Source organism: Gynuella sp., assembly GCF_050297175.1.
Lineage (GTDB): Bacteria > Pseudomonadota > Gammaproteobacteria > Pseudomonadales > Natronospirillaceae > Gynuella.
The window spans coordinates 1-57,671 of the sequence record NZ_JBNKSF010000038.1 but is presented as its reverse complement, the minus strand read 5'-3'; the positions used below and the strand labels follow the sequence as shown (position 1 = coordinate 57,671).

Genomic DNA, 57,671 nt, shown 5'->3' with positions numbered 1-57,671 from the left:
TTATCAAGCCGGTGCACAATACCGGCCCTGGGTAGATTAATCACTTCAGGATATCGAAACAGCATCGCATTCAATACCGTTCCATCTGGATTTCCAGCTGCAGGATGTACCACCAGACCAGCAGGTTTGTTAATGACGATAATCTGGTCGTCTTCATACACAACTTCCAGTGGAATATCCTGAGCCAGCCATTCCCCTTCAGGGGTCAGCTCAGCCTCCAGGGTCAGTATTTCTCCACCAATCAGCTTTTCTTTGATTTTACGCGCCTCCCCGTCCACCTTCAGCTGTCCGTCTTTAATCCAGGACTGAAGCCGGCTGCGGGAATATTCCTGGAACAACTCAGCCGCGACCTGATCCAGCCGTTTCTGGCCTAATTCATTGGGAACGGTCACTTTTAAAGAAATATGATCTGCCATCTGAAAATCTGCTGTGGTTAAATGTGCGCCCATTGTAGACAACCGATGTTGAATCTTCGAATGAAGTTATTAGCTTTCTCAAAAATCCCAGCCATTCTTATTACTACCTTGATTGTCAGCTCCTGTGCTACCAGGGTCGTGGATGAGGAGTCCCTTTACCAGGCCGCCGCAAAGAGCATGGAGAGGAAAAACTACACCACGGCAATGAGTAAGTTGAAGCAAATGGAGGATCTGTATCCATTTAGCCGCTACGCAGTGCAGGTTCAACTGGATCAGATTTATGCGACCTACAAATCCAGAGACCTGGCCGAGGCAGTCGTATTGGCAGACCGCTTCGTGCGGTTAAATCCAGATGATCCGCAAGTAGAATATGCCTGGTATCTGCGCGGATTGGCCGCTTATGATCTATCTCTGAAAGGAACTTCCATCGTCAACGGTAATTATCCTGAAGCGCGGAACCCATCGGCTGCGGATATGGCGTTTACCTATCTGGATGATTTTGTCTTTCGCTTTCCTAAAAGCGAATATGCGCCTGACGCCCGTTATAAAATGAATATTATTCGTAACCGTCTGGCCCGGCATGAGCTGGTCGTGGCTGATTTTTACCTTCGCCGTGGAGCCTGGGTCGCCGCAGCCAATCGCGCAGTTACAGTACTGGAACAATATGAAGGCAGCACTGCGTCCGCCGATGCGTTGGCTATTCTGGCAACCGCTTATGGCGAGATGGACCAGCCGGATCTGCAACAAAAGACCATTGCCATACTGCAATCCAATTTTCCAGACCACCCCAGCCTGAACAAAGGCCGTTTCAAGCCAGTCAGGTAGTGTTTTACCTGACTCAGATACCCGGTTTCCAGGCATTGGTAATCGGGTAACGGCGGTCCCGCCCAAATCCTCTGGATGTTATCCTGACGCCCTCTGGGGCCTGCCTGCGCTTATACTCATTAATATCAATCAGGCGAATCACTTTGGTAACATCCGCCCTGTCAAATCCAGCGGCAACAATACTCTCTAACGACTCATCGTTCTCAACATAGCGCTCTATCAGCTGATCCAATATGGCATAAGGTGGCAGACTGTCTTCATCTTTCTGATCCGGTGCGAGTTCTGCAGATGGTGGACGATCAATGACTCGCTGCGGAATTACAGGACTCAGGGTATTTCGATAACGAGCCAGTTCGAACACCAGGGTTTTGGGAACATCCTTCAGGACATTAAATCCCCCGCACATGTCGCCATAAAGAGTGGCATAACCGACGGCCATTTCGGACTTATTTCCGGTTGTGAGTACCATGTATCCGGTCTTGTTGGATATCGCCATCAGCAGTTGTCCGCGAATACGAGCCTGTAGGTTTTGTTCGGTAGTATCCACCGGCAAACCATCAAATAAAGGTTTAAGAGTCTCCATCCCGGCATGGAACATACTGACTATCGGCAACACTGAATACCGAACCCCCAGAGCTTCTGCCTCAGTTTTGGCATCATCCTGGCTCATCTGGGAGGTATATTCAAACGGTAGCATCACCGCATGCACGCGTTCAGGTCCCAAAGCATCAACCGCTATTGCCAGTGATAACCCAGAATCAATGCCACCGGAAAGACCCATCACCACTCCAGTGAAACCGTTACGGTTGACGTAGGCGCGCAGGCCCTGAATCAACGCCATATAAACGCTTTCATATCTGGGTCGGGGTGGAATGACAGAACCCTCTATGACCTCAATATCCTGGTCATTTCGGCGCAGCTCCACGATATCCAGTCTTGATTCATAGGTCGGCAGGGTATGCTGGACTCCGTCAGGAGTCACAACCATTGAACCGCCATCAAACACCAGTTCATCCTGACCACAATTGTGATTGACATAGACGACGCAGAGTCGATATTTTTCGGCCACCTGACTGACCCTGTCCCGGCGCTGTCCGTCCCGGTCAATGTGGTAGGGTGAACCATTGATGTTAAACAGTATCTCCGCGCCAGATTCGGTTGCATCACTGACTGGTTGATCGAACCAGATATCCTCACAAATCGTCAATCCGCACCGAAACCCATCTATCTCAATAACGCTGGTGCCCTGACCTTCAGAAAAATAACGTTTTTCATCAAACACCTGGTAATTAGGCAGTCGTTGCTTGGCATATTCAACGAGGATTTGTCCTTCATAGATAACAGCCAGCTTGTTATACAGCAGACCGTCTTCAGATTTGGGAAATCCGACCACCATATAGATTGGCAACCCGGCTTCGAGCAGAATGTTCATGGCAGCTTCGACCCGCGTCGCCATACTCGGACGCAGTAATAAATCCTCTGGAGGATATCCAGTGATGGTCAATTCAGGAAATACGATCACCCGCGCATTCTGTTCCATTGCACGACGGGCCAATGTGATCATTTTTTCAGCATTCCCGGAAATATCTCCAACCGGAAACTCATCTTGCGCCAGCGCCACTTTCAGACTATTCAAACTCATACCACTCCAAATAAACCAAGTCCGTATTCTGCGCAAAGGCACTCAGATTGCAACGATATTCGAATGGAATACAACCTGATGTTGGCTTTATACTGACTTAAAAAATAAGGGACTGCATAACCTGCAGCAATAAATCATTCAATGGAAAATCAAACCGTCAGCATTACCAACCTTAGCAGGCGCCGTCAGAACGTGCTGATGAGCTTTTTCAATCTCTACCGCATTGCTCTCGCCAGCCTGCTTTTTCTGATGATACAACTCGGATGGCTGTCGTTTAGCTTTTCCATCGACAATGCCCGAGAAACGATAATTGTCAGCCTGGGCTTTTATCTGGTCCTCTGTGCGATTGCCATCACCATCACAGTCAAACAGCTACTCAGTCAAACGTCTGTCCTGGCAATTATGATAACCGATATCATGCTACTGACATTGGCCCTGAAAACCATTGGTGGTGTCACCAGTGGCCTGGGCAACCTCATTATTGTCAGCGTCGCGGTGGGAACATTGTTTCTGTCATTCAGAAACAGCCTGTTATTGGCAGCCTTCGCAACCTCTTCGGTGGTCTATACAGAACTGTTGTCGGGCATTACACCGAACAATCCACAACAGGCAGCCTTTCTCGGATTAGCGTTTTTCGCTACTACAATCGTCATTCAGTATCTAATGAGCCGCACCCGTTCCAGTGAGCAACTGGCGGAAATCCAGGCAGAAAACATACTGAGTCTTGAGGCTACTAACCAGCTTATCCTACAGCGGATGCACACAGGCATCATAGTGAGCTCAATTAAAGGAGTCATTCATACCAGCAATCAGGCCGCGGCACGCTTGATTACCGACTCAGAAACAAAATCCATCCAAAACCAAAAGTTACCGCCCGTAATATGTGAACTGTTGCAACAATGGCTGAAACAGGAGCATATCGCTTCGCATATCATAAAAATTCACCCCAAAATGCCCGAAGTCTTTGTGAACTTCACATCACTGCAGAATAATAAAGATTCCGACGTTATCATATTTATGGAAGACACCAGTAAAACCGCTCAGCAGGCCCAACAGCTAAAGCTTGCTTCTTTGGGGCGTTTTACCGCCAGTATTGCCCATGAAATTCGCAATCCACTGGGAGCAATCAGTCATGCAGCACAGCTACTGGAAGAGTCGCCGAATATTGATCAGACCGATGCCCGCATGATTCAAATCATCAAGAATCACTCTCAGCGGATGAACACGATTATCGAAAACATTCTTCAGTTGTCGCGTCGTGCTGAATCCAATGCTGAAATTATTAGCTTAAAGGATTGGCTAATGGATTTTCTGGTTATTTTTCAGGAAGCCCATAAAGATGCCAAAATCGAAACGCGCGTTGCTGACGATCTGATGATCAAGTTTGATCCTTCACATCTACAACAGGTATTGACCAATCTGATCAGTAATGGTCTTAGGTATAGTGAAATGGCTGGAGAGCGCTGTGAAGTTGAAATTGTGGCCGGCATACTGAATGCCAACAACCAGCCATATCTCGACGTTATCGATTTCGGCCCGGGCATTTCAGCAGAAAACCGCGATAAATTGTTTGAACCTTTCTTCACCACCGAAAAAACAGGTACCGGACTGGGCTTGTTTCTTACGAAGGAACTTTGTGAAACAAATCAGTCTCAAATCATGCTGGCAGAACCACCAGAACAAGGTTCATCAGCAACAATTGGATGCTGTTTTAGGATATTATTTTCTCACCCAAACCGTTTGACATATATGGAATGATACTATGGATACCTTGGCAACCGCACTAATCATAGACGACGAACCGGACATTGTTGAACTTCTGGAAATTACCCTTGGTCGTATGGGGCTGGGAACAATTGCTGCAACCACTCTGGCACAAGCACAAAAATTACTCGCGGAAAAAGAGATCCATATCTGTCTGACAGATATGAATCTGCCAGATGGAAATGGCCTGGATCTGGTGGAAACAATACAGCAAAAATACAGTAATATTCCAGTTGCAGTGATCTCTGCCCATGGCACGATGGATTCCGCAATTGACGCACTAAAACGAGGAGCATTTGACTTTGTCTCCAAACCTGTAGATCTGCAACAACTCAGAGATCTAGTACATTCTGCGCTTAAGCTGGCAAATCGGATCCGTATGCCTGAGCAGGAAACAAGCCGGCAAAGTAATCTCATCGGCAAATCTGAGCCTTTTTTAGAGCTTTTGGAAAATTCTGAAAAATTGGCTCGCAGTCAGGCTGCGGTGTTTATCAACGGAGAGTCTGGCACGGGAAAAGAACTCATTGCTCGCTATATTCACAACCAGGGACCACGAGCCGAGCAACCATTTATTGCTGTGAACTGCGGTGCCATTCCATCGGAATTGATGGAAAGTGAGTTTTTTGGTCACAAAAAAGGCAGCTTTACTGGGGCCATTGCTGACAAAGAGGGATTTTTCCAGGCAGCGAACGGAGGCACGTTATTTCTGGATGAAGTCGCCGATCTCCCTCTTAACATGCAGGTGAAGTTATTACGCGCAATTCAGGAAAAATCCATCCGCCCGGTAGGATCACAAAAGGAATTGCCGGTTAATGTTAGAATACTCAGCGCCAGTCATAAAAACCTGCTGGATGAAGTAGAAGATCAGAACTTCCGTCAGGATCTGTTTTATCGAATCAATGTTATCCAATTGGATATTCCACCGCTGCGGGAAAGATTTGAAGACATTCCTCTTTTGGCCCATCACTATCTCGAAAAACTGGCCACATCATATGGAGTCCGCCCTAGAGAACTGAGCAGAAGCGCTCAGGAAGCACTGCAGATATACGATTTTCCCGGTAATATTCGAGAGCTGGAGAATATCCTGGAGCGTGCTTTCGCCATGTCAGACGGCGTCAAAATTGAGCCTAAAGATCTGGCCCTGCGGCGGAGTGATTCTTCTAACTCAGCAAGTTCAGGCAGCCACCTGGGCACATTGGAGACGCCCGAATACGAAGCTGGCAGCAATCTTGAGGATTATCTCGAGTCAATCGAAAGAAAGGTTATAACTGATGCTCTGGAGGCAACACGTTGGAATAAAACTGCTGCAGCCAAAAATCTGGGAATCACCTTCAGAGCTATGAGGTATAAGCTTAAAAAACTGGGGCTCGAATGACGAAGTATCGTTTTAGTAAACCATGGGTATAGAATCACGCTACTTTAAAAACATTGATTGAGATCGATAAGAAGTAAAGACAGTATTCCGGGCAGATAAAAATTAAAAAGGGATATTGTCATGAAAGGAAAAGGATTTTCGGTAATTGAACTCATGCTGGTCATCGCGGTTGCAGGCATACTGGTAGCAGTTGCAATGCCTGCATTTTCGACACTTTTAGAAACCAACAAAGTCAAATCAGCTCTGTTTATTCTGCAAAATCAGATACAAACAGCCAGAGAAAGCGCCGTTTTTAATAATACAACCGTAACTATGTGCCCACTGTTTCAGGGCAAATGTACCGACTTATGGAGCAAAGGATATTCCATCTTCTATGATCAGAATGCGAATCGGGTGTTTGATCCGGAAGACACGATGGTTTCACAATATGATCCATTACCGGAAGTGACATTGTTATGGAACCCCGTCAAAAACAGCAATGCATTACAATACGATCCAACCGGAACCACACATAAAGCCAACCAAAATGGTACATTTTCAATCTGTTCCAGCAGAGCATTTGTACCAGCCTATGGTGTCATTATAAATCGTCAGGGAAGGATGTGGACCGGTATTGACAAAGATAGAGATCAACATTTGGATGGACAGTCATCATCAAGATCGATTCGTTGCTGAAGTTCTTCAACGTCAAAATACTGGATGGGTTTCAGTTTGATTAACCTGGCACATGATTATGCCAGGTTAACGGACTCCTTATTTCCAGTTTGAACAAACAGTGGATGTGGTCGCCGAATAAGCCGAATCACCCTTATACCAACAACGCACGCCCTGGGAATTCAATGTCGATACCCCATCCCCCACCAAGACGCTGACTTGTCCTGATGATGGATTATTAATTGGTACAGCTGACAACGTGTATGTTGAGGCATTTGCCTGCTCAATGCTTAAATTACATTGCTTGTTTGCACCATCGACGGGAGCCTGAGATGCAAAAATCGTTGGCGCACCAGTATCACCATTTTTTGCGGCCCCCGCATACGTTGAAGGTACTGACGTGGTGTAATGTCTCTCCATCGCATTTGCCAATCCTTCAAGCGCCATCTGACAATCTGAGCGATAGGTTTTCACAACATAGTGACGATACGAAGGAACTGCTATTGCCGCTAGAATCGCAATAATTGCAACGACAATCATAACTTCAATCAAAGTAAAGCCTCTGTTTACATATCTCATCGTTAGTAATCCTTGAATAAACTATCTGGCATTTCCCATATCTGGGTTACCTGTTGCTTGTCGTCTACCACGATTACAGCTGTGGCTCTGCGATTGATCTCGCTCAAATACTTCTTTTTACCGTCCTTTGAGCGGACATATACATTCCGGCTCACTTTGAAAATATAACCACTGGTTTCCAGCGTATAGTTAACCGTATCAATACTCATGATTCTGACTGCTTGACCACTCTCCGGGTATCCTTCTGGTATTACGCCTGCAGAAAAAGCATTGATACTCAGACACAAGACCCAGAACATAGTCACAGACTTCAGGAAAAAACCAAACATATTCATTTGCCTCTTAGTCATTAGTTATCAGACACCAGTTCTTTCCAGGACAATTCTCCGGTCAAACCGCTAAGACCGATATTCACACCAATGCTGGCTGGCTCGCCCTTATTCTGGGTTCCAATATTGGCGCCGTTTTCATTGAAATAAATCAATATGTCCGAAGATGAACCGCTGTTTCCATAACCCGCTGTTGTCATGGCAGCATTTTGCTGGTTGTTATTTTGGTCTTTGTCATCGTATTTTTGATCTTCGTTCATATCAAAAACCGTTCCTATCGGAGATTCGCCGCCTGTCAACGCTTTAAACGCAAACAGCCAACCACCATTTCCGGTAGAACACATAACATTTGCAGAAGGAATCGTTGTAACGCCAAATAAGGTTTCATCCACCAGTACCATTCTTCGAATAATTCGCTCCCCCTTATCTTCCTTAGCACAAGCTGTCGCCGATGGGCATAAGTCGAAGTCAATCTTCCACCCCATATATCCGTTCGTCGAATAATCAAGAGACTTGTCTGTGACTGTCCGGTACTGCCGGTTACTAATGCTATCGGCGTGATTGCTCAGTTGCTGCGCTTGAAGACTACGAGGTGTCAAAATAGTTTGATAATCTGAGTCATTAAGCGTATCCCAAACACCATACAAAGACTGAATATCGTTTGAAGTCGCATCTGAAGTACTCATCCAGCTGCCAGTAGAAAATATGACAACCATTCCCCCCTTATCATTGCGAATGGCGACGGGTTGATTCACAACCGGCTGCCATGTTCCCGCGGATGTGCTGGTCGGATCGCTGTTGTAACTGGCTTTGAACAGAGTTTTTGATGACCACTGATTAACATCTCCACGTAAGTCAAAACGCATCATATTTCCGGCATAGTCACCAGCATATATGTAATCAACAACACCATCGGCATTGGTATCCACTGCTCTGGGCTCTCCCAGACCGTTGGAATAAGTTACCCGTTCCTTGTTACCGTCATTGTCGGTATCGATATCAACGGTGAACTCATCATTGCCCGTTGGAATGATGACATAGTTATTACCTTCCACTCCCCATCCTCCGGTGGCGCTATAACCATCCAGAAACACTACGAATAAAGCAGACTCATGCTTTCCTGTACCACCACATTCAGCTGCGTTATAACCATTACCGAAGATTGCGGCCCAGCGCTTTTCTCCATTGCCTCCATCCTGGTTGGTCATGACGATTGTGGGCTTACTAAAGCTGTAACCAAGGCAGGATTGATTTCCACCAACGTCCAGATCAGACAACTTGTCCGGAAACTCCCACAACACGCTGTTTTCACTCAGATTATCGGGATCTGTGACATCCAGGCCAAAATAACCTTTTCCACCGGCACCTAAACCACTGACCAAAATAGTTTTCCAACTGTTTCCGACATAAGCTTCGCTAACAGCCGGAGTGCCATCAACATAGAATTGGTGGTTATAGGAGGGCAAGGTATATTCGTAGAGCTTTGGCATGGCAATATTTGGAACATAGGCAAATTGTTCATTGCCGGTACTCGCATCAAAACCATGGAACATACCGTCATTCGCTCCTACATAAAGCATAGGTTTCCGGTTACGGTACGAATTGTAATGGGTGTTGTATTTGCCAGTCGGAAACATCCCAAAATCACGTTTTTTTGAATAGGCTGGCGAACCGACGAACACTGGTGTCGAGTTCACAATATCGCCAAGATAACCATTACGGTCTCGTAACTGTCCTACCGATTCATTGCTACCGATGTAGTTCGGATCATCATTCCTGATATCACCGGTAATATAGCGAACCCTCTCATCACCAATTTTACCATTATAACTAGCCGGAAGCGTCATATTGGACACGCCCGTTTCAAAATAGTCTTTCTGAGTCTGGGTCAGATTAGCGTAATCAAACTCCACCCCTTTATGGGATTCAGGGTTGTAGGTATAGACATTACGCTTCTGTTGAGGATCTTCAATTAAAGCTTCAAGCTGATCAGATGCCCGCCACTTGGCACTCTCGTCCAGAACATCACCTTTATAGGGAATACCTTCCAATTCACCCGTATAATCATCGGTATAGACTGCATGAAACAAACGCACTTTTCCTTCGCTAACTGATTGCGAACTCAAAGAAATACCTGAAGCACCGTTCTGCTCACCTTGAATATTGAGAAAGGCATTTTTCAGACTACGTGTCAGCTCATCAGGGTTATTGGAAGAATAGAAAAACCCCCTGCCATTATAGGCAGCGTGAACCATATCGGTAACTTTGTTGGTTCCCCAGGAATAGGAAGTTACGTTATTTTTATACATGTCATAAATCGCATTTTCATCCACACCTGATGGCAACCCAAACGCCACGGTATAAGTTTTTAAATGCTGATGCATAACATAGTCCTGGTTATTCTTACTCAGATTACTACGATCATAGTCAACGTCTGATATGGAAACTTTATCACTCAAGGATGAGCGCAGATCATTGCGATAGTAGTACATGGCCAGATCAGCTAGTCTATTGCTCTGATCGTCAGCAAAACTGCCTCCTGCAAAACGTCCTGTTTGATCTACATTGCCAAAGTTCTTGGACAATTTTCCCGACCACTCTCCATCGGACAGCAGAACTACATAGTTTTTCTGACACATGCCACCATCATTGGCGGTGTATATAGGACAGGCACCACTCCCAAAACGGTTATCGGTCGATGAACAACTAAAGTACTGCCCTGTTTCATATAGAGCCTGTCTCAATGGTGTACTACCATCAGCCTTAGTTTGGCCAATGTGTGAAAACAGCTTGTACTTATTATTGCCCACCGAAAGAGGGCTACCATTAATATTAGCGACTGACATACTGTCACGGGAATAATTGTTAAGCACCGTATAACCAACGCGGACATTGGCCATATCTTCCAGGACCTTCATAATCGCGCCCTTGGCAGCTAGTTTTCTTGAGCGATAAAAGTTAAACCAGTTTTGAAAGTTTTCTTTTTCTGTCGCCGTCAGAGTGGAAATTTTGACTTCTGTAATTGCATCTGAATTATCAAAATAACCATCACCATCAGTATCTTGCCACTCGTAATAGCGCAACTCATTGCCATTCGGGCTTTCACGATTTCCGTTATTATCCAAAAAAATGCTATCCGAAGTCAGATCCATCCATTCCGTTGGATTATAGGGATCATCCAAACCAACCAAGACATTATCAGCAATGCCTTTGCTTTGTTTAAATTTTTCAATCAACTCAGAATAAGGAACTGGTTCTCCATTAAATGTAAATGCCGAACGTCCAGGCCACGGAACGTAAGTACGAGAAGGGTTATAATACATGGGATTGAAATCAGAGTTACGAAAACGCCATGAATTGGCAGCAGCAACCCGGCATTCATCTCTTCTTATCCCATTAAAAGCAGCAACCAAACTATATCCGCCACCCCAGCCTTTATTTGGCAGGCATGTACAAATGCCACCTGAACACCAGCGACTAGGATATGTCGCATTAACAATGTTACCAGCATCTGATATGTTAGTTTCGCCAGGCTGGTTATTTATAAATAACCCGCTGGCGCTATAAGTCTGGGTCATGGCATCCCAACTCATACTGCCGGAATCATCCATCACAAAAACGATATTCGGCTCAACACCGACAGGTACTTCCAAAGGATTTTCGGAGAGCAGAACTTCACCTGCATAAGCCGGAAAAGCCCATAACAACAATAATGCATGTATCCACAATCGTTTCATATTACTCCCCTCACACCATAGTTTTCCTGAAGAAATACGACACCACCACGTCCACTTTTACCACGAGCGGTAATTCTGAAAATATTGTATGTCGCTCCAACCACTTTATTGTCTGTATCATTGTCCATATTCAAATCATCGACCGGTTTCGTTATTGTCGTTAAAAATTCGATTATGTATTTTGGGGCTTCGGCAGTCGTCTGTTTGGCAAGCCCGGTCACACTGATGGCATTACTATTCCAGTCGACTGTCGTCCATACTTTCGAACTCAGTGAATGAAACGCATACAAGCCATTTGTAGGCGAAGCGGAAAAATTGTTCAGACTGGTTAGTCCTGCTAGTTGAGTCTCAGCAGCTCTCAAAGCCAGTTCTGCTGCTTCAAACGCCAGATAATAATCTTTTTGGTTGGAAGTCATTTTCTCTTCAAGCGAAGCTGTCCGCATCGATGTCAAACCAATTAGCGTCAGCACAACCAAAAAAATCAGTGCAATTAACAGGGCAACACCCCGTTGAGATCTTCGCATGTTTACATCCCCTAATTTCGTAAGCTCACTGTGGCAAAGAAAACCCGTCCAGTCGTCATTCCAATGTCTTCAATCGGAACTGCGGTTACCTGTACTTTGATAACCGTTACATTTATCCACTCTGAGGCACTCACCTCACCCGCATCTACGAATTTATTTGGCTTTCCATCATCATCAGTATCAATGCCAAAACTGAAATTAAGATCAGAGATACCTTGTGCAAGTTCGAAAGGATTATCGCTGTTGGTTTTCTGATAAAGGGCTGGAATAGGCTGTCCTTTGGAATTTTTTATATCAGACTTACCAACATAGAAGACATTAACCTGATACTGATACAGGATTGCATCATCATAGAAAATATCGGTATTTGATATTGCTTGGCGTAGAGAAATAGTTGATGTGCTTGCTGAGTTACTGACATTTCCTGCTTGAAATAACGCCGCTTTTTCACAATCTGCCAAAAACAACGTATCATCTTTTGCAACATAACCGGTGTTCGCTATTTGAATGTCACCATCAGTACCACCATTTTGAGCAGTCACTAATTGAGCACCCTGATCATCAACTCCACGAATCACCAGCATGTCAGACTGAATACCATTGATATCTTCAGTAATAGCACTGTCCGAACTGAGCGCTGTCGGCAGACCAGTGGAATCTTTATAAACGTTTATCATGCCATTGGTAACAATATCGTTATAAAAGGCTTTACTGGCACTGACATCAGCCGTATTCAGAAACTCTTTTGTATTGGAAAAATCAATATTGGAGTTACAGCCACTGAAATTCACCATTCGTAATTTCAACATTATTTCGTTGAGCGCGAATCTTGCATTTTCCTGTAAACGGGAATTTTCCTGCACTACTCTTTGTGTCGATGAATTAACCGTAAACATTACGATTACACCGGCCGTTAAAATCAATCCCAACGTCAATGCAATCATAATTTCAACCAGCGTAAAGCCGTGCATATTTGTCTTGCTACTGTTCATAAATACCCTTCAATTAGGATTAATGACGGAAGTCAACGTGACAAGGGCGCCGTCAGCGTCTCTGGAGCCGTCGGAATTGAATGCAATAGTGTCCCTGAAGGTGATCTCAACTTGGTAACTCTGGTCTGCCAGTAACGTTATTTTGCCTGTGGCATCAGGTAAAATTCCGTCTACCTTAAGATTATCCTTACAGACACTTCCACCAGCTCCCAATTGGCACAACCATTCTGACTTGTAAAACGTCACCAGTTGATCGGTAGTGCAGTTAACCGATGCACCATTGCAGCTCTGATTACTTGGACTGGATAGGTTGACATATATGCTGTTAGGGCCTGTGCTTCTGATTTTTTCAGCGATAGAGTTAGCCAGAAACATGGCATTGGAACGGTTCATTGAAGTAACACTGTTTTTAAGCCCCACCGCATTCATTCCTGTCGCACCTACCAAACCGATGGTAATAACCAGCAAAGCCACCAGAATTTCGATCATCCCAACACCATGCTGTCTTGAACATGTCTTCATGATTTATCACTCCTGCTTGGCAATCGGTGAGCCATAAACGGGAATCGACAGAGACTTGCTGTGCCCGGCCCCATCATTTAACTGAAGAGAGAAATTCCCATTTCCGGAACGCTTTCCACGACTGTCAATGCTGAATGCATATATAGCCGTTCCCGAACTATCGGTCAGGTTCATCACATATGATCCCCTGGGGAACCCATCTCCTTCCCTGATCACCGAAGCGTCAGAATTCAAGACAATCTGCCACCCATCCGACCAGTCATTATTGGTTTTAGATTGAAAGGAAACACGCTCGCCTCTGGTAACTGCTTCAGACCGTGTAGCTGCTATTGCTCCAACAACATCGAATACATATGAATTCATTTGATTACGCTGAAGGAAGTCACTCATGTTCGGAGCCGCCACAGTCGCCAATATTGCAACAACTGCGATGGTGATCATCAGTTCAATAATCGTAAATCCGCGGGTGTTTTTTTGTCTCATTGGCAAACTCCAGAAGTTTGTCAATAAGATACATCAAACCAGTCAGTACAACGCCAAGGTACCGACGAAAGGAATGTTAGGCAGGATCAGTGGAAGGATTTGATTTGAAGTGTGAAGTATTACTCGCTTTTATTCCTGATCAACCAGGCGCAGCTCTTTAGGTAAGCTAAACGTGATATTTTCCTCTATTCCGTTTTGATGAACGACATCAGTATCTACATACTGCTGAATACCATGAATAACCTGACGAACCAGCACCTCTGGAGCAGATGCACCGGCAGTAATACCAACACACACCTTATTGTTGAGCCATGTGGGGTTTATCTGGCTGGCATCATCAATCAGATAGGCCTCACAACCCATTCTTTCTGCCAGTTCACGCAGACGGTTTGAGTTAGAGCTGTTAGTGGAGCCCACGACCAACACCAGATCGCAATGCTGAGCAAGCGTCTTCACTGCGTCCTGGCGGTTTTGAGTGGCGTAGCAAATATCATCTTTACGCGGTCCATGGATCTTCGGAAACTGAGCTCTCAAGGCATCAATTACCTTAGCGGTGTCATCCATTGACAGCGTGGTCTGCGTAACATAAGCCAACCGAGAGGGATCTTTTACCGTCATCCTGGCGACATCCTGCTCAGACTCTACCAGATATATCGCTCCGCCATTGCCATCATCATATTGCCCCATTGTTCCTTCGACTTCTGGGTGTCCTTTATGGCCGATAAGAATGCACTCCATCCCCTCTTTACTATATTTCGCCACTTCCAAATGAACCTTAGTCACCAGTGGACACGTGGCATCAAATACTTTCAGACCGCGCTGTTCAGCCTGACGGCGAACAGCCTGAGACACACCATGAGCGCTGAAAATGACAATATGATCATCGGGCACTTCGTCCAACTCATCGACAAACACGGCACCACGTTCACGCAAGCCATCAACCACAAAGCGGTTATGAACCACTTCATGGCGGACATACAAAGGGCTTCCAAACAAATCCAGAGCGCGATTGACAATATCGATGGCCCGGTCGACTCCGGCACAAAATCCACGCGGGTTCGCTAACATCAATTTCATAGACTATTAACCTGACTCACAGACCCGCAGGATTTCCACATCAAACTCCAGCGTTTTACCGGATAAGGGATGATTAAAATCGACCACGATACTGTCTTCGTTGACTTCTTTTACCACTCCGGGCAACTCGGAATTGGCTGCATCAGAAAAGGAAACAACCAAACCAGGCCGAATCTCCATCTGTTCATCAAACTGGCTTCTTTGAAAGTGCTGCAGATTTTGAGGGTTGGGCATTCCAAAACCTTTTTCTGGCGGAATCGAAATACAACGACGTTCTCCAGCACTCATACCAAACAGGCTTTCCTCAAACCCAGGCAACAGATTTCCGTCCCCAACCTTAAACTCGGCAGGGTTACCTCCGAAATTGGAGTCCACTTCTGCACCGTCCGGTAGACGAATGGCAAAATGCAATGTCACTGTGGTATTTGGACCAACTTTCACATCCACCTCTCACTCATATACAGAGATCAGACGTAACGGCGGATTTCACCCGCCCCGTCAATATTATCAACACAACGTCCGCATACTTCCGGGTGGTCCGCATGCTGTCCAACATCTTCACGATGGTGATAACAGCGCACACACTTCGAATGTGATGACGCATGAATCGAGATCTTCAAACCTTCGATATCGGTACTGACTGCATCGGCCGTAGCTTCACTCAGAGGATGAACATGGGCCTCGGAAGTAATCGTCACAAAACGGAATTCTTCTCCAAGCTTACCGAGGTCAGCTGCAAGTTGGTCATCACAATATAGATGTACGACGGCTTGTAAATTCCCACCTACTTTTCCGTCATTACGAGCCGTTTCAATCACTTTGTTTACAGCTGTCTTGACTTCAATAATGTTTCGCCAGTACGCATCGTCCATATCTGGATCTTCAGAAAAGTCCTGGATGGGTTCGTAATAGGTTTCCAGAAATATCGACTCAGATCTTTCACCTGGGATATAGGTCCAGATTTCCTCTGCCGTAAAGCTCAGGATCGGGCAAATCCAACGTACCATAGCTTCGATGATATGGTACATGGCTGTCTGACAACTGCGTCGTCCCACACTCTCAGATGGCATGGTGTATTGACGATCCTTAATAATATCCAGATAAAAACCGCCCAGCTCCAGCACGCAAAAGTTATGAACCTTTTGGTACACATGTAAAAACTGATAGTTTTCATAAGACTTCTGGATCTCTCTCTGCAGTTTTGCAGTACGACGCAATATCCAACGATCCAAGCTCAACAAATCTTTATCGCTTACCAGATCTTTTGCTGGCTCAAAACCTTCAAGGTTGGACAACAGAAAGCGACTGGTATTACGAATACGGCGATAGGAGTCTGCAGTACGCTTCAGAATTTCCTGAGACGCTGTCATGTCACCACTATAGTCGGTCGCAGCAATCCACAACCGCAAAATGTCTGCCCCTAAGGTATCCATGACTTGTTGTGGCTCTATACCATTGCCCAAAGACTTGGACATTTTGTGGCCTTTCTCATCAATGGTGAAACCATGCGTCAACACTTGCTTGTAGGGTGCTACACCATTCATGGCAATAGAGGTTTTCAATGAAGACTGGAACCATCCACGGTGCTGGTCAGAACCTTCCAGATATATATCTGCCGGAAATTGCCCCAACTCCTCCCGCTTGCGAAGTACCGCATCGTGAGTCACCCCAGAGTCAAACCAGACATCCAATGTATCCGTGACTTTCTCATACTGATCAGCTTCAGCCCCGAGTAGCTCCTGCGACTCTATTTTCCACCAGGCATTAATCCCCTCTTTCTCCACTCGCTGTGCAACTTCCTCTATCAACCTGGACGTTTCAGGATGCAGGTCTCCGGTGTTTTTATGGACAAAGAAAGCAATAGGGACACCCCACGTTCTTTGTCTGGAAATACACCAGTCAGGGCTCTGGTCTACCATTGCTTCGATACGATTCTGTCCCCAGGCAGGTACCCAACGGATCTGCTTGATCGCATCCATGGCCTGTTGCTTAAGACCCGCTTTGTCCATGGAAATAAACCACTGAGGTGTGGCACGGTAAATAAGTGGGGTTTTGGTTCTCCAGCAATGAGCATAACTGTGGGTCAGTTTACCGACACTCAACAGCACACCCTGCTGTTTCAGAACTTCCACAATATGATCGTCAACTTTATAGACGTGCTCGCCAGCGAAGAGTTCAACATTGTCACGATATGTGCCGTTGTCATTTAAAGGATTGATCGTCTCAATGCCATATTTATTACAGACAGCGAAATCCTCCATACCGTGATCAGGCGCGGTATGCACAATACCTGTACCGGCATCAAGAGTAACGTGGTCACCCAGCAAAACAGGTATTTCACGATCATAGAACGGATGTTTGAACTTCAGGCCTTCCAGTGCCTGTCCCTGACATTCAGCCAGAACATCAAACTGCCCATCTGCAATTCTAGACTTAAATGACTCAGCCAGTTCCTTGGCAACAATCAGCAAACCTTGATCAGTTCGAACCAGCACATAAGTAATATCATCACCAACAGAGAGTGCCAGTGAAGCAGGCAGCGTCCAAGGTGTTGTCGTCCAGATGACAATGGCAACATCGCCCTCTTCAGCAACATTAAACTTATCAAAGACCGCTTTGCTGTCTAATGCTGGGTACGCCACATCAAGCTGTGTGGATACCTTGTCGTGATACTCCACTTCTGCTTCAGCCAAAGCAGAGCCACCAACAACACTCCAGTAAACCGGTTTATACCCTTTGTGTAAGTGCCCACTTGCAGCTATGCGCCCAAGAGCACGGATAATATCCGCCTCTGTCTGGTAATCCATGGTCAGGTAAGGCTTATCCCAACTACCAAACACCCCCATGCGGATAAAGCCCTTTTTCTGGCGTTCAATCTGTTTGTAAGCATACTTGCGACACTCATTCCTGAAGGTCTCGTAATCAACCTTATCGCCCGCTTTGCCGATCATGGTCTCGACTTTGTGCTCAATCGGCAAACCATGACAATCCCAACCAGGTACATAAGGCGCATCGAATCCAGCAACACTACGGGATTTAATAATAAAATCTTTCAGTATCTTGTTAACCGCATGCCCCAGATGCAAATCACCATTGGCATAAGGAGGGCCATCATGAAGAATGAACTTTGGTCGCCCGGCACTGATATTCCGGATTTTCTGATACAACTCAATTTGCTGCCATCTCTTCAACGTAGCCGGTTCGCGCTGAGGAAGGCTGGCTTTCATGGGGAAACTTGTCTTTGGCAGGTTCAAAGTCGACTTGTAATCGGTCATGATCTTTATCTGGTTACTCTTTCTGCGGTTATAAGTTGTCGCGCCTGGGCGATATCTTCTTGAATTTGTGTTTTCAGTTCATCAATGTTGGAAAATTTCTTTACGGCTCTCAGCCAATGACGGAACACAATGGTCAGATGCTCGCCATATATTTCTTCATCAAAATCAAAGATGTGAACTTCTAAATTTGGATGATGGATATCCCGTGTCGGTTTGGGGCCAATATTCGCTACACCGTAATAAGTGCATCCTCTCAGCTTCAAATCAACCTGAAATACTCCCTCCAGAGCGGATTTATATCCATTCACCTGAAGGTTAGCGGTTGGCACCCCTATCGTACGACCGAGTTTGGCGCCGTGAACCACTTTCCCAGACATGGAGTAATCCCAGCCCAACAATTCTGATGCTTCCGTCAGGCACCCCTGAGCCAGCTTGTCCCGTACCAGGGTACTACTAACCCGGCCATCATTGCTTAAAAAAGTGGAGTGGTCTTTGATTTCGAACGCGTGCTCGATACTCATTTGTTTGAGAAATTCGAAATTACCACTGCGATCACACCCAAAACGAAAATCGTCTCCCACGATCAGGCTCTTGATTCCAAGTCGCCCAACTAAAACATCGTCTACAAACGCTTTCGCCGTCAAAGCACGGAAACGGGCATTGAAATTGATCACAAGCACACAGTCTACGCCGGTTTTTTTGATCAAGGACACTTTGTCACGAAAACCTGTCAGACGAGCAGGAGCTCCTGTGGAGTCAAAAAACTCTTTGGCCTGAGGTTCAAAAATCATGACCACAGAATTCACGTTGAGATCCCGTGCCGTCACAACAGTGGACCTGAGTATCTGTTGATGCCCCCGATGCACTCCATCGAAATTCCCGATTGTGAGCACACAACCTTTATGGCGCGCTCTTAAATTATGTAGACCTCGTATGATTTCCATTATTTACCTGAGAGAATCGGGGGAAGGCGGATTATATGAAAAGCCAGCACCAATTTCAGCGTTTCAGATGATGAAATCTGATACCAAAAGCCCATACCGCTGCAAAATATACACAGATTCCTACACAAACCAGACCAGAAAGCGCATAAATACGGGCAAGAACAGACTGATTCTCCCAAAACAGTGGCACAGGCAACAGCAGGTGCAGAGACCCAATCATTACCATACATGCCAATAGTACTTTCAACAGAAAGACCCTGATATCTTTACCTATATAAAACGTCATATCTCGTCGCAAGAACCAGTACAGAGCTGCTGCATTGAACCATGCTGATAACGCAGTAGCCAGGGCAAGACCAACATGTTTTAGCCAGTACACCAACATTAGATTAAACACCATATTCAAAATCATAGACCAAACGGCTATTTTTACCGGAGTCTTCATCTCCTGCCTGGAATAAAAACCAGGAGCCAGTACTTTGATCAACATGAAGGCAAGCAAGCCTAACGAATAAGCCCTTAAAGATAACGAAGACATTTCAACAGAATGAAAATCCATTTCACCATGATAGAAAATCGTGGCAATCAACGGCTCTGATAAATAAAACAGTGCCGCCGATGCTGGCAGCCCAAGAAATACCACCAGCTTAATAGCCCACCCCAATGTCGCCCGGAACTGCTCACCATCTTGCGCCATATGAGTATTACTCAATACGGGCAAAACCACGGTTGCTATAGCAATACCGATAACCCCCAAGGGTAACTCCGACAACCTGTCAGAGTAATAAAGCCAGGAAACACTGCCATCCACCAGCAGAGATGCAAGCACAGTATCCAACAGTAAATTTATCTGACTGACCGAGACTCCTAGCAGAGCGGGGATCATAAGCTTGGCAACTTTACGAACCCCCGCATGCTGAAAGGACAATCTTGGCCTGACAAGCACATTAAGTCGGTAAAGGGAGGGCTGCTGAAACAACAGCTGCGCCATGCCGGCAAACAGGACGGCAATTGCCAGACTCTGAATAGGTGGTTCAAACCAGGAAGAACCAAACACAGCAAAAGATATCAAACAAACATTGAGCAAAACAGGTGTGAAGGCAGGTATGGCAAAGTTGCCATATGTATTTAATACAGCACCACACAAGGCCGTCATGGAAATAAAAAACAGGTAAGGCGATACTAAACGAATGGTGTCCGCTGTTTGTGCAAGCTTAACAAGATCTCCGTGATACCAAAAACCTGGCGCAAAAATGATCGCCACATAAGGCGCCAGTACTATTAGCAGAGTAGTGACCACCAGCAGCCACAAACCGAGCCACGCAGAGATATGTGCCATCAGGTCACGTACTCCTGGCAGCCCTGAATCTTTCTTCACCTCTGCCAAAACCGGAATAAATGCCTGAGAAAACGCCCCTTCCGCAAACAGTCGGCGCAGGAAATTAGGAATCTTGAAGGCAATCAGAAAAGCATCAATCTGCCCCCCGGCTCCAAATATATGGCCAATGACAATATCTCTTACCAACCCCAATACCCTTGAGCTGAGAGTTCCCATACCAACTGCAACCGTCGAGCGGAAGAGCCCCTTTCGAGTTGATGGCGAGTTAATAGTATTGGCCAATGAGTGATTCCGTTTATGAATACCGTGATGAGCCGCGAAGTGTAACTGAAACACTCTACGTTAAAAGAACTTAATCTTATTTGACAAGGACCGAAAGCATCAATAGAATCGCGCCCTCTTTTTAACTAACTGATATTCCCAAGGAGCCAGATCGTGGCAAACTCAGCTGGATCTCGTAAACGCGCTCGTCAGGCCATTAAGCGTCGCGCCCATAATGCCAGCCTGCGATCCATGGTGCGTACCTACGTCAAAAAAGTAGAAGCCCAAATCGAAGGCAAAGACTATGATGCGGCTACACAGGCTTTTACTGCTGCACAACCTGTTTTGGACAAAATGGCCCGCAAAGGCATGTTAAGTCCAAACAAAGTATCGCGCACCAAAGCTCGTTTAAACGCACATATCAAATCCCTGAAAGCAGCTTAATCGCACATATTTCGGGTATTTTTGCAAAAGACCGGCATGCCGGTCTTTTTCTGTTTTCAAACCACAACCTATCTTTAAATTGGCAATGGTTTATTATGATGGTTTTCCCTTAAACCATTTAGCTTGTATCAATGCCACACAACCCAATCACTCTGGACATTCTTCGCGCTCTCAAAGCCATTGATAGACATGGAAGCTTTGCGGCCGCAGCAGAAACCCTCAACAAAGTCCCTTCGGCTCTCACATATACCATTCAAAAAGTCGAACAGGACCTGAATTTGGCTCTATTTGACAGAACCGGGCATAAAGCCCAGATGACAGATGCAGCAAAACTATTGCTCAGGGAAGGACAAAAAATACTCGACCAACTGGATATCCTGGCAACCAATGCAAAGCAGGTCGCAAATGGCTGGGAAGTCGTTTTCACCGTTGTATTTGACACCACTATAGATATTGCCCAACTATTTCCTGTTATCAAAGAGTTTCAGAATGTAGCTCCTTTTGTCAGAGTAAAACTGAAAGAAGAATCTCTCTCGGGCTCATGGGAAAGCATTCAAAACAACCATGCCAACCTATTGATAGCTCCCCGAATAGGATTACCCTTGGACGCCGATCACCTGGAAACAAAGGAAGTCGGCGACATGGAATTTATCCTTGCTGTAGCTCAAAATCATCCACTGACAACCTACCCGCAACCCGTTCCACACCAGGAGCTATCTAAGTTTCCAGTTGTTGTCATTCCCGACTCCACCACAAAAACTCAGACCATGTCAGCAGGGCTGAGCCACCAGGAAAGGCATTTTTATGTTCCAGGGATGACAGAAAAAATAAAAGCTCAGGTAGCCGGTTTAGGAATAGGCTACCTTCCGAAGTTCAGAATTCAGAATGAACTTGAAAATGGCTCTCTGGTTGAAATACAGACATCGGACAATCGAACATCTCAGGGAAAACTACTACTTGCCTGGAGAAAAGATAACAACGGAAAGGCTTTAGAGTGGTTTATAAAGAGGCTATCCAACAAGTCCTTGCTTGAATAAGCACAAAAAAAGCCAGCGATTGCTGGCTTTTTTATCACTGAAAGACTTCTTAGAAAGAGTAAGAAGCAGACAGTTCAATTTTGTTAGTAGTTGACACGTCAGCCTCTTTTTTCTTGGACTGATAGTCGTAGTCAGCAGCGTAAACAACACCTACTTCACTGGTGTAAGAAACGCCCAGACCGATAGCTGGAGAATCAACATCTTCCGCATCCAGATCATCAACTTCGACCTCAGCATATGCTGCATAAGCGTCTTGAGCATAAGCAACTTCACCATAGAGTATGTCGCCGCTATCATCAAGACCATCATTAAAGTAGTAACCAGAAACGGTAATTGAACCAAAGCCAGCCGCACCTCCGACTTCTACCTCAAGACCATCATCGGTTTCAGTGCTGTTATCAAGAACAACCGCATAGGCGCTAATAGTATCAGTAATGTTAACATCAGCCTGGACAGCAAACTCTGTGTCTTCATTTAGACCAGAATTAGCTTGAATTTGACCATCGCCAGCAACGCTATTCAATGCAGCCTTTAATGTTACCATTCCCAAATCAGCTGTTACTCCCGCCCCAATAAAAGTAGAAGAAACAGTCTCACCACCAGCATTCCCATTATCCAGATATTGAGCTTCAACATCTAAAGTAACGGTGTCCATTTCATAATGGTAGTTAACACCTAAACCGAAGTCGATTTTGTCGTGCGCCAGATTATCATCGAATTCGTTACCTTGGCCATCTGTACCAGCACTATCTGCATCAGCACCTTCAAGTTGCACACTCAACCCATTAGCAGAGTAACGAATTCCAACATCGGGCTCAAAATCGTCACCATCTTCCATTTCTGCTTCTTCAGCACCGATATACTCATCGGTTACAGTAACCTCTCCAACCTGACCAAAAGAAATAGGACCATCAGTAACGATAATATCATTAACAGTTACTTCGGCTGTCTGATTACCGGCTGTTTTGATACCATCAATACTAATATTGGCAGAGAAAGGACCATGAACAACATCCAGATCCATCATCAGACCATAGAAGTCACCATCATCAATATCATCATCACCATCATCATCTTCCAGAGTATCGACATCACGGGTGTCATCACCCTTGAAATCAAAAACTGCACCAGCACTCATAGTGCCATAGAAAGTATATGATGTTTCTGTATCGGCAGCAGCAGCTTGTCCGGTGATTGCAGCAGCCAAAGCTGTCACTGCAAAACCAGAAGCAATCTTAATCGCTTTCATTCAAGATTCCCCTTTATTATTATCAACCCGGATTTTACCGGACAGACTATATTGAATAACCGGTCATTAATGCTTCTTTCGTTTGAGCAAAACAGAAAGGCAAAAACGCTAGTTATCTCTTTTATCGTTATAAAATTTGCAACGGCCATATTACACACTCATTGCAAAAATAAAAGCCAAACCTTATTCCTTCTTTACAACTATCTTGAGATAGCTCAATGACAGTTGTGCAAAACTCCTAACAAGCTAACGACACCTAAAGTTGGCAAGAGTTCCTATCAAACCAGAGGCTATATTTTTGGTCAAGCCATCAAATACATTTTTTTTATTTATTTCTGACACTTAGAGTCGAAAATTTACGTATTTAAGTATTGAGTTTCCACCTAATATCAGCACCAAAAAACAAGCTAAACGAAAGATGAACAAGACTCAAAAAAGTCTCCGAGAAAGACACACTATTAAAAATATACAACCCCAAAGGACTATAAAGTTTTGATTTTTTTATATCTCATTGATTTTATTGTTATTTTTAAGCTTTAGCTGAAACGTATATAGAGAACAAATAAAAGTCAATAGCATTCGCCGTCAACAGAAGGCACTTTACCTTGACATAGTCAAATCAACAGGCAAAAAAAGAGAGGCTGATAGCCTCTCTTTTTTGTAACATGCTTATTTTAAGCGACACTACATCTCTTCAAAAAACTTTTTAACCCCATCAAACCATGTTTTGGTTCTGGGAGAATGCGATTTACCTTCCATCGATTCCTGAAACTTTCTGAGTAACTCTTTTTGAGACTCATTCAGCTTAACCGGCGTTTCAACCACCACCTTACATATCAGGTCACCCATTACCGTAGAGCGTATGGGTTTTACCCCCTTACCACGCAAACGAAATAGTTTGCCGGTTTGAGTTTCAGGTGGGATTTTGAGTTTGACACGGCCATCCAAAGTCGGAACTTCAAGCTCACCACCTAAAGCCGCATCTGCAAAACTAATTGGTACCTCACAGTGCAAATTAGCCCCGTCACGAACAAATATAGAATGTTCTTTGACATGCACCTGGACATATAGGTCTCCAGCAGGTCCACCATGCAAACCAGCTTCACCCTCTCCCGAAAGCCGAATACGGTCACCGGTATCAACACCAGCAGGGATTTTTACATTCAGGGTTTTGGTTTCACGCACAGCACCACGTCCGTGACAAACCTGACATGGATCCTTAATGACCTTGCCGGAACCACTACAGGTTGGACATGTCTGCTGCACAGAGAAAAATCCCTGCTGCATTCGAACCTGGCCAACACCACCACACGTTGTACATGATGTAGTGCCGCTACCTTTCTTAGCACCTGAACCATCACAGGATTTACATGAAACCAGTGTTGGCACCTGGAGGCGCTTGTCTATTCCTCTGACAGCCTCTTCCAGAGACAGCTCAAGATCGTATCGGAGATCACTTCCCCTTTGAACATGAGAGCGACGTCCACCCGCAGCATTACCAAATATATCCCCGAAAACATCACCGAAAATATCGCTAAAGCTACCATGGCCACCACTTTGGCCACCAAATCCACCCTGACCATCCACACCGGCATGACCAAACTGATCATATGCGGCACGCTTTTGGTCGTCCGCCAACACCTCATAAGCTTCACTGATTTCCTTGAACTTATGCTCTGCTTCAGCGTCCCCTGGATTACGATCCGGGTGGAATTTCATAGCCAGCTTACGGTAGGCCTTTTTTATCTCTTTGGGATCGGTGCCTTTGGCAACACCCAGGACTTCGTAGTAGTCTCGTTTCGACATATGCTTTGGTTCAATCCACGTAATTAAGGCGGCTAAGGCCGCCTCAACTTAAACACTTATACCTTATTTATCGTCCTTAACCTCTTCAAACTCAGCATCCACCGCATCATCACCTGCAGATGAGGAAGATCCTTCCTGAGCTTGTTCTGCCGCACCAGCATCTTTAGCTGACTGCTCAGCATACAGCTTCTGTGCCATATTCGCTGAAGCATCGGACAATGCTTTGGTTTTCGCTTCAATATCATCCTTATCATCGGTCTTCAAAGCAGCTTCCAGCTCTTCAATGGCTTTTTCTATAGCGGCTTTCTCCTCAGAGTCGATTTTGTCTCCCGCTTCCTCCAACGTTTTCCGAGTTGCGTGAACAAGACCATCCCCTGTATTTCTAACCTGCACAAGCTCTTCAAATTTGCGGTCTTCGTCAGCATGAGCTTCTGCATCTTTTACCATCTTATCGATTTCATCATCACTCAAACCCGAAGATGCTTTAATAACGATGGACTGTTCTTTTCCAGTCCCCTTATCCTTGGCCGACACATGCAAAATACCGTTGGCGTCAATATCAAATGCAACTTCAATTTGCGGTACACCACGAGGCGCAGGTGGAATATCAGATAAATCAAATCTGCCAAGCGACTTGTTCTGGGAGGACATTTTACGTTCACCCTGTAACACATGAATAGTCACTGCGGTCTGATTGTCATCTGCGGTTGAAAACACTTGTGTTTTCTTAGTCGGAATAGTTGTATTTTTCTCAATCAACGGAGTAGATACACCGCCCATTGTCTCAATGCCCAGAGTCAAAGGCGTCACATCCAACAATAGAACATCTTTGACATCACCAGCCAGTACAGCCCCCTGAATAGCAGCACCAATGGCCACAGCTTCATCAGGATTTACATCTTTACGGGCTTCTTTACCGAAGAAGTCTTTAACCTTGCTCTGTACCAGAGGCATACGAGTTTGACCACCAACCAGAATAATTTCGTCAATATCAGAAATTTCCTGATCGGCATCTTTTAAAGCAATTTTGACAGGCTCTAAAGAACGGTTAACCAAGTCTTCAACCAGACTTTCTAGTTTTGCCCGGGTTACCTTAACATTCAAATGCTTCGGCCCACTTGCATCAGCGGTAATATATGGCAAATTCACATCTGTCTGCTGACTGGAAGACAACTCAACCTTGGCCTTCTCTGCGGCTTCTTTAAGCCTTTGCATCGCCAAAGGATCACCTTTCAAGTCAATACCAGAGTCTTTCTTGAATTCTTCTGCCAGATAATTAATCAAACGAAGGTCGAAATCCTCACCACCTAAAAAGGTATCGCCATTGGTCGAAAGAACCTCGAATTGGGTTTCGCCATCAACGTCAGCAATTTCAATAATGGAAATATCAAAGGTACCACCACCAAGGTCATATACTGCGATGGTCCGGTCACCTTTGCCTTTATCCATACCATAAGCCAGCGCTGCTGCGGTTGGCTCGTTGATAATCCGTTTTACATCCAAGCCGGCAATTTTACCAGCATCTTTAGTTGCCTGACGCTGACTGTCGTTAAAGTATGCGGGAACAGTAATCACTGCTTCTGTGATTTTTTCGCCCAAAAAGTCTTCGGCAGTCTTTTTCATTTTTTTCAAAACTTCAGCAGATACCTGGGGAGGCGCTTTTTTGTCGCCTTTTGCTTCCACCCATGCATCGCCATTGTCTGCTTTGACAATCTTATAAGGAACCATGTTGATGTCTTTTTGCACAACATCGTCCTCAAAACGACGACCAATCAGACGCTTAACCGCAAAAAGTGTGTTGGTCGGATTGGTAACCGCTTGCCGTTTAGCAGGTTGACCAACCAATACCTCTCCATCGTCGGTAAATGCCACAATCGAGGGAGTTGTACGATCACCTTCAGAGTTCTCAACAACTTTTACTTTGTCTCCGTCCATAATAGAGACACAGGAATTGGTGGTTCCCAGGTCAATACCAATAATCTTTGCCATATTTCACTATCTCCTAAATTCTAGATGGGGTTTTACCCGAATTCTCATTGCTTGCCAGAATAATTGGGCTTTTTGTAAGGCTTTCAAGCCTGCTCATCGATTGTTTTTTGACCACCACCTTTACTGACCATTACCATTGCCGGACGCACCAGACGACCTGACAATGTATACCCTTTTTGCATAACGGCAATTACGGTATTGGGTTCAACTTCAGGGTTATCAACCATAGACATTGCCTGATGTAACTGCGGGTCAAAAGGCTCCCCTTCAGGGTTGATAGCTTGCACATCAGACTTATTAAGAGCACTGGTAAACAATCCCAGTGTCATATTAACCCCTTCGAGAACAGGGTTTGAATCACGCTCTTCCTGCGGCGCAGCCTCCAGTGCCCGTTCCAGATTATCCATAACCGGCAACAGCTCCTTAATCAGTTTCTCCTGACCGAACTTATGGGCCGCCTCAACATCTTTTTCCATACGTCGACGAAGATTCTGCATATCCGCATGAACCCGTAACAGTTGTTCTTTCAGGGCTGCGATTTCTTCGGCAGCCTCACCGCCACCTTCCGTCCCATCGACAGTTTCATCAGCAGCTCCCTGCTGCTCAGGTTGTGATTCCTGCTGAAGCAGCTCTTCAGATTGGCCTTCTCCCGCCCCCTGATCAACAGTCTGATTTTCTGTTGTCATCTCTAGTATTCTCCGAAGTTAATATAACCAGTTAATGGCGCACTTATATCGGGTCATTGAAGTCAATTTCAACAGTTGCACTTCATTGTTCTATACTGTATTTATAGACAGTATATATATTCAAACAGGTGAAACTGTGCTTACCCATCTTCACATCAGCAACTTTACGATTGTTTCCGAACTGAATATTGAACTTCATAAAGGAATGACAGCTGTTACCGGTGAAACCGGAGCCGGCAAATCCATCATGCTCGACGCCCTTGGTTATGCGCTGGGCAACCGGGCCGAGAGTGGTGTTGTCCGTCCAGGAGCAGAAAAAGCGGATATATCAGCAACCTTCATGTTAGAGCACATTCCATCTGCAAAAGCATGGCTAATCACCCAGGCGCTTGAAAATGGCGAAGCAGAATGTGTGTTGAGAAGAGTTATCACTTCTGAGGGCCGCTCCAGAGCATTTATTAACGGAAAACCGGTACCAGCCCAACAATTAAAAGAGCTGGGAGACCTGGTTATTGATCTCCATAACCAGCATGAACACCATTCGCTTCTGAATACTGATGTCCAGCGCCGTCTGTTGGATGAATTCGGTGGCCACGAAAAGCTAGCAAAAAAAGTGGCTGATGCTTATCAGGAATGGCGAAAACTCCACCAAAAGGTCCAACAAACTCAGAAAGCGCAAGACGAAAAGTCCGCTCGCCTGCAACTATTGCAATATCAACTCGATGAGTTGGAGGCATTAGACCTTAAGGACAACGAATTGCAGGCACTTGAGCAAGAACAAACACTGCTGGCCAATGGTGAAAACACGGTCAAGACACTGAGCCAGGTCATTTCCAGCTGCGAGGGAAATGAATCCACCCCAGGAATTCTGGATGCATTACGATCTCTGAATCAACAATTACAGACGTTAAAATCAGAACAACTCAGAGATATCTTAGAAACTTTTTCATCAGCACAAATCATGATTGATGATGGCCTGAAAGAACTAAGCAACTTTCTTGATAACTTCGAAGTTGACCAACGTCGTCTGGCTGATGTGGATCAACGTCTGGCCACCATTTACGACCTGGCCAGAAAACACCAGATCCATCCTGACCAGCTATTGGAGACATTTCGGGCATTAGTAAAGGAGTCCGAGTCCTTGAAAGATGATGAATTCAATCTGGAACAATGGAACAAAGAACTCGAAGAACTCCAGGATGCTCATCAGCAGCTGAGCAGTCAGCTTACTGAAAAACGTACCAAAGCGAGTACCAGACTGGCAAAAGAAGTTACTCAACAGCTCCAATTGCTATCCATGAAAGGAGCTCAGTTGAAAGTACAACTGACTCCCCTGGCAGACAAACGCTTTGCCATCTTTGGCAACGAAGAAATTGAATTTCTTATACAAACCAACGCTGGGCTGTCTTTTGGTCCTATTCAAAAAATAGCATCCGGGGGCGAACTCTCACGTATAAGCCTTGCAATACAGGTCGTTTGTGCCCAAAAAAGCCAGATACCAACACTGATCTTTGATGAAGTTGACGTTGGAATCAGCGGTGCCACTTCTGAAATCGTAGGCAGGATGTTGCGTCACCTGGGCGAGAAAGGTCAGGTACTCTGTGTTACTCATCAGCCGCAGGTCGCTAGTCTGGGGCATCATCACATACAGGTTAGTAAAGCCATTACCCGTTCAGGCAACACCGAAGTTAAACTCAATTATGTAACAGAAAACTGTCGCGTAGATGAAGTGGCAAGACTATTGGGAGGAGTGGAACTGACCCCGCAAACCATTGCGCATGCTCAGGAAATGTTGGTAAATGGGCAAAAAATGCACTAACAATATTCTACTGAAATACCCATCACAATTGCCGTATTTCAAAAAACACGCTATACACTTTTGGTTTTGGCGATAACTGGATCTCCCGTTCTGACTTCCACAACCACGATCTGCATCACTGCCATAAGCAATCCCTTCGAAATCAATAATTTATGTGGAAAAACTGTTGAACAGACTGAAATCTCTACCCTGGAAGCAAACATTTCATCTGGCATGGCCTGTGGCTTTAGCCAACCTGTCCTTCCCTTTACTGGGCCTGGTTGATGCTTCGGTATTGGGTCACCTGGATAACCCGATATTCCTGGCAGGCGTAGCTCTGGGTTCCAGCTTGATTGCTTTCGTTTTCTGGGGTTTTAATTTTCTGGCTATGGGTCTCTCCGGTGTCACTTCAAGCGCCTACGGCGCCCACAACTCAAGTGAGATCAAAACCCATCTGACTCAATACGCCATAATTGCCAGTATTCTCATATCTCTGTTGTTATTGCTGCACAGACCTTTGATTGAAATAGGCCTGCAATTCATGAACTCCAGCCCTGAGGTCGAACAACAAGCCCGCATATACCTGCAAATTCGAGCTTGGGGCATTCCAGCCATGATTTTTAACTCCATGCTGATTGGTTTTTTCACTGGCATGCAAAATACTCGCATTGGCCTCTATACCGTTTCCGTTTCTCAGGTAATCAACCTGGTGCTCAATGTTGTACTGGTATTTCGCTTTAACATGTCAACAGATGGGATTGCATTAGGCACCGTCATTAGTGAATACATTGGAGTTGTCTTTATTTTTATAGCCTTGTTAAAACTCTACAAACGCCTGGGAGGGACAATAAGGTGGCAATTGTTACTGAATATCGGCTACTACAGATCCATGCTGGCGACCAGCTTTAACTTGCTTATCCGCTCATTCTTGCTGTTATTCAGCGTGACCTGGCTCAATAAACTTTCAGCTCAAATCAATGATCAAACACTTGCTGTGAACGCAGTATTGCTATCTTTATTTACATTGGTATCCAACACACAGGATGCTACAGCCTCAGCAGCTGAAGCTCAGACAGGATTGGCACTGGGAGCCAGGGATCAACAAAAACTTAAAGAAGTGCTTGTTACAACCGGCATACTGGCATTTGTTTTTTCAATTCTCCTGAGCCTGATATTTATTGTACTCAAAGACATTATTATTCACCTGATGACCAATCAAACTGATTTACGGAATTTAATCAGTCACAACTTTATATGGGTACAAATACTGCCACTGCTGGCTTTTCTGGCTTTTTGGCTGGATGGGGTATTTATCGGGGCAAGGCTATCTGGAGATATGAGAAACAGTGTTATCGCAGGATTCTGCTGTTTCTTCTTAATCAGTCATTTTATTCCACATACCCCTGAGGCAGTTTGGTGTAGTTTTTGTCTGACTTATCTTGTGCGCAGTGCATGGCTACTAAGAATGTTTTTGAAAAAAATATGGAAAAAAATCGTGTTAGGACAACAGGAAGAATATTCCCTGAATAACTCAAGGAACATTCACGATATATAGAAAATTATTTTTTAAGAAGCTGTAAGACCTTAGCTTTGATTTCTGCAATGTCGCCATCACGATAACCAGCGTGAACCATTCTAACCACTCCCTGCTGATCAATAATATAGGAAGTTGGCATCGCCTCTACACCATAAGCCTCTGGTAGTTTTCCTGAACTATCCGCTGCAATCGGGTAATCCACAGGGAATTGCTTCAGAAACCCGAGACCATCCTCAGCATTTTCGTCCAAATTCACTGCGACAACCTCAAAATCACGACCAGCCAATTCGGCTCTCAGCTTATTGAGCTCTGGGAGTGATTTTCGACACGGCCCACACCAGGAAGCCCAAAAATCCAGATAAACCACCTTACCGCGAAAGCTTCGTAACTCAACAACATTACCACCGGTCAAAGATTTTGCCTTAAACAACGGCGCACTATCCCCTTCAGACAAAGCCAGAGACCAAGAAGCCGACAGCAACAAAAAGAACGCAATAGCTAACTTTTTCATTAATTTAAATCCCAAATTCCAATACATATACACAAGCCTAACACATTGTTTTTTTTCTCATATAATGCATTTGATAGAATTTGAGAGGGTATTCACGAAGTACTAAAAAATAATGTTTTGATACTAATCAACCTCTGGGTTTGACGTATAACACCAGATTATGATCAATCAGGTCATAACCGTATTTATCTGCAATCCGTTTCTGTAAAGCCTCGATTTCTTCATCAACGAACTCAATCACTTCACCAGAATCAATACAAACCATATGGTCATGATGATCACCATCGGCCAACTCAAATACAGAATGCCCGCCATCAAAATTATGCTTGGTTACCAGCCCTGCACTCTCAAATTGGGTCAAAACCCGGTACACAGTCGCCAGCCCCACATCTTCTCCAGACTCAAGAAACGACTTATACACATCTTCGGCGCTCATATGGCGGTTTTCAGATTCTTCAAGCATCTGCAGAATCTTCAGCCTGGGCACGGTAACCTTTAAACCAAGTTTACGTAATTCTTTAGGCTTGTCCTGTGTCATGACTTTATACTCTTCTAGTTCCCATATGATGACGGTATTATGGACCCTTCAATTTTTGAGTCAAAGATTTAGCGAATGCGAATTTTCTTTATAACCTTACTCACAGTCTGTTTATTAACCGGCTGCATTCTCGCCCCTTACCACGTTGAAGTACCACAAGGAAACCTAGTATCCAAAGAAATGCTTGCCCAACTGGAGCCAGGCATGACGCCCGAACAGGTGAAATTTATTATGGGTACTCCAGTCCTGAATACAGACATAACTCCCGATGAATGGCTGTATTACTATCGGAACACCGTGGGCGGTCAGGCTACAACGGAACAAACCATCACACTAACCTTCAAGAATGGACTGCTCAGCACGATCAATGGAGAATCTGAGTTCAGCGAAGATGACCTGTAATACAAGAATGCCCGAACCTGAATTTATTCTTCATCACGGGCCTTTTTGGCAGCCCGATTAGCACGGGCCTGTTTTGGATCTATCAGTAGCGGCCGGTATAGCTCAATACGCTGGCCTTTCTGTACCCGCTGAACCTTCGGCTTTGCTACTCGTTTACCAAATATCCCCATAGCCTGGCTTTCAAATTCAATTTCCGGAAATTCCCTGTCAATCCCGCTTTTTACCGCTGCGTCAAATACCGTGGTTTCATCATCGACCTGAACCGTAATAATTTTTTGTTTTTGCGAAGTTCCGTACACAACCTCAATCGAAAACTCTTCAGCCATAGATCTGATCCGCTCTTTGACAAAAACTACTTACCAACTGCCCTCCGATCTGCGACATCACAGTACCGACAGCCTTCCCTAACAACTTGTTTTCAGGTTCAAATACCAAATGAAGACTGACTTTGCATCCGCTCTCACCCAACGGTCTAAAATGCCACTCTCCAACCAGGTTTTTAAAAGGCCCTTTTTCAAGCTGCAACGTTATAACCTCTGCAGTCACCAGCGTGTTGCGGGTTACCAAAACCACTCTAACCCCTAACTTGGACAACACCAGTTCAGCCAGCATGTGCGATTCAGACTGTTCAAACACCTGGGTACTGGCGACCCCATCCAAAAACTCAGGGTATCTGGCCACATCATTGACCAAGGTATACATCTGCAATGGTGAATACCTGACCAATGCGGAACGATCAATCACTACGGCCATTAACGCCTAAACTCCAAATAAATCTTGCGAATGCCAACCAACAGAACCCCAACACACAACACCAGCAACAGAATCATATCTGGTTTTAATAACAGGTACTGTTCAAGGGAAGCGAAGAATAGCAGCAGGATAGCCACGATGGAAACAAAGCGAAGAGCCTGACGCCAGAGGGCATACCGTATGGGGTGCGATGGTCGAATCTCTTCAATCAGCTCTCCTGGCAACATTACCCAACCGACAAATAAAGCCATCATAAACCCCACTAACGGAACCAGTAATGTCGAAGAGATAAACACCAGGCTTTCATAAATTGTCATACCATACCAAAACCAACCAGCGAGGCGACCAAATGAAAGCTGCCCCATCCAGGCCAGTAACAAAACCAGCATCCCCACAATGCTCGCAGCGATAGTCCTGTTCAGATGAAAACGTTCAACCATCATACGAGTCCCTGGTTCCAACAGAAACAATGCAGAGGTTATACCTGACAGCAGCATAAACCCCCAAAAGATTAGCCCCCAGAAATAACTCAGATGACTGGGCAACCACTGAAACAGCAGGACCACTTCATTACCTTCCTCCAGAGCCTGACCAATATGACCCCAAACAAAAAATGCCACTGCAATGCTGACAATGAGATCTGACAACGCCACAGTAATACCTGCCCATCCGATCGACTGCCCCTTATCCATAAAAGAACCACATGCCCATATGGCCCCAACACCGATACCCAAGGTATAGAACGACTGCCGGATAGCTAGCAACACCGACTGCCAGCTGATATCCGAAGTACGCCAGGCAAAAATCTTCTTTGCGGCGTATCCCAAATCCGCACTGTTTACAACACTACCGCCCATGAAAACCACCGCAAGCAACAACGCAGGTACCATTAGCACGACCACAGGCTGATAACCCGCCTTTAGCCCCAGAGCGGTGACAATAATCAGAAACGCGATAATGATCGCCTGAATATGAATCAACCCATCAGCATCACTCATTAGGTGAAAGAAATACCTTAAAAAATGATCAGGTTGACGAATATCCGACAAATCCAGCCAATGCCAGAAATAAGCCGCAGCCCAGGATGATACAACCAAATAAACCGCCGCCGTTAAAATACCCGCCAACACCGAAAAATGTCCCACCAGCGCCCAAATACGATGCCCATGACTCTCCAGCACCATAGCTTCCATCCCATACACAGGACTCTGACGAGACCGCCTCGCCAATGCCATTTCTGCCATCACGACGGGGATAGCCACTAAAAACTTGCAGCCTAGATAAAGAACCAGAAATGCGCCGCCCCCCTCACTTCCGACCAGAATCGGAAAATTAAGCAGATTACTGAAGCCTATAGCCGAACCTGAAATCGCCAGCAACATGACCCATCGGTAGCTGAAACGTTCATACTGGTAGTGTCCAAAAACCAAAAAAAGCTCCTGATTTAGAAAAAGCTATGAATAACAGAAAGTTAGCCCTTATACTTCACCTATGGCAAAGACAAAATCTCATAATACCGGGCGGCTGATTGCACAAAACAAAAAAGCCCGCCACGACTATCACATTGAAGACAAAATAGAAGCAGGCCTTGCCCTGTCTGGATGGGAGCTGAAAAGCCTCCGGGCAGGAAAAGCGCAACTGCGGGATTCCTATGTCATATTTAATCACGATGAAGCATGGTTAGTGGGTGCTCACATCAGCCCTCTCAGCACAGCCTCCACACACGTTGTGGCAAATCCGGTACGTGATCGCAAAATACTGATGCATCGCAAGCAGATAGACAAGTATAAGGCAGCCTCAGAACAAAGTGGCTACACCATCGTCGCACTGGATCTACACTGGAGCAAACAGTATGTGAAATGCGAGATTGCTCTGGTTAAAGGCAAAAAACTTCATGACAAACGGGAAACCATAAAAGAGCGTGAATGGAACAGACAAAAAGAAAGAGTCTTGAAACATCACGTATAAACCACTATAACTACGCCCCCTTCATTGAAGAGGGCAACCGGCAAGCTAGATCAGCCGGCATTGAGCAGTAAAGAATACGGGGACGAAAAGGTTTCGACGTGGATTACAAAGCTCAAGGTGCATGTCGTGATGGTAGCGAATCACGTAAATCCAAAGCTGCAAAACAATAGTTGCAAATGATGACAACTTCGAGGGTGCTCTAGCAGCATAAACCCTCAAAACTGGGTCAATTAGCTACCCGGCGGTCACTGGCCTGTGCCTGAACGGCGCCTACTGACTGTCAATAATTCAGGATCGCAGCAAAGGTTGTCTGGGCCAGAGCTGTTAAACCTTAATCCCAGGCTCCCGGTTACGCTCCTGCCCTTCGGAAACGTAACCGGTAAATTAAAGAAGAGGCTACACATGTAGGACCGAGAGTGGAGAATTTGCGGACGCGGGTTCAATTCCCGCCGTCTCCACCAATTCAAGAACCCTAACAGATTGATTTTGTTAGGGTTTTTTATTTTTCCTTGCCTTTAAATGACCATAAGTTGACTACGTTTATGTTTGTCTCATGGTAAAGCGCACTTCCTTTCAGATAAACGACCTCTTGCGTTTGTTCTTGCCAACGAAAACATTACCCAACTGATTTACATAGAATAGTGCAAAACTGAGGAGCTATTGTGTTACTCGGAAACGGGCTCAATTCCAACCGCCTTCACTAACAAACAGTCGCCCCAAATTCTTTGATAAACAACGCTCGAGATCAGCGCCTTAATTTTGTAGGAATGGTCGCTTTTTTGACTCCCACTATCTTAACTTCGACGCTTAGATACTCCTTATTGTTCCCTCCAAATGGTCATAGCTATTTACCAAAGCCTTCCAGAAAATTATCGACCAGCATCTTCGCCATTTCGTTAGGAGTTTGACCACCAGCCAGGGTGAGCCGCTGACGTATCTTCAACATACAAATACCATGCACTCCCGCCCATAAAACCCGAGCCGCACGTTGTATTTCCAGCTCACCATGTTGCTTCGCCAGTGGGGAGAGGACTGATTCCACACGACCAAAAAGGCGACCAAGGCGCACCATATACCAATCAGGCAGTTCGTTAGTCTCATCCACCAGAATCTCGAACAGCAGGTTCCAGCGAGCGCTTTTTTCAATTGCGTAACTGATATAGGCATCGGCCAGTTGCAGAAGGTTTTCAGCCGGAGTAACGCCAGAGCCAGTATGTTCTTCGAGCCAGGCATCCAAATCGTCCAAGCTCAGGGCATTAAGGTGCAGCAGCATATCGCGCTGGTTTTCGAACACCAGATATAACGTGCCAACAGTATAGCCGATAGCTTTAGCAACATTACGCGCACTAATCCCCTTACTACCCTCGTTTTCCAGGATATTGACCGCAGCTTCGAGGGCCATTTCCTTGATCTCTTCACGGCTGTGATCGCTTCGTCTTGCCATTGCTAATCCTGTGGGATGATATTTTTTTAAAGTATATATTGAACATCGTTTAATTGCTTGATATAAATAACTAAACACTGTTCATAATTACTGGAGGATCAAACCTCCTTTATTTAGCGCATTAACTAAACAGTGTTTATTAATAACCAGATAAAGGATAAAACCATGAACGGACGAAACTCTGACTATAGATTCTGGCAGACCATTGTGTTTACCACTGCACTGCTACTCTGCTTTATCACTCTGCCCAGTAACGCTGCAGGATTACTCACACCAGCAGATGGCACCCTGCCAGCCCTGGAGTTACGTGACCACCATGTTAGTGTTATTGTCGAGAACGGCTACGTTGTTACCACAGTTGAACAGGTATTCCACAACCCTCACCAGCAGGATCTCGAAGCAATCTACTCATTCCCGGTACCAGCACACGGTGCAGTCAATGAATTTACCATGTGGATCGATGGCAAACCGATAACCGGAGAAGTATTAGAGAAGCAAGAAGCACGCAGAGTGTATGAGGAAGAGAAACAGGCCGGGCGTGATGCAGGCATTACTGAGAAGCACAGTTATAAAAGTTTCGACATTTCAGTTTCACCCGTACGTGCAGGACAAGACACCCGCATCCGTCTGACCTATCTGCAGACAGCCCACCTTGATACCGGCATCGGTCGTTACAACTACCCACTGGAAGAAGGGGGAGTAGACGAAGAAAAGCTTTCGTTCTGGACCGCCAACGACAAAGTCACCCACAGTTTCAGTTTCGATCTCACCCTCCGCTCGGCATACCCCGTCAGCGCTATTCGCGTCCCCAACCAACCACTGGCACAGGTCAGCCAGAACAGCAACGGTGACTGGCATGTGCATCTGGCCAAAGGGAGCACCGATAACGAGGAACAAGGTATTACTACAGAAGCACAACAGAACAATGCCGGTGTCGTACATACATTGGATCAGGACATCCTCGTCTACTGGCGCATGAAAGAAGGCCTGCCAGGCAGCGTCGATCTGGTGACCTACAAACCCGATGCCAGCAAACGTGGCACGTTCATGATGACCATAACACCCGGCGATGACCTGGCACCTATTACCGAAGGTAGCGACTGGCTTTTCATACTCGACCTTTCTGGTTCAATGCAGGGCAAATACGCAACGCTTGCGGCTGGAGTGGAAAAAGCCCTGGGCAAAATGCGCCCCAATGATCGTTTCCGCTTAATCCTGTTTAACGACAGAGCCTGGGAGCTGACTAACGGTTATGTGAGCGCAACACCTGAAGCAATTGTAAATTACAGCCAGAAACTGAACTCAATACAGCCAACGAATGGCACGGATCTCTATGCAGGATTGAAACTCGGACTGAATTCACTAGAGGCAGACCGCAGTAGCGCCATCATTCTGGTCACTGACGGTGTCGCCAACGTGGGTGAGACAGCACAACAACACTTTCTGGAACTGCTGAAAACCAAAGACGTTCGCCTCTTTACCTTCATAATGGGTAACAGTGCCAACCGTCCGATGCTGGAAGCTCTGGCGCACCATTCCAACGGTTTTGCGGTCAGTATTTCCAACAGTGACGACATCGTTGGCAAAATCCTGGAGGCCTCAAGTAAAGTTACTCACCAGGCCCTGCATGGGGTTAAGCTAAAAATCAGCGGTATCAAAGTTGCCGATCTAACCCCCAAAGATATCGGTTCACTCTATCGTGGTCAGCAACTGATCGTCCTAGGTCATTACTGGGGTGACGGCGAAGCACAAGTAACCCTGGAAGGCAAAATATCAGGCACGCCAAAGCAGTACAGCACACACTTCAACTTTCCTGACACAGCTAACCTGCATCCTGAACTGGAACGTATTTGGGCTTATGCAACGATCGAACAGATGCAACAACAGATAGAGGATTTCGGTGAGGATGCCGACACTAAGCAAGCAATTACCGATCTGGCGGTAGAACACAGCCTGGTGACTGACTACACATCCATGCTGGTGTTGCGGGACGAAGTATTTGAAGCCAGAGGTATTGATCGTAACAACCGCGACCGCGTTGCAACCGAACAACAGGCGCAGGACCAACGTGCCACGCAGCCAGTACAGTCATACAATGTCGATAAAGATCAACCAATGTACAACAACACCCCTCGTGCCACTTACAGCGGTGGTGGTAGCGGTGGTTCGTTCGGTGGCGTTTGGACCCTGGGACTGTTATTGCTACTACTGAGACGGTTTAAAGCCCAATAAATATCGGAAAACCTGGAATAATATTGGCAAGGAAGCCAGCTCAAAACAGCAATGTTCGCCGCAATCACTAGGAATGGATTGGAGCCATATTGCTGGCTATAGCCCTAACTCAATCCGGTCATTTATACATCAAAAATGACCGGATTGAGCAGATTTTAAAGCCCGTGCCAGTACTGAAACCGCAACCATTCTTATCGAACTACGGCACCATTACGTTTAATGGCCAATCGTCCAAATCTCTTTTAACCGCTTCACTGTGTGCTCCCACTTAGGTGTTCTAGGTCTCACTACGGAGTTCTGGTTTCCAAAAAGCCCAACCTCGTTTATCGCCTGGGATTCCTGCGCCTGGTGAAGCCAGGAAACCGGTACAAAACATTCAGCCTCATCCTCGCCATAGTCTGACGCAAGCTTATATTCGCCTTTCAGATGCAACTCAGGAGTAATGAACTCATCGGCTATCACAGCATGACCGGTCACTTTCGCCACCCCAACATATCCAGTACCAGGAATGTTTACCCACACGCGGTCGCCCGGTTTTAACAGAAACAAGGTTTTACTGTACCAACGGCCACCACCCGCCGACCATGCCACTCACTTTTTTCGCGGGCCTTTTCACCACTCTTCAAACCGCTATCTCAGTACTCTCCATCATCTGGCGTAGAAGCTCAAAATACCCTTCCGCCAACGCCTGAATCGTTTCGTCACGATAGCGTTGCGGGGAGTAATCTATGTCCAAGTGCAGTTGTTTGTCTCTGAAGAACATAAGTACTTCTATATCGGTGGTGCGTTTTTGATGGTCTGGCATAAACCGGCGATTGGCAATATCCCAGTCAATTTCAAAAAACTCTGAATCCAGATCATCGGTATGCCCGAGATAATTGATACGCAGTGGTGTCAGTTTGTTATCAGGATACAATTCGTCTGCCAGTTTCCCACCTAACCAATCATAACTGACGCCTCCAGAAGGTAGTTCTCTGAATGCGCTTTGAACCGCCTCCACTTGTTGTTGCCAGGAGGCATTTTCGGGTAATGCCACAGCCACCGGGAAGTTGACGGCAAAATTACCAATACTTTGAGCAAACCGAAGTGATGTCTCACCCAGATCCCGGCCATTCATTCTGTGGCTGAGAATCACTCTTTGCTGTCCGGTTCTAAGGCTCATCAGTTGATACCATTGCGCCAGCAACACCGTATGTAACGTCGCGCCAAACACTTTTCTGGCATGTCGTAACAGTTGATCAGAATGTTCTTTGGGGAGGACAAAGCTGGCTATGGTGGTGTTTTGCTCGCGGTTATCACCGTCGGGATAGTCCGCCGCAAACGACAACACCGGCGTCAGATTGGTTTGCCAGTAATGCAGATCCCGGTTCATCGCGCCCTGCTGTTCCCGTTCGCTCAGTTCATTCACAAAATCGCCATAGTCAGGCACGGCATATTCGTCACCCTGTTCTGGCAAATCAGAAACCAGCAGATTTGAATAATCCTGCCACAGTTGCTGGAACATGATCTGTCCGGACACCATGTCGGCGAACATATGATGCGCAACAATGCAAATTTCATGGCGATGCTCAGCACGTTTGACCACCCAGACTTTCATTAGTGGCCAGCAGTCGATGCGCATGGCATGGGCGAAGGTGGTAAATTTTGCCTGCAATGTCTGCTGGAATTGTTCCGCACTCAGATGCGTTCCATCGAGAAACTCAGCGTGCAGTTTCAAACCGGCACTGACCGGATGGATCTTTTGTTGCCATTCTCCGTTTTCAGAGCGGACAAAGGTCGTGCGTAAACTGGCGTGTCGGTTCACCAGTTGATTGAGACTTTTGCTGAATGCCGAAGGCGAGAATGGTTTTTTAAAGGTATAACGCGACAGTCCCCACCATTGGTAAGGTTCTTCGAAATAACTCAGCAACCAGCGTTGCCCCGGTCCCAGTGGCAGCAACTGTTCAAACTGTTCGTGTAGGTCATCGTTTTGCAGCCACTGCTGATATTGCTCATGCAGTTTCTGCCGTTCTATTTTGCCATTGTAATTACGCGGCAACCGCTCAAGCCAAAGAATCCGATGCGGCAGCATATAATTTGGCAGGAGCTGTGCCAGCCGCGCCCGGATCTGGCTTTCCTGCTCAGCGTCGCCTTTTAACCAGGCAATCAATCGTTTGGTGCCATCCTGCGCCTCATGATCGACAGCGATCACCGCCGCTTCCTGTACCGAGCGGTCTTTCAACAGCACCGCCTCCACTTCACCCAGTTCAACCCGGTTACCACGAATTTTTATCTGGTTATCCCGACGGCCATGGAACAGCAAATTGCCATCGGCTTTCATGACCGCCAGATCGCCTGTGCGGTAAAGCCGATCACCGGGAATATCCGAATAAGGATTCATGACAAATGCAGCATTCGTTGCTTCTTCGTTGCCAAGATAACCTTGTGCCACCTGCACACCACCAATGTAAACCTCACCCATGACATCGGTGCCAAGCCGTTGACCGTTTTCATCGAGCAACAAGATATGTACGTCATCCATGGCTTTGCCTATTGGAATGGTCAGCTCATCGTCTGCCGGTCTGTTCCCGACCACATGGCAGGTGGCCTCAATGGCACATTCGCTTGGACCATACTGATTGGCGATACCAATGCGCATACCAAAACGGTCAATCCACTGCCTGACCGGTTTGGCTGATAAGGGTTCGGTGCTGAACAACAGCCAGCGCAGATCGGGAAACTGCCATGATTCGTTCGTCATTGCCTGAACAAACGCGGTAAACAATGACGGCACAAACTGAAATACCTGAATTTTCTGTTCTTGTAACCAGTCCGCCAGTTGCCAGGGATTGGCGACGATAGCACGATCCACCGGGCATACTGTCGCCCCAACCATCAGCGGCCAAAAGATTTCCCGAATGGAAATATCGAAACTGCAAGAGGTATTCTGCGAGACCCGCTCTCCGGGTCGAATCTGAAACATTCGCTGATGCCAGCGCAAGCGGCTCATATAACTGCGATGGGTGGTGGCAATACCTTTTGGCGTACCGGTGGAACCGGACGTGAACATCACCGCCATCAGTGCATCCGGATTATGACTCAGTGGCAGTGCCTCATCACTGTATTCACCCCATACAGAGCGGGTCACCTGAGTGCTTTGGATATCCAGAGACATTGGCAGCATGCTGGCATAATCATCCAGATACACAATCTGCTTTGGATGCGCCTGCTCAGTCAGCACCGCAATCAGCTTGTCGGTCACAGCCACTTCCGTCAGCAGCCATTCGGCTCCTCCCAGCTCCATCATCGCTTTGATGCGCGCTGCAGGTAATCCAGCATCAAGGGGCAGATAGGCCGCGCCGGTTTTCAGTATCGCCAGCATACTGATCACCATGTTGATACCGCGATCGCACAAAATCGCCAGCAGGTTGCCTTCACTAACCCCTTGTTCCCGCAGATAACACGCCAGCTGATTGGAACGCTGATCGAGTTCTCCGTAACTCAGCTGAGTCGTTGCGGCGGAGATGGCAATTTGCTCCGGGTTTTGCCGGGCTTGAGCGACAAAATGAAGATACGGGATCGGCGCAATGTCGTCACTGGGCATGATGACGTCTGGCTCAGCCGAACATGAAGTGGTCTCAATCGGCGCCGATGAGCCAATGGCACGCGCCATCTCCGTGATGCTGCGAGCTTCGAACAACTGCCGGCGGTCCACGCGTTGCTGATAATGCTGGATCAAGCGGGTGATGATGCGCACCCGTTCGAGGGAATCGATCCCCAGATCACCTTCCAGATCGCGCTGGCAATCTTCTGCAGCGAGGGGGTGTTGTAATATGTCGCTAGCCAGCTGGCGAATATGCTGTACCAGCGATTCATCGATGATCGGTCCATTCGTCGACTTCAACACGGCATCCACTGACGCGTGACCGTTCAGGAGCGACACACAGTCGCGTAACTCATTCAGGTAGGTGTCCGCCAGACACTCAATACTGGACTGATCAAAAAAATCACTGTCAAAATTCACAAACACCCGCAGGCACCGGCCAAACACTTCCTGTTGCAGATCGATGGTACCGGCCTTGTTATAGGTACCGGCACGATAGTCATCGATGGTCAATGAGCCGTACTGGCGCTCAATATGGCTATGGCCGGTATAAGGCATATACAGATTGGACTTCACCCCCTGGCTCAGCATCTGGCTCAACCACGGAGGCAGCTGATCACCTTCAAACTCCAGCTGGTCTTTCAGTACCAATCCCAGTTGTCGGGTCTGCGCTCGATCCACTCCCTGCATCAGCGCCGATTGCAGAGTCTGCTGCACTTGTTCGAGCTGCTGTCTGAAACTCTCCCCGGCCTTGGGCGCAGCAAAACTCAGCGCCATATTCTGGGCAAATGGCCCCAGCATTCCGGATGCATCGGCATCCGGGTAGACTTTGCCACTGGTGGGAATCTGGATGATGTAGCGAGGGTATTCAGGGCCCAGCCTCACCAATGTTCTAAGTAACGCTGTCACCAGAATAGCATTCACCGGCACCCGCCAGCGCGCGACCTGTTGCTGCAGCGCTTCTGTTTCGGTGGCGGAAAGCTGATATGCCCGGTTGCGAAAACGTCCGTCTTTATCCGGAAGCGGTCGTTGCCCGGGGTTCCAGAAAAACACGTCACGCCCCTGCTGTTGCAGATACTGGTTCAGCCATTGCCGTTCATCCGCATCATCGTAGCTGTTCAGGCGCTGCACCATGACACGATATGCGTCTGCCGTAGTGGCCGGCGGCAGCTCGGGTTCCTGGCCATTCTCATGGGCCTGATACAACAACAAAAACTCGCGCATCATCTGCTGGTTGCCAAGACCATCGGAAATCGCGTGGTCACTGGCCAGCACTAATTCAAAGCAGTCATCATCCAATTGCAATACCGAAAACGCATGCAGGGGCCACTCACGGATGTCCCAGCGATGATTGATCCAGTGTTCAAACACCTGTTCACAGTGGTGCTCCTTCCGCTGCTGGTCGAGATGACGAAGGTCGGTGACCTTGATCGCGGGCACCTGAGCGTCGGCACGCAACAGGAAGCGATAATCGGCCAACCGGTGTGCCCCGGCCGGCACACTGAAATAACCGCGCAGCACCGGGTGTCGCATGATCAACGTCTGCCAACAGTCCTGCGCCCGCTGGATATCCAACGATCCTCGCAATCGAACGGTATGGCACAGGGCACTGGCGGCGGCCACGTAGCGACTGACGACAAACAGATATTGCGAATACAGTATATCCAGTGGCTCGTCTTCGGCTGTTTCAGATACGGCACTTGCAGCCGGGTGCTCGATTTCAGGCGTTGCCGCTTCGTCATCGGTTAACCCTGCCTGAGCCTGGAGAAAACGGATCACATCGCCAATCGTCTGAGACTGCACCATAAACTGCGGCATGACCGCCTCACCTTCCATCGGCGTGCCATGGGCGGCCATCCGTTTGGATAAATGGCTCATTAAGGCCATCATCTTGATCGAATCCAACGCCAGATCAGCGTCGAGGTGCAGATCCAGGGTTAACTCCTCAACCTCCATCCCCAACATTTCTGCGACCCACTCCATGGCTGTGTGTTCAAATCCGCTCACGTTCATATTCATGCTTGCTCCTCGGTCAGCGTTGATCTGAGTATTCGCGAATAACGGCTCAGTTCTGATGTTATTTGTGTGCTCTGCTGGGCCCGGAGGTCAGCATCAGGCTCGCTGGCGTATTGCGCCGCCGACAGCGGTTTGAAGTCTTCAGGCTGGTCAGCGGACCCTGCGTCGACCCAGTAGGATTTGCGTTTGAATGGATGTCCCGGCAGTGGGATTTTGCGAATGCCGCAAGGGTACAGATCCTCCCACGCAACCGACCGGCCACTCACCCAGTTCACCACCGCGTCCTCCATTGAACGGGCGGTTGAACCGGATAAACGCAGTGGCGGCTGTTTTTGGTGTTCACGTTGCTGCTGACCGAGATACTGCACGTGTCCGCTGCTGAGATATCGATCCAGTTCCACCTTGAGCTGCTCTGTTGTGCTCACCACCATCGCCAGGCGCTCGCGAAATGGCGTGCGTCCCAATTGCAGGGTGGCAGCTATCCGGGTCAGCGGCGCATCGGCGTCGGCCAGCCATTGTCGCAGGGCTTCAACCGTGGCATTGAGTTGGGCCTTGGTTTTCGCCGACAACACAATTGCCTGCGGTCCGTCCAGAGTCTGCTCTGCGAGTGACAGGTCAGAATCAGCCGGTGCCTGTTCCAGCACCAAATGAGCGTTGGTACCGGAAAAACCGAACGCACTGATCGCAGCGCGCAACGGCTGACCATTGACGGAAGACCAGGGCTGCGGGGTTTTCACCGGATAAAAAGGCGTTTCGGCAAAGCGGATATACGGGTTTTCCTGCTGCAAATGCAGCGACGGCGGTAATTGCCGGTGCTGCATGGCCAATAACACTTTCAGCAACCCGGCGATACCGGAAGCCGCAGCAGTATGACCGATATTGCTTTTAACCGAACCGATGGCGCAGAACTGCCTGGCTGGTGTGAATTCGGCAAATGCGGCCGTCAGCGCTTCCACTTCGACCGGGTCTCCCAGGCGGGTGCCGGTGCCATGGGCTTCGACATAACTGATGGTTTCCGGGTTGATCGCCAGTTGTTGATAGAGCTCGCGCTCAAGCGCAGTCTGCGCTTCGCCGTTGGGTGCAGTAATGCCGTTGGACTGACCGTCCTGATTAATCAGACTGCCTTTGATGACACCATGGATATAGTCACCATCACGCCGGGCCTGGTTCAGATCCTTCAATACAATCATCGCGGCTGCCTCCCCCCAGACCACACCATCGGCAGACTGGTCAAACACCCGGCAACGCCCGGTAGGTGACATCATGCCCGCACTGCTGGCCCACAAATAGGGCTCCGGTGTCAGTAGTAGCGATACCCCGCCAGCTAGCGCCATTTCCGAGTCGCCATTGCGGATGCTCTGACAGGCCTGATGCACTGCGACCAGCGAGGATGAACAGGCCGTATCGATGAGCATCGCCGGCCCTTTCAGGTTGAGGAAGTATGAGATACGGGTCGGCAGCATGGCGCTGCTGTTACCGAGCAGGGAGAACGCATTGACCATACCGGCCTGCTTCAGCAGGCCGTTGTATTCGTTCATGCCGGCGGCACCGACAAACACCCCGCATTGGCGTCCGGCCATGTATTCACGACTGCAACCGGCATTTTCAAGCGCCCGCCAGGACTCTTCCAGAATCAACCGATGCTGCGGATCCATCATTTCGGCTTCCGCTGGCAGCAGCCCAAAGAACCCGGCGTCAAACTGGTCAACATCACTGAGCAGACCAGCCCACTTGCTGCAGCTTTTGCCTTCTTTGCCCGGTGTCGGATCATAATAATCCTGCGCGTTCCAGCGTTGTGGCGGAATGGGGGCGACACAATCTCTGCCCTCTATCAGCAGCTTCCAGAACTCGTCGACATCACGGGCACCGGGAAAGCGGCCGGAGATGCCAATGATGGCAATCTCCTGAATGGCGCTACGTACCTGACTGCCCGGCCGCGACACGTCATCCGTCGCTGCTGCGGTGGCGAACTCTGTGTTGGTTGCAGTCACCGTCGCTGCCGCCGGAACGGTGACTGGTGTCCTGGTATAACAACGTACCATGGCATCATGATGCTCGGTGACGAAGTACTCGATCAAGGAGGCCAGCGAGGCATGGCGAAAGAAGGTCGCCGGAGTAATATTCAGCTGATAATGATCGCTGAGCTGCCGGCTCAGGTTAACCAGACTGATGGAATCAAAGCCAAGATCGGCCAGCAACGAATCTTCTGTCAGCTGTCCGGATTCGAATCCCAACAGCTCACCGATCTGATTCTGCAGATCAGCGCTGACCTGTTCGTGCAGGCTGGGATCAGCGGCAATGGTCGGCTCCTGAACCTCACGACGTTGTGGCTGCGGAATAATCACAGGCGACTGTACTGCGGAAGACGGAAGTGCCTTCGCCAACACCAGACAATGGGGTGCGGGTTGCTGCTGTTCAGTCTGTTGCAGCAATTGTTCGAAGATTTGCAGCCCTTCGTCGCGGTTCAGGCAACGCAAGCCACTGGTTTTGAGATAGAGTTCGAGCTGAGCCTGCTGTTCCGGAAACATGCCTCCGTCCTGCCACAGCGGCCAGTTGATTGCCACCGTCTTGCCGTGACGTAGTCCCAGGCGTACCTGTTCATTGCGATACTCCGCATAGGCGGTTTGATAGCGGTTGCCAACGGCGTAATCGCAGCTGCCAAAATCGCCCAACAGGGCAGAACTGGAGGCAAAGTAACAGCAAAAATCCAGCGCCTCCTCCTGCAATAACTCGTCGAGCACTTGGGTACCGGTCACTTTGGGGCTCAGCGTGGCGCGTATCTGTGGCAGTGTGGTAGACAGTAATGTGCCCGGATTTTCCACACCGGCGGCGTGTATGACACCGTGAATATCGCCAAAGCGTGCTTTTGCCGACTGTATGGCAGCATCCATGGCCTCACGGTTGCTGACATCCGCGCTCAGATAAATCGCCTCGCCACCCAGCGCATGGAGCCGTTGCAACGACTCCGCCTGGTGTGTCCCAGACGGGCGACGACCGATGAGCACCAGACGGGCATGGTATTGTTGCGCCAGGAATTCGGCGAATATCATACCCAGTCCACCGTTACCACCGGTGATCAGATAACACCCGCCAGTCCGGATCATACTGCCATTCAGATTAACGGGCGGTAAGGTAACCGGTTGGCGATTCAGGACAAAACGTTGCTGGTGCTGATAAAGACAGCTGTCCAAATTCTCCGCCTGTAGTTCGGCAAGCATCAGCGTGATCCAGGCATCCATGTCGGGCTGGGACTGGCTATGACGCTGATCTGAACTGAGCGGTTGATACAGTGTCGCGAATTGAACCCCGGATACCGCCTGCGCCAGTGATCGCTCGATGCCCAGCCAGGATTCCACCAGACACCGCTGGCGGGAATCGATAAACGGCCCGGCGCATACTATCCGTTCGGGTTTGAAACCTGCCGCCAGTATCCCCTGTATCAACTGCATTGGCAGGGTCAGGTCCTCGATGCAATCGCGATCCTCCAACGGCCACAGATACAGTACCGTGTCCACTCGCTTGTTCTGTCCGGCAAGCCGTGCAAACGCCTCGGAAAACGACTCGGGCTGATGACGGTCGATACCGCCGGGGCCCTGGCTGACAAAACTCAGTTCGCAGTCCGGCCACATCCGTTTCAGCGCCTGAGTCACAAGGCGCTGGTGCTCGGGCTGTGAGAGCAGACACAGCAGCACCTTCGGCTCATATCCTCCAGTTTGCAGAGCTGCCGGCTGCCACTGCTCTACAAATGTACTGATGGGGCCTGCCGTCGATACTGACTCTGGCTTAGACACCTGGCTTTCTTGCGCAACACGAGTACTGATAGAGGGTACTGTCCGGTCGGCGGCCCGCCATTGGCGATCAAAGGGATAGCCCGGCAGACTGATGCGCACAGGTGCATGGTCGCGGTGCAGCGCCTCCCAGCAAATGTCCTCACCACCAATCCACAGCTCCAGCAGGCGGTCATAGCGCCGCTGGCTAACCCAGCGCGCCAGCATGCTGTCGAACTCGTCATCCTGCTGCATCATGGTCATCAACGCCGATGGGGCTCCGGCCCGACCACGATGACCGATGCCACTACTGTTGGTTTCGTCGCAGAACTGTTGCAGCTGGGCCAATAGTTCCTGTTCGCTGTTCACCATCAGACCCAGCCGCTCCGGCCAGTGGTCCCGTCCGGTTTGTAAGGTATGGGCCACCGCCGCCAGTGGGGGATGATAGCGGTTTACATGCGCTGCCAGCCGGCGGGCGGCCTCGCGCAGCTGTTTTTCAGTGCGTGCAGAAAGCAGGATGGGATACGGCCCGTCGGGTTGTGCGTCCCCGGCGATCGTTGTACCAGCGGACTCCAGCACCATATGCGCGTTGGTGCCGCTGAAACCAAAGGCACTGACGACAGCAAGTCGCCGGCCGTGACGATTCAAGGGCCATTCCTGTGCTTCACATGGCACATAAAAAGGGCTTTGGTCAAAATCGATCTCAGCGTTACTGCGACGGTAATGAGCCATCGGTGGCAACCGTCCATGCTGCATAGCCAGCAGGACCTTGATCACCCCCAGTACTCCGGCCGCCGCCGCGGCATGACCGATATTGGCTTTCAGAGCGCCCAGCGCGCAGAAGTTACGGCGCGGGGTGAACTGCCTGAACGCGTCATTCAGCGCATGAATTTCAATCGGATCACCAAGATGGGTGCCAGTGCCGTGCGTTTCGACATACTGAATGTCCTCAACATCGATGCCTGCCCGCTGGTAAACCGCTTTCTCCAGCTGACTCTGGGCGCTGAAACTCGGCACGGTAATGCCGGAGGTACGACCATCCTGATTGGTGCCGGAAGCTTTGATTACGGCGTAAATCCGGTCACCGTCACGTTCGGCATCGGACACCCGTTTCAATACCAGCATGCCAACGCCATCACCGACGACCGTACCATCGGCGTCAGCGTCGAAGGGCCGGCAACGACCCGTGGGCGACAGCATGCCAATATTGCTCATGGACACAAAGTGCGCGGGACTGTCGTAAACCGACACCCCACCGGCCAGCGCCATACTGACCGAGCGGCCGCGCAAATGCTGGCAGGCGATGTCGAGCGCGACCATTGACGATGAACAGGCGGTATTGACGGTTAACGCCGGACCTTTGAGATTGAGGAAGAACGCCAATCGTGAAGACAGAATACTGTTTTCACCACCGAGCATGGCGTAATGGCTGAAGTCATCACTGGGGCTGACAACATTGTTCATCACCCCAACGAAAACACCCACGTGCTGTTCCTTTAATGATCCCGGCGCACAACCGGCATCCTCCAGGGCGTGATAACCGGTTTCCAGCAATACCCGCTGGGAAACGTGCATGGCCTGAGCTTCCTTGGGGGAAATGCCAAAGAAGGCCGGATCAAAAGATTCGCCGCTGTCCATGTAACCGTAATGGGCCGGCACAGTCTGTTCACTGTGCTGTTCAAAAAAACGCAGCCAGTCTGCCCGATGAATATCCTGAGTACTGACATGCCCCTCACTCACCAGCTGCCAGAATGCCTCCGCGTCATCTGCACCGGCGCAGCGACAGGCCAGACCGATCACCGCAATGGCTTCGTCATCATAGTGATGGGCGCTGACCGCTGCACTCGGTCGCACCGAGGGTGTTGGTGCCGTCGATATATCTGGCTGCTGTTGTTTCGGCAGGCGGTCAACTGGCTGGCGTTGGGCCAGGCGCTCGCTGATCATGGTGGCCAGTGCCTGCAGATTTTCCGATTCGAACACCACACTGGTCGGCAAGGTCAGCGCAAAGGCGGTATTGATACGCTCCAGCAGTTCGACCGCGTTGATGGAACTGATACCCAACTCGCTGAACGGTAACCTGATGATGTCATCCCGCTGGTAGCCCAGCAGGTCGATAAAAATAGTTGTCAGGCGTTCAGCCACGTCTGTTTTGGAGATCCCGCTGACGGCAGCGGTTGCTGCTGATGCGGGACTGACTGGCCGGTGTTGTGCCAGGCGCTCGCTGATCATGGTCGCCAGCGCCTGCAGATTTTCGGATTCGAACACCACACTGGTCGGTAAGGTCAGCGCAAAGGTGGTATTGATACGTTCCAGCAGTTCGACTGCATTGATGGAACTGATACCCAGCTCACTAAAGGGTAACCTGATGACGTCATCCCGCTGATAGCCCAGCAGTTCGGTGAAAATGGTCGCCAGGCATTCCGTCACTTCAGCTTGGGAGACACCGCTTTCGACCACGGTTGCTGCGGTTTCCGGCTCACAAACCGGTATGACCGACGGATCAGTTTTCGCACGCGGATAAATAAGACGGGCATCATAGGTCTGCATCTCCTCCAGCGCCTGACGATAAGGAATCGCAGACGCCAGCCTGGCAGTATTGAGGGCAAGCAACTGATCGACACTCATACGGCTGTCCTTGCTCAGTTTCAACAACACATAGCTGACCCAGCCACGCTCCAGGGAAATAGCCTGATTGGTGAAGTTGCGAAAGCTGTCCTGGGCGACTTTATCGAGATGAGCAGTGTTTTTGTCACAGTCCGGATCGTAGACAAAGTTGCCGATTTCAGGGGAGACATCGATTAATTCGTCAATTCGCAGCGCGTGCCTGGCCAACAGCTCCGGCCACTGCTCCCTCGTTGGAATGCTGATCTCCACCGCGGGATCGACAATGGCACCGGACAGATTGGCAATATAGTCCATCAACAACACTCTGCCGCCTTCTTTGAGGGCCGACTGGATATTACCAAACAGGCCTTCTTTATTGCGGATGTGGAAGCTGACTTCGATGCCGAAAATCAGGTCATAGCGGTCCGGAAACGCATCCTTGCCGCTGTCCTTGTGGAAAATCCGCGCCCGCGAGGTCAGCTGTCTGCTGTTGATGCGCTGATTGCCCAGACGAGCCTGATCTTCGGTAATGGTAAAGCCATGGCTGTGCAGATTGGGGAACATTTCCGCCAGTTGAATCACGTCAGCGCCGTGGCCGCAGCCAAAGTCCAGCACCCGCTGCATACAATTTAACGGCTCTTTAAAGAACAGCACCTGGCGCAACTCGATCTGTTTGCTCAATACATAAGACTGCCAGCGGTGATGGAAATCCTGGTCGCTGAAATACGCCGTCATCGAAAAACCAGGTTCTCTCTGCGGAAACGGACAGAGGGTTAAATACTCTTCAATATCATCATTGGCGTACTCATGCGCCACCACGGTGTAAAACTCCGCCGCTTTATTTTCAAAGGTCCGGGAGACCGGATCCGGCTGCGGATTTGCGTCGAATACCGGTTGCTCAAGCGTGCTAACCGATTGCACCATCGAGACACTCGACCGGCAGTATTGTCGGGCAAATGGATACAGCGGCAACCCGGTCAGACGGGTGACCGGAGCAGAATACAGTGCAGGCCAGCGAATGGACTCACCCTGCACCCACATGTCTGCAAGACCGTGTAATGATCGCTGCGCCAGAGCTGCCTCTATGGCAGCTGACGCTCCGGCCCCGACATTCAGCCGGCCAGTATCAGCCGTGACACATGCACTGGCCTCCGGATTCTCCAGCCAGGTCTGTAGTTCATCGCGCAACTGCTGCGGCGTGTCACAGACCAATGCCAGCCGTACCGGCATTTCCGCGCGCCCCTGTTGCAGGGTCCAGGCAATCCGGACCAGATCCAACGGCTGTTGCTGCTCCAGATGACGATCCAGATAACTCACCCAGGTTATTGCCAGCTCCTGCAACACCTCGGCATTTTTGGCCGAGAGCACAAACACCACCGGCTGAGGCGCGTTCAATGAGGCTTGCAACCCAGGCTGTTCAACAATCACATGCGCATTCACCCCTCCGCCGCCAACCGCACTAATACCGGCGCGACGGGGGCGCTGACCGGCATCATCGGTTGCTTGCTGCCATGGCGCGGTCTCGGTCTGTAAGCGCAGCGGCAAAGACGACCATGGTAATTCATTACTGAGCTGACCCCGGGTCGGGGTTGCAACCAGCCTCTCATGCCGCATACTCAGCAAGACCTTGCTCAGTTGTGCTATGCCAGAAGCCGCTTCGGAGTGACCGATATTGCCCTTGAGTGAACCAAACCGCTGCCGGCCGGTTTTCGCATCCAGTCCGCCAAACACCTTGGACAAAGCCCGCAATTCAATGGAATCGCCGACTTCTGAACCGCTGGCCGCCACTTCTACATAATCGATGTCAGCGGGTTCAAGCTGCGCCTGCTGCAACGCGGTGCGGATCACCTGCGCCTGACGTTCCGGGTTGGATGCCATGTAGGCATTGGTTCTGCCGTTATGGTTGACAGCGCTGGCACGAATAATGGCGTAGACATCATCGCCATCGGCCACTGCGGCCTGATAGGGCTTGAGCACCACCGCGCCGCAGCCTTCACCGGGCACAAACCCCCGGCCTGCGGGCGTAAACAGGCTGAAATCACTGTCAGCCAGCACCTGATTACGGGCCAGGGTGACATAGTTCAGCGGGTGCAGATACAAGTTGACGCCACCGGCAATCGCCAGCTGTCCACCGCCATGGCGCAGATAATCACAGGCCTCGTGAAGCGCCACCAGGGACGATGAACACATGGTGTCTATCGCCTTGCTGGGTCCGCGCAGATCCAGATGATAAGACACCCGATTAGCGACCGAGGCGAACGAGGTGTTGGGTAATTCGCGTCCGCCATTAAGGGTATACAGCTGATACCCCTGCTTGGTGATACCCGCGAATACCCCAGTGTGTTCACGTTGCGACGGGCTGAAGCGCACAGGATCGTATCCGGCGTCTTCCAGCGCCCACCACGACTGTTGTAGAAACAGCCGTTCCTGAGGGTCGATATCGGCTGCTTCCCGTGGCGGAATATTAAAAAACAGAGGATCAAAATCGTAACAGTCGTGGATAAATGCGCCCCATTTGCTGTAAGTGCGCTGCCTGCCGATCACGTTATCCGGATCAGCTTCATACCAGTCACGCCAGTCCCAGCGGTCCTCTGGAATAGCGCTGACGGCGCAGTCGCCCTGGCTTAGCAGGCGCCAGAATTCCTCGCTGTTGCCGGCCTGAGGATAACGGCAGCTCAGTCCGATAATGGCAATGGCCGATTCATCTGCCGTCAGGGCCGTATCATTCCCCTTCGCAGACCACTCCTCTGCGACATCAGTGATCGTTGCCGTCACATCAGGGACCGCAGCCGCAATGGTGGTTTCCGGTTCATTGATACCGCACCAGCGTGCACTCGCCTGGGGATGCTGGTCGATAAACCAGCCAGCCAGTCTGGCAATGGTGTTGTATTCGAATAACAGGGTGTTGGGCACCTCATCGACATGCTGTTTGAGGGCCCGGTTGATCTGGTTGATCACAATGGAATCGATGCCGTACTCATCGAATGTCGTCTCCACCGTCATCCGCGCCGGTGACAGCTTGATCACCCCGGCAATCAGCGCCTTCAGACGCTGTTCCAGTCCACTGCGCAGACTATTCTGATTCAATGGGCTCAACGACACCGCTGTGGGCTCCAGCCGCGGGTGTGGATCAGCGAATATTTTTGCTCCGGCTCCCAGCCTGCTGACAATGATCTGCTGATCACCATCGTGCAGCCCGGCCGCCGGGAATTCGGGACTGGCAAAACCACATTCCAGCAACAGGCTTTGCCAGCGTTGTGGTGAGATTGCCGGGGTACCCGGAATACGCAGTTCGGGATCACGGTAACGCCACCAGCCTTCCAGCAGACCAAAACTCAAATGCGCCAGCAATGAGCGTGAATTCAATTCATTGAGTGCCAGCAGGCCATCGTCGGTCATCGCCTGACGAACGTTTTTCAGGGTGGCGCGAATGTCATGAGTCGCATGCAGCACATTGGCTGCGATCACGCAGTCATAGTGACGTCCGGGCACGCCCTGCATGGCCAGAGGTTTCTCGATATCGATAATCTGGGTGGTTAAAAACGGATGCTGAGAGGCAAATTTTTCCCGGGCATGGTTTAAAAATGATATGGACAAATCGCTGTAGCAGTATTCTGTCACCGGCTGATCCATCGCGGACAAATGCTTCAGCACCGCAGCAGTGGTAGCACCGGTGCCCGCGCCGATTTCGAGAATACGAATGGTGGCCGTCGGTGACTGCTGCCGCCGCTGACGAACAAATTCCGCGACCGCCGTGGCCAGAATCTGCTGATAACGATCCGCCTCGGGATAGCCCTGATAAATTGCTTCCACCAGGGCCATTGAGCCTTCCGGAAACAATACCTCAGTGGCCGGCCGTTGGCCGCAGAGGACATCCGCCAGCTGAGTCACGCAGGCATGCGCCAGTCGCGCTCGTGAGGCCAGCTCAGGATCCGCCAGCCATTGCTGACTATAGCGTTGCCACAACTCACCGGCACTCAAGGTCGGTCCGGCGTGCTGCTGAAGTATGTCGAGACTGGTCGCAAGCCAACGCTGATACAGTTCACTGAGGCGCTGCGGGTGCTGCCGATAAGGCTCGACCGCCTCCGCCAGGGCGCTGATCAGGTAATGCTCGAAATGGTCGCCAACGTGCTCCGAAACGGCATCGACCGGATTGGCTTCAGTCTGCCGCCAATAGCGCTCGCGGGCAAACGGATAACCGGGGGCATGCAGCCGCTTCGGTGGTCTTGTGTGATAGAGAGTTGACCAGTCAACGTCTTCCCCGGACAGCCACTGTTGTACCAGTTGCCGCAGTTGCGGGTCACTGAAATCCGCTGCCGGGATCGTAGTATTCCCCCTGAATACTCCGGCGATGGTGGTATGACCGACTGTCAGTTCATCCAGTTTCTGGCGAAGTTCGACCACATTGTCAACGCAGATCAGCAGACGACAGGACAGCGGTGTCCGCCCGGTTTGCAGGGTCCAGGCCAGTGACGCCAGCGACAACTCCGGATCAGCGGTGGTGATAAAATCCTGCAGACGCTGAAGGTAATCATGCAGGCGCTCTTCATCCATGGCGGACAGCGGCAGTAGTACACTGCCGTGAAACTGACCCACCGGCCGCTCGTCGATGTATTCCTCCACCACCACATGGGCATTGGCACCACCGGCACCAAAGGATGAAACGCCGGCCCGCCGGGTGACCTCCCGGGCGACACCGTTTATGAACAGCCGTGGTCGCTGCCAGGGGGCCAGTTGGTGTTGCAGGGCAAACGGTGATTGTGCCAGCCTGATTTCGGGATTCAGTGTCTGCGCGTGCAACGTGGGGGCCAGTTGAGCGTGCTGCAATTGCATCAGCACTTTGACTAACCCGACCAGACCCGCAGCGCTTTCAGCGTGGCCGATATTGGATTTCACCGAGCCGATGGCGCAGCGCTGTTCGTCTGCACTGGCGTTTTCGATCGTCTCAGAGCTCATCGCCAGCAGTTGTGCAAACGCCTTGCTCAACGCGGCAATTTCAACCGGATCTCCCAGCGCCGTTCCAGTGCCGTGCGCTTCGATATAACTCAAAGTCCGCGGATCCAAGCCGGCTCGCTGCAACGCCGCAACGACCACCGCCTGTTGGGCCTGGGGATTGGGAACACTGTAGCCATGGGTGTGACCACCGGCGTTGATCGCGGTGCCTTTGATCACTGCATAAATGGCATCGCCATCGGCTTCTGCCCGGCTCAAGGGCTTCAACAGCAGTGCCACAACCGCCTCTGAATCGACAAAGCCATCGGCATTGGCCGCAAATGATTTGCAGCGGTCATCGGTCGCCAGCACGCCCATCTGACTCAGACCAATGTAATGCTGTGATGACAGCACCAGATTGACACCACCGGCAATGGCACATTCGCAACTGCCGGTGTTCAGGCTTTCCACCGCCAGATGCAGCGCCGTCAGCGATGATGCACAGGCAGTGTCCACCGCCAGACTGGGGCCCTGGAAATCCAGGCTGTACGAAACCCGGTTGGCAACTGACCAGTGGGTCGCTTCATTGCCATAGGTTTGATTCATAACACCGGCGAAAACACCAACACGGCGGGTTTCACTGAGACTGGCCGGGGAATAACCGGCGTCTTCAATACAGGCGTGCGCAGTCTGCAAAAACAATCGTTCCTGCGGATCGATATTTTCCGCTTCCAGGGGTGAAATCCGGAAAAACAGCGGATCAAACTGATCCACATCGCTGACAAAACCGCCCCAACGACTGTAGCTGCAACCGGGTTGGGCTTTTTCCGGATCGAAAGACTGCCGCCAGTCCCAACGCTGCGAGGGAATTTCGCGGATACAGTTGCGCGCCCCGGTCAGGTTACGCCAGAACTGCTGGACATTATCGGCCTCGGGAAACCGCCCGCTGATGCCAATAATGGCGATGTCGGTATCGCGTCTGGCGGTCGCCAACGGACCCTCTTCAACCGTTGCTCCGGCAGGGCCGTGGTCTAGGTCGCGTGGCGCTGCGGCATCTGTGGTTGCCTTTGGTGTCACGGTCGCGGCTGAGCTGGCCGGTGCTGCCACTGGCTGCGGTAACCGCGCCAGCAGGATGTCACGGTGATCCGCCAGTAAAGCACGTGCCACCCCCTGCAGGTTTTTCTGTTCAAAAAACAGGGTCGTACTGACCGCGGGGAAAATCTCCCGCAGCTGTTCGGTCAGCTGAACCACCAGAATGGAATCGATGCCGTAACTTTGCAGCGGCTTACGCGCATCAAGCTGGTCCGCCGACAACTTCAAAATCGGACAAAGCAGCTGTTTAACATAGGCGACTGCCTGCGCTTCGAGGTCGCTCGGGTCCTGAGTAACGGCGGTGTTATTGTCCACCAACACCGGTTCAGAGCGCTCTGTTACCACGGCTGGCCGTGGTGAAGCGACCAATAATGGCTCCGATTCAAAGGCTTTATGCTGACGCACCACGCCATCGCTGATGGCGGCAAAGATCTGCTGACCACCGTTGTGGCCGTCTTGAATCACCGCCTGGGCCGCAAACCCTTCCGCCTCCAACAGCGCCAGCCAGCGCGCCGGCAACAGGAACGGACTGCCCGTCAGCCGCA

At 49.0% G+C, this 57,671-nt stretch carries 38 protein-coding genes and 1 other RNA gene (1 of these 39 running past the window's edge); 12 read left to right on the top strand and 27 right to left on the bottom strand.

The annotated features are described in order from the left end of the window. Positions 1–416, bottom strand: partial view of a 23S rRNA pseudouridine(1911/1915/1917) synthase RluD gene (rluD, locus tag ACQY6I_RS15990; protein WP_428242501.1) — the 5' end (the start) only. The gene continues 553 nt to the left of window position 1, outside the view; only the first 416 of its 969 coding nucleotides appear in the window; the start codon lies at positions 414–416; its stop codon lies beyond the left edge, outside the window. Positions 417–476: 60 nt separating this feature from the next. Between rluD and ACQY6I_RS15985 the strand changes: the two genes are divergently transcribed. Then, entirely contained in the window at positions 477–1,241 is a 765-nt protein-coding gene (locus ACQY6I_RS15985) for an outer membrane protein assembly factor BamD (protein WP_428242500.1), read from the top strand. Between the two features lie 13 nt (positions 1,242–1,254). Here the strand turns inward: ACQY6I_RS15985 and ACQY6I_RS15980 are convergent, their stop codons facing one another. Further along, a complete protein-coding gene (locus ACQY6I_RS15980; RefSeq protein WP_428242499.1) occupies positions 1,255–2,883 on the bottom strand; it encodes an NAD+ synthase in 1,629 nt (542 codons plus the stop codon). Between the two features lie 141 nt (positions 2,884–3,024). Here ACQY6I_RS15980 and ACQY6I_RS15975 point away from each other — a divergent pair, with 141 nt between their 5' ends. The 3 genes from ACQY6I_RS15975 to ACQY6I_RS15965 all read left to right on the top strand — a co-directional run bounded on the left by ACQY6I_RS15975 (position 3,025) and on the right by ACQY6I_RS15965 (position 6,697). Continuing rightward, the gene (locus ACQY6I_RS15975) at positions 3,025–4,641 is read left to right on the top strand and encodes a sensor histidine kinase (RefSeq protein WP_428242498.1); all 1,617 of its coding nucleotides are present in this window, start codon (positions 3,025–3,027) and stop codon (positions 4,639–4,641) included. Between the two features lie 4 nt (positions 4,642–4,645). Further along, complete coding sequence (locus ACQY6I_RS15970; protein WP_428242497.1) at positions 4,646–6,022, top strand: sigma-54-dependent transcriptional regulator; 1,377 nt, start codon at positions 4,646–4,648, stop codon at positions 6,020–6,022. Between the two features lie 120 nt (positions 6,023–6,142). Continuing rightward, entirely contained in the window at positions 6,143–6,697 is a 555-nt protein-coding gene (locus ACQY6I_RS15965; protein ID WP_428242496.1) for a GspH/FimT family pseudopilin, read from the top strand. Between the two features lie 78 nt (positions 6,698–6,775). Here the strand turns inward: ACQY6I_RS15965 and ACQY6I_RS15960 are convergent, their stop codons facing one another. From ACQY6I_RS15960 to murJ, 12 genes are all read right to left on the bottom strand, one after another. Further along, positions 6,776–7,255, bottom strand: coding sequence for a type IV pilin protein (locus ACQY6I_RS15960; protein WP_428242495.1), 480 nt, complete (start codon positions 7,253–7,255; stop codon positions 6,776–6,778). A 2-nt stretch (positions 7,256–7,257) separates the two neighbouring features. Further along, positions 7,258–7,605, bottom strand: coding sequence for a hypothetical protein (locus ACQY6I_RS15955; RefSeq protein WP_428242494.1), 348 nt, complete (start codon positions 7,603–7,605; stop codon positions 7,258–7,260). Continuing rightward, entirely contained in the window at positions 7,605–11,321 is a 3,717-nt protein-coding gene (locus tag ACQY6I_RS15950) for a pilus assembly protein (protein ID WP_428242493.1), read from the bottom strand. The genes ACQY6I_RS15955 and ACQY6I_RS15950 overlap by 1 nt, the downstream gene beginning before the upstream one ends. Next, positions 11,318–11,845 (bottom strand): pilus assembly PilX family protein, encoded by a 528-nt coding sequence (locus ACQY6I_RS15945; RefSeq protein ID WP_428242492.1) that lies wholly within the window; start codon positions 11,843–11,845, stop codon positions 11,318–11,320. Before ACQY6I_RS15945 ends, ACQY6I_RS15950 begins: the two co-directional genes overlap by 4 nt. A gap of 11 nt (positions 11,846–11,856) precedes the next feature. Further along, positions 11,857–12,837 carry a PilW family protein gene (locus ACQY6I_RS15940; RefSeq protein WP_428242491.1) on the bottom strand — a complete coding sequence of 327 codons (981 nt, stop codon included), beginning with the start codon at positions 12,835–12,837 and terminating at the stop codon, positions 11,857–11,859. 9 nt (positions 12,838–12,846) lie between these two features. Next, entirely contained in the window at positions 12,847–13,359 is a 513-nt protein-coding gene (locus ACQY6I_RS15935; protein ID WP_428242490.1) for a type IV pilus modification PilV family protein, read from the bottom strand. A 6-nt stretch (positions 13,360–13,365) separates the two neighbouring features. After that, the gene (locus ACQY6I_RS15930; RefSeq protein WP_428242489.1) at positions 13,366–13,842 is read right to left on the bottom strand and encodes a GspH/FimT family pseudopilin; all 477 of its coding nucleotides are present in this window, start codon (positions 13,840–13,842) and stop codon (positions 13,366–13,368) included. Between the two features lie 129 nt (positions 13,843–13,971). After that, entirely contained in the window at positions 13,972–14,919 is a 948-nt protein-coding gene (gene ispH, locus ACQY6I_RS15925) for a 4-hydroxy-3-methylbut-2-enyl diphosphate reductase (protein ID WP_428242488.1), read from the bottom strand. A gap of 6 nt (positions 14,920–14,925) precedes the next feature. Then, a complete protein-coding gene (gene fkpB / locus ACQY6I_RS15920) occupies positions 14,926–15,360 on the bottom strand; it encodes an FKBP-type peptidyl-prolyl cis-trans isomerase (protein ID WP_428242487.1) in 435 nt (144 codons plus the stop codon). Positions 15,361–15,386: 26 nt separating this feature from the next. Continuing rightward, positions 15,387–18,194 (bottom strand): isoleucine--tRNA ligase, encoded by a 2,808-nt coding sequence (gene ileS / locus ACQY6I_RS15915; RefSeq protein ID WP_428242486.1) that lies wholly within the window; start codon positions 18,192–18,194, stop codon positions 15,387–15,389. A 5-nt stretch (positions 18,195–18,199) separates the two neighbouring features. Next, positions 18,200–19,138 (bottom strand): bifunctional riboflavin kinase/FAD synthetase, encoded by a 939-nt coding sequence (gene ribF, locus ACQY6I_RS15910; RefSeq protein ID WP_428242485.1) that lies wholly within the window; start codon positions 19,136–19,138, stop codon positions 18,200–18,202. Between the two features lie 55 nt (positions 19,139–19,193). Next, positions 19,194–20,759 carry a murein biosynthesis integral membrane protein MurJ gene (gene murJ, locus ACQY6I_RS15905; RefSeq protein WP_428242484.1) on the bottom strand — a complete coding sequence of 522 codons (1,566 nt, stop codon included), beginning with the start codon at positions 20,757–20,759 and terminating at the stop codon, positions 19,194–19,196. 153 nt (positions 20,760–20,912) lie between these two features. Here murJ and rpsT point away from each other — a divergent pair, with 153 nt between their 5' ends. Together rpsT and ACQY6I_RS15895 are read left to right on the top strand one after the other, a co-directional pair. Beyond that, positions 20,913–21,182, top strand: a complete 270-nt coding sequence (gene rpsT, locus ACQY6I_RS15900) for a 30S ribosomal protein S20 (RefSeq protein ID WP_428242483.1) — start codon at positions 20,913–20,915, stop codon at positions 21,180–21,182. Positions 21,183–21,313: 131 nt separating this feature from the next. After that, positions 21,314–22,219: a LysR family transcriptional regulator gene (locus tag ACQY6I_RS15895; protein WP_428242482.1), complete on the top strand. Its 906-nt coding sequence runs from the start codon at positions 21,314–21,316 to the stop codon at positions 22,217–22,219. A gap of 49 nt (positions 22,220–22,268) precedes the next feature. Here ACQY6I_RS15895 and ACQY6I_RS15890 read toward each other — a convergent pair whose 3' ends face one another. From ACQY6I_RS15890 to grpE, 4 genes are all read right to left on the bottom strand, one after another. Further along, positions 22,269–23,468, bottom strand: coding sequence for a hypothetical protein (locus ACQY6I_RS15890; RefSeq protein ID WP_428242481.1), 1,200 nt, complete (start codon positions 23,466–23,468; stop codon positions 22,269–22,271). 684 nt (positions 23,469–24,152) lie between these two features. After that, positions 24,153–25,274, bottom strand: a complete 1,122-nt coding sequence (dnaJ, locus tag ACQY6I_RS15885) for a molecular chaperone DnaJ (protein ID WP_428242480.1) — start codon at positions 25,272–25,274, stop codon at positions 24,153–24,155. Between the two features lie 63 nt (positions 25,275–25,337). After that, on the bottom strand, positions 25,338–27,263 hold the full coding sequence (gene dnaK / locus ACQY6I_RS15880) for a molecular chaperone DnaK (protein ID WP_428242479.1): 1,926 nt from the start codon (positions 27,261–27,263) through the stop codon (positions 25,338–25,340). 83 nt (positions 27,264–27,346) lie between these two features. Continuing rightward, positions 27,347–27,949: a nucleotide exchange factor GrpE gene (gene grpE, locus ACQY6I_RS15875; RefSeq protein ID WP_428242478.1), complete on the bottom strand. Its 603-nt coding sequence runs from the start codon at positions 27,947–27,949 to the stop codon at positions 27,347–27,349. A 136-nt stretch (positions 27,950–28,085) separates the two neighbouring features. On the opposite strand from grpE, the gene recN reads away from it, so the two are divergent. Next, on the top strand, positions 28,086–29,768 hold the full coding sequence (gene recN, locus ACQY6I_RS15870) for a DNA repair protein RecN (protein ID WP_428242477.1): 1,683 nt from the start codon (positions 28,086–28,088) through the stop codon (positions 29,766–29,768). 166 nt (positions 29,769–29,934) lie between these two features. Further along, positions 29,935–31,302 carry an MATE family efflux transporter gene (locus ACQY6I_RS15865; protein ID WP_428242476.1) on the top strand — a complete coding sequence of 456 codons (1,368 nt, stop codon included), beginning with the start codon at positions 29,935–29,937 and terminating at the stop codon, positions 31,300–31,302. 4 nt (positions 31,303–31,306) lie between these two features. Here the strand turns inward: ACQY6I_RS15865 and ACQY6I_RS15860 are convergent, their stop codons facing one another. After that, a complete protein-coding gene (locus tag ACQY6I_RS15860) occupies positions 31,307–31,795 on the bottom strand; it encodes a TlpA family protein disulfide reductase (RefSeq protein ID WP_428242475.1) in 489 nt (162 codons plus the stop codon). A gap of 127 nt (positions 31,796–31,922) precedes the next feature. Further along, positions 31,923–32,333, bottom strand: a complete 411-nt coding sequence (gene fur / locus ACQY6I_RS15855; RefSeq protein WP_428242474.1) for a ferric iron uptake transcriptional regulator — start codon at positions 32,331–32,333, stop codon at positions 31,923–31,925. Between the two features lie 75 nt (positions 32,334–32,408). Here fur and ACQY6I_RS15850 point away from each other — a divergent pair, with 75 nt between their 5' ends. Then, complete coding sequence (locus ACQY6I_RS15850; RefSeq protein ID WP_428242473.1) at positions 32,409–32,735, top strand: outer membrane protein assembly factor BamE; 327 nt, start codon at positions 32,409–32,411, stop codon at positions 32,733–32,735. Positions 32,736–32,758: 23 nt separating this feature from the next. Here the strand turns inward: ACQY6I_RS15850 and ACQY6I_RS15845 are convergent, their stop codons facing one another. From ACQY6I_RS15845 to ACQY6I_RS15835, 3 genes are read right to left on the bottom strand one after another with little or no spacing between them, the layout of a single operon-like run. Then, positions 32,759–33,061 carry an RnfH family protein gene (locus tag ACQY6I_RS15845; protein ID WP_428242472.1) on the bottom strand — a complete coding sequence of 101 codons (303 nt, stop codon included), beginning with the start codon at positions 33,059–33,061 and terminating at the stop codon, positions 32,759–32,761. Beyond that, positions 33,054–33,488 carry a type II toxin-antitoxin system RatA family toxin gene (locus ACQY6I_RS15840; RefSeq protein WP_428242471.1) on the bottom strand — a complete coding sequence of 145 codons (435 nt, stop codon included), beginning with the start codon at positions 33,486–33,488 and terminating at the stop codon, positions 33,054–33,056. The genes ACQY6I_RS15845 and ACQY6I_RS15840 overlap by 8 nt, the downstream gene beginning before the upstream one ends. Continuing rightward, positions 33,488–34,918 carry a sodium-dependent transporter gene (locus ACQY6I_RS15835; protein ID WP_428242470.1) on the bottom strand — a complete coding sequence of 477 codons (1,431 nt, stop codon included), beginning with the start codon at positions 34,916–34,918 and terminating at the stop codon, positions 33,488–33,490. The genes ACQY6I_RS15840 and ACQY6I_RS15835 overlap by 1 nt, the downstream gene beginning before the upstream one ends. 61 nt (positions 34,919–34,979) lie before the next feature. Here ACQY6I_RS15835 and smpB point away from each other — a divergent pair, with 61 nt between their 5' ends. Then, entirely contained in the window at positions 34,980–35,456 is a 477-nt protein-coding gene (smpB, locus tag ACQY6I_RS15830) for an SsrA-binding protein SmpB (protein ID WP_428242469.1), read from the top strand. Positions 35,457–35,534: 78 nt separating this feature from the next. Continuing rightward, positions 35,535–35,917: a transfer-messenger RNA gene (ssrA, locus tag ACQY6I_RS15825) on the top strand. Between the two features lie 383 nt (positions 35,918–36,300). Here the strand turns inward: ssrA and ACQY6I_RS15820 are convergent. Continuing rightward, positions 36,301–36,900 (bottom strand): TetR/AcrR family transcriptional regulator, encoded by a 600-nt coding sequence (locus tag ACQY6I_RS15820; protein WP_428242468.1) that lies wholly within the window; start codon positions 36,898–36,900, stop codon positions 36,301–36,303. 165 nt (positions 36,901–37,065) lie between these two features. Here ACQY6I_RS15820 and ACQY6I_RS15815 point away from each other — a divergent pair, with 165 nt between their 5' ends. Beyond that, entirely contained in the window at positions 37,066–39,132 is a 2,067-nt protein-coding gene (locus ACQY6I_RS15815) for a VIT and vWA domain-containing protein (protein WP_428242467.1), read from the top strand. A 216-nt stretch (positions 39,133–39,348) separates the two neighbouring features. Here the strand turns inward: ACQY6I_RS15815 and ACQY6I_RS15810 are convergent, their stop codons facing one another. From ACQY6I_RS15810 to ACQY6I_RS15800, 3 genes are read right to left on the bottom strand one after another with little or no spacing between them, the layout of a single operon-like run. After that, on the bottom strand, positions 39,349–39,723 hold the full coding sequence (locus tag ACQY6I_RS15810; protein ID WP_428242466.1) for a hypothetical protein: 375 nt from the start codon (positions 39,721–39,723) through the stop codon (positions 39,349–39,351). Positions 39,724–39,754: 31 nt separating this feature from the next. Beyond that, positions 39,755–44,734, bottom strand: coding sequence for an amino acid adenylation domain-containing protein (locus tag ACQY6I_RS15805; protein WP_428242465.1), 4,980 nt, complete (start codon positions 44,732–44,734; stop codon positions 39,755–39,757). Further along, positions 44,731–57,645: an SDR family NAD(P)-dependent oxidoreductase gene (locus tag ACQY6I_RS15800; protein WP_428242464.1), complete on the bottom strand. Its 12,915-nt coding sequence runs from the start codon at positions 57,643–57,645 to the stop codon at positions 44,731–44,733. The genes ACQY6I_RS15805 and ACQY6I_RS15800 overlap by 4 nt, the downstream gene beginning before the upstream one ends. Positions 57,646–57,671 lie beyond the last annotated feature (26 nt).

Coding starts and splice junctions, on each gene's coding strand:
- ACQY6I_RS15985 (WP_428242500.1), top strand. CDS start 477: ATGAAGTTATTAGCTTTCTCAAAAATCCCAGCCATTCTTATTACTACC.
- ACQY6I_RS15980 (WP_428242499.1), bottom strand. CDS start 2,883: ATGAGTTTGAATAGTCTGAAAGTGGCGCTGGCGCAAGATGAGTTTCCG.
- ACQY6I_RS15975 (WP_428242498.1), top strand. CDS start 3,025: ATGGAAAATCAAACCGTCAGCATTACCAACCTTAGCAGGCGCCGTCAG.
- ACQY6I_RS15970 (WP_428242497.1), top strand. CDS start 4,646: ATGGATACCTTGGCAACCGCACTAATCATAGACGACGAACCGGACATT.
- ACQY6I_RS15965 (WP_428242496.1), top strand. CDS start 6,143: ATGAAAGGAAAAGGATTTTCGGTAATTGAACTCATGCTGGTCATCGCG.
- ACQY6I_RS15960 (WP_428242495.1), bottom strand. CDS start 7,255: ATGAGATATGTAAACAGAGGCTTTACTTTGATTGAAGTTATGATTGTC.
- ACQY6I_RS15955 (WP_428242494.1), bottom strand. CDS start 7,605: ATGACTAAGAGGCAAATGAATATGTTTGGTTTTTTCCTGAAGTCTGTG.
- ACQY6I_RS15950 (WP_428242493.1), bottom strand. CDS start 11,321: ATGAAACGATTGTGGATACATGCATTATTGTTGTTATGGGCTTTTCCG.
- ACQY6I_RS15945 (WP_428242492.1), bottom strand. CDS start 11,845: ATGCGAAGATCTCAACGGGGTGTTGCCCTGTTAATTGCACTGATTTTT.
- ACQY6I_RS15940 (WP_428242491.1), bottom strand. CDS start 12,837: ATGAACAGTAGCAAGACAAATATGCACGGCTTTACGCTGGTTGAAATT.
- ACQY6I_RS15935 (WP_428242490.1), bottom strand. CDS start 13,359: ATGAAGACATGTTCAAGACAGCATGGTGTTGGGATGATCGAAATTCTG.
- ACQY6I_RS15930 (WP_428242489.1), bottom strand. CDS start 13,842: ATGAGACAAAAAAACACCCGCGGATTTACGATTATTGAACTGATGATC.
- ispH (WP_428242488.1), bottom strand. CDS start 14,919: ATGAAATTGATGTTAGCGAACCCGCGTGGATTTTGTGCCGGAGTCGAC.
- ileS (WP_428242486.1), bottom strand. CDS start 18,194: ATGACCGATTACAAGTCGACTTTGAACCTGCCAAAGACAAGTTTCCCC.
- ribF (WP_428242485.1), bottom strand. CDS start 19,138: ATGGAAATCATACGAGGTCTACATAATTTAAGAGCGCGCCATAAAGGT.
- ACQY6I_RS15895 (WP_428242482.1), top strand. CDS start 21,314: ATGCCACACAACCCAATCACTCTGGACATTCTTCGCGCTCTCAAAGCC.
- ACQY6I_RS15890 (WP_428242481.1), bottom strand. CDS start 23,468: ATGAAAGCGATTAAGATTGCTTCTGGTTTTGCAGTGACAGCTTTGGCT.
- dnaJ (WP_428242480.1), bottom strand. CDS start 25,274: ATGTCGAAACGAGACTACTACGAAGTCCTGGGTGTTGCCAAAGGCACC.
- dnaK (WP_428242479.1), bottom strand. CDS start 27,263: ATGGCAAAGATTATTGGTATTGACCTGGGAACCACCAATTCCTGTGTC.
- grpE (WP_428242478.1), bottom strand. CDS start 27,949: ATGACAACAGAAAATCAGACTGTTGATCAGGGGGCGGGAGAAGGCCAA.
- ACQY6I_RS15860 (WP_428242475.1), bottom strand. CDS start 31,795: ATGAAAAAGTTAGCTATTGCGTTCTTTTTGTTGCTGTCGGCTTCTTGG.
- fur (WP_428242474.1), bottom strand. CDS start 32,333: ATGACACAGGACAAGCCTAAAGAATTACGTAAACTTGGTTTAAAGGTT.
- ACQY6I_RS15850 (WP_428242473.1), top strand. CDS start 32,409: ATGCGAATTTTCTTTATAACCTTACTCACAGTCTGTTTATTAACCGGC.
- ACQY6I_RS15845 (WP_428242472.1), bottom strand. CDS start 33,061: ATGGCTGAAGAGTTTTCGATTGAGGTTGTGTACGGAACTTCGCAAAAA.
- ACQY6I_RS15840 (WP_428242471.1), bottom strand. CDS start 33,488: ATGGCCGTAGTGATTGATCGTTCCGCATTGGTCAGGTATTCACCATTG.
- smpB (WP_428242469.1), top strand. CDS start 34,980: ATGGCAAAGACAAAATCTCATAATACCGGGCGGCTGATTGCACAAAAC.
- ACQY6I_RS15820 (WP_428242468.1), bottom strand. CDS start 36,900: ATGGCAAGACGAAGCGATCACAGCCGTGAAGAGATCAAGGAAATGGCC.
- ACQY6I_RS15815 (WP_428242467.1), top strand. CDS start 37,066: ATGAACGGACGAAACTCTGACTATAGATTCTGGCAGACCATTGTGTTT.
- ACQY6I_RS15805 (WP_428242465.1), bottom strand. CDS start 44,734: ATGAATATGAACGTGAGCGGATTTGAACACACAGCCATGGAGTGGGTC.